50 protein-coding genes and 1 riboswitch (2 of these 51 running past the window's edge) are annotated in these 57,671 nt (G+C 51.8%); of the genes, 23 read left to right on the forward strand and 27 right to left on the reverse strand.

The window, feature by feature from the left end:
* Positions 1-1,070: the 3' portion of a protein transport protein HofC gene (gene hofC, locus SC127_RS05370; RefSeq protein ID WP_243078592.1), read on the forward strand. The gene continues 130 nt to the left of window position 1, outside the view; only the last 1,070 of its 1,200 coding nucleotides appear in the window; the start codon falls outside the window, past its left edge; its stop codon occupies positions 1,068-1,070.
* A gap of 28 nt (positions 1,071-1,098) precedes the next feature.
* Here hofC and SC127_RS05375 read toward each other — a convergent pair whose 3' ends face one another.
* Positions 1,099-2,139, reverse strand: a complete 1,041-nt coding sequence (locus tag SC127_RS05375; RefSeq protein ID WP_332625640.1) for a GMP reductase — start codon at positions 2,137-2,139, stop codon at positions 1,099-1,101.
* A 234-nt stretch (positions 2,140-2,373) separates the two neighbouring features.
* On the opposite strand from SC127_RS05375, the gene coaE reads away from it, so the two are divergent.
* From coaE to yacG, 3 genes are read left to right on the forward strand one after another with little or no spacing between them, the layout of a single operon-like run.
* Positions 2,374-2,982, forward strand: coding sequence for a dephospho-CoA kinase (gene coaE, locus SC127_RS05380; RefSeq protein WP_243078594.1), 609 nt, complete (start codon positions 2,374-2,376; stop codon positions 2,980-2,982).
* A 4-nt stretch (positions 2,983-2,986) separates the two neighbouring features.
* Complete coding sequence (gene zapD, locus SC127_RS05385) at positions 2,987-3,730, forward strand: cell division protein ZapD (RefSeq protein ID WP_332625642.1); 744 nt, start codon at positions 2,987-2,989, stop codon at positions 3,728-3,730.
* A gap of 8 nt (positions 3,731-3,738) precedes the next feature.
* A complete protein-coding gene (yacG, locus tag SC127_RS05390) occupies positions 3,739-3,936 on the forward strand; it encodes a DNA gyrase inhibitor YacG (RefSeq protein ID WP_215847627.1) in 198 nt (65 codons plus the stop codon).
* Between the two features lie 27 nt (positions 3,937-3,963).
* Here yacG and mutT read toward each other — a convergent pair whose 3' ends face one another.
* On the reverse strand, positions 3,964-4,359 hold the full coding sequence (gene mutT, locus SC127_RS05395) for an 8-oxo-dGTP diphosphatase MutT (RefSeq protein WP_215847628.1): 396 nt from the start codon (positions 4,357-4,359) through the stop codon (positions 3,964-3,966).
* Between the two features lie 181 nt (positions 4,360-4,540).
* Here mutT and SC127_RS05400 point away from each other — a divergent pair, with 181 nt between their 5' ends.
* Entirely contained in the window at positions 4,541-4,924 is a 384-nt protein-coding gene (locus tag SC127_RS05400; protein WP_332625645.1) for a winged helix-turn-helix domain-containing protein, read from the forward strand.
* Positions 4,925-4,981: 57 nt separating this feature from the next.
* Here SC127_RS05400 and secA read toward each other — a convergent pair whose 3' ends face one another.
* The 21 genes from secA to ilvI all read right to left on the reverse strand — a co-directional run bounded on the left by secA (position 4,982) and on the right by ilvI (position 30,297).
* Entirely contained in the window at positions 4,982-7,687 is a 2,706-nt protein-coding gene (gene secA, locus SC127_RS05405) for a preprotein translocase subunit SecA (protein ID WP_215847630.1), read from the reverse strand.
* A gap of 72 nt (positions 7,688-7,759) precedes the next feature.
* Positions 7,760-8,269 (reverse strand): secA translation cis-regulator SecM, encoded by a 510-nt coding sequence (gene secM, locus SC127_RS05410; protein ID WP_332625648.1) that lies wholly within the window; start codon positions 8,267-8,269, stop codon positions 7,760-7,762.
* 303 nt (positions 8,270-8,572) lie between these two features.
* On the reverse strand, positions 8,573-9,490 hold the full coding sequence (lpxC, locus tag SC127_RS05415; RefSeq protein WP_215847632.1) for a UDP-3-O-acyl-N-acetylglucosamine deacetylase: 918 nt from the start codon (positions 9,488-9,490) through the stop codon (positions 8,573-8,575).
* 101 nt (positions 9,491-9,591) lie between these two features.
* Positions 9,592-10,746 carry a cell division protein FtsZ gene (ftsZ, locus tag SC127_RS05420; RefSeq protein WP_215847633.1) on the reverse strand — a complete coding sequence of 385 codons (1,155 nt, stop codon included), beginning with the start codon at positions 10,744-10,746 and terminating at the stop codon, positions 9,592-9,594.
* 71 nt (positions 10,747-10,817) lie between these two features.
* A complete protein-coding gene (gene ftsA, locus SC127_RS05425; protein WP_215847634.1) occupies positions 10,818-12,074 on the reverse strand; it encodes a cell division protein FtsA in 1,257 nt (418 codons plus the stop codon).
* Positions 12,071-12,916 (reverse strand): cell division protein FtsQ, encoded by an 846-nt coding sequence (gene ftsQ, locus SC127_RS05430; protein ID WP_215847635.1) that lies wholly within the window; start codon positions 12,914-12,916, stop codon positions 12,071-12,073. Before ftsQ ends, ftsA begins: the two co-directional genes overlap by 4 nt.
* Before the next feature lies 1 nt (position 12,917).
* Positions 12,918-13,838 carry a D-alanine--D-alanine ligase gene (locus SC127_RS05435; RefSeq protein WP_243078598.1) on the reverse strand — a complete coding sequence of 307 codons (921 nt, stop codon included), beginning with the start codon at positions 13,836-13,838 and terminating at the stop codon, positions 12,918-12,920.
* Positions 13,831-15,306, reverse strand: a complete 1,476-nt coding sequence (murC, locus tag SC127_RS05440; protein ID WP_215847637.1) for a UDP-N-acetylmuramate--L-alanine ligase — start codon at positions 15,304-15,306, stop codon at positions 13,831-13,833. Before murC ends, SC127_RS05435 begins: the two co-directional genes overlap by 8 nt.
* 70 nt (positions 15,307-15,376) lie before the next feature.
* On the reverse strand, positions 15,377-16,435 hold the full coding sequence (gene murG / locus SC127_RS05445) for an undecaprenyldiphospho-muramoylpentapeptide beta-N-acetylglucosaminyltransferase (RefSeq protein WP_332625653.1): 1,059 nt from the start codon (positions 16,433-16,435) through the stop codon (positions 15,377-15,379).
* Entirely contained in the window at positions 16,432-17,646 is a 1,215-nt protein-coding gene (gene ftsW / locus SC127_RS05450) for a cell division protein FtsW (RefSeq protein WP_215847639.1), read from the reverse strand. Before ftsW ends, murG begins: the two co-directional genes overlap by 4 nt.
* Positions 17,646-18,962 (reverse strand): UDP-N-acetylmuramoyl-L-alanine--D-glutamate ligase, encoded by a 1,317-nt coding sequence (murD, locus tag SC127_RS05455; protein WP_332625655.1) that lies wholly within the window; start codon positions 18,960-18,962, stop codon positions 17,646-17,648. The genes ftsW and murD overlap by 1 nt, the downstream gene beginning before the upstream one ends.
* A 2-nt stretch (positions 18,963-18,964) precedes the next feature.
* The gene (gene mraY / locus SC127_RS05460) at positions 18,965-20,047 is read right to left on the reverse strand and encodes a phospho-N-acetylmuramoyl-pentapeptide-transferase (RefSeq protein WP_215847641.1); all 1,083 of its coding nucleotides are present in this window, start codon (positions 20,045-20,047) and stop codon (positions 18,965-18,967) included.
* Positions 20,041-21,399, reverse strand: coding sequence for a UDP-N-acetylmuramoyl-tripeptide--D-alanyl-D-alanine ligase (gene murF / locus SC127_RS05465; RefSeq protein WP_243078601.1), 1,359 nt, complete (start codon positions 21,397-21,399; stop codon positions 20,041-20,043). The genes mraY and murF overlap by 7 nt, the downstream gene beginning before the upstream one ends.
* Complete coding sequence (murE, locus tag SC127_RS05470) at positions 21,396-22,883, reverse strand: UDP-N-acetylmuramoyl-L-alanyl-D-glutamate--2,6-diaminopimelate ligase (protein WP_332625658.1); 1,488 nt, start codon at positions 22,881-22,883, stop codon at positions 21,396-21,398. Before murE ends, murF begins: the two co-directional genes overlap by 4 nt.
* On the reverse strand, positions 22,870-24,636 hold the full coding sequence (locus SC127_RS05475; protein WP_243078603.1) for a peptidoglycan glycosyltransferase FtsI: 1,767 nt from the start codon (positions 24,634-24,636) through the stop codon (positions 22,870-22,872). The genes murE and SC127_RS05475 overlap by 14 nt, the downstream gene beginning before the upstream one ends.
* Before the next feature lie 16 nt (positions 24,637-24,652).
* On the reverse strand, positions 24,653-24,973 hold the full coding sequence (gene ftsL, locus SC127_RS05480) for a cell division protein FtsL (RefSeq protein ID WP_215847643.1): 321 nt from the start codon (positions 24,971-24,973) through the stop codon (positions 24,653-24,655).
* A gap of 2 nt (positions 24,974-24,975) precedes the next feature.
* Positions 24,976-25,911 (reverse strand): 16S rRNA (cytosine(1402)-N(4))-methyltransferase RsmH, encoded by a 936-nt coding sequence (gene rsmH / locus SC127_RS05485; RefSeq protein ID WP_243078604.1) that lies wholly within the window; start codon positions 25,909-25,911, stop codon positions 24,976-24,978.
* A gap of 2 nt (positions 25,912-25,913) precedes the next feature.
* Entirely contained in the window at positions 25,914-26,372 is a 459-nt protein-coding gene (gene mraZ, locus SC127_RS05490; RefSeq protein ID WP_215847645.1) for a division/cell wall cluster transcriptional repressor MraZ, read from the reverse strand.
* Between the two features lie 498 nt (positions 26,373-26,870).
* Positions 26,871-27,881, reverse strand: coding sequence for a catabolite repressor/activator (gene cra / locus SC127_RS05495; protein WP_243078605.1), 1,011 nt, complete (start codon positions 27,879-27,881; stop codon positions 26,871-26,873).
* A 197-nt stretch (positions 27,882-28,078) separates the two neighbouring features.
* Positions 28,079-28,570, reverse strand: a complete 492-nt coding sequence (ilvN, locus tag SC127_RS05500) for an acetolactate synthase small subunit (protein WP_010253849.1) — start codon at positions 28,568-28,570, stop codon at positions 28,079-28,081.
* Between the two features lie 2 nt (positions 28,571-28,572).
* Positions 28,573-30,297: an acetolactate synthase 3 large subunit gene (ilvI, locus tag SC127_RS05505; RefSeq protein ID WP_243078606.1), complete on the reverse strand. Its 1,725-nt coding sequence runs from the start codon at positions 30,295-30,297 to the stop codon at positions 28,573-28,575.
* Positions 30,298-31,034: 737 nt separating this feature from the next.
* Here ilvI and leuL point away from each other — a divergent pair.
* The 5 genes from leuL (at position 31,035) to leuD (ending at position 35,886) form a co-directional block, all read left to right on the forward strand.
* Complete coding sequence (gene leuL, locus SC127_RS22555; protein ID WP_215848340.1) at positions 31,035-31,118, forward strand: leu operon leader peptide; 84 nt, start codon at positions 31,035-31,037, stop codon at positions 31,116-31,118.
* A 91-nt stretch (positions 31,119-31,209) separates the two neighbouring features.
* A complete protein-coding gene (gene leuA, locus SC127_RS05510; protein ID WP_243078607.1) occupies positions 31,210-32,772 on the forward strand; it encodes a 2-isopropylmalate synthase in 1,563 nt (520 codons plus the stop codon).
* A gap of 2 nt (positions 32,773-32,774) precedes the next feature.
* Positions 32,775-33,866, forward strand: a complete 1,092-nt coding sequence (gene leuB / locus SC127_RS05515; RefSeq protein WP_332625673.1) for a 3-isopropylmalate dehydrogenase — start codon at positions 32,775-32,777, stop codon at positions 33,864-33,866.
* A 4-nt stretch (positions 33,867-33,870) separates the two neighbouring features.
* A complete protein-coding gene (gene leuC / locus SC127_RS05520; protein WP_215847649.1) occupies positions 33,871-35,277 on the forward strand; it encodes a 3-isopropylmalate dehydratase large subunit in 1,407 nt (468 codons plus the stop codon).
* Positions 35,278-35,280: 3 nt separating this feature from the next.
* Positions 35,281-35,886 carry a 3-isopropylmalate dehydratase small subunit gene (leuD, locus tag SC127_RS05525; protein ID WP_215847650.1) on the forward strand — a complete coding sequence of 202 codons (606 nt, stop codon included), beginning with the start codon at positions 35,281-35,283 and terminating at the stop codon, positions 35,884-35,886.
* Positions 35,887-35,918: 32 nt separating this feature from the next.
* Here the strand turns inward: leuD and SC127_RS05530 are convergent, their stop codons facing one another.
* Complete coding sequence (locus tag SC127_RS05530) at positions 35,919-37,085, reverse strand: MFS transporter (RefSeq protein ID WP_215847651.1); 1,167 nt, start codon at positions 37,083-37,085, stop codon at positions 35,919-35,921.
* Positions 37,086-37,342: 257 nt separating this feature from the next.
* Here SC127_RS05530 and sgrR point away from each other — a divergent pair, with 257 nt between their 5' ends.
* From sgrR to thiQ, 4 genes are all read left to right on the forward strand, one after another.
* A complete protein-coding gene (gene sgrR / locus SC127_RS05535; protein ID WP_243078609.1) occupies positions 37,343-39,004 on the forward strand; it encodes an HTH-type transcriptional regulator SgrR in 1,662 nt (553 codons plus the stop codon).
* A 35-nt stretch (positions 39,005-39,039) separates the two neighbouring features.
* A riboswitch (TPP riboswitch) is annotated at positions 39,040-39,144 on the forward strand.
* A gap of 47 nt (positions 39,145-39,191) precedes the next feature.
* A complete protein-coding gene (gene thiB / locus SC127_RS05540; RefSeq protein ID WP_332625677.1) occupies positions 39,192-40,184 on the forward strand; it encodes a thiamine ABC transporter substrate binding subunit in 993 nt (330 codons plus the stop codon).
* Entirely contained in the window at positions 40,160-41,770 is a 1,611-nt protein-coding gene (thiP, locus tag SC127_RS05545; RefSeq protein ID WP_332625680.1) for a thiamine/thiamine pyrophosphate ABC transporter permease ThiP, read from the forward strand. The genes thiB and thiP overlap by 25 nt, the downstream gene beginning before the upstream one ends.
* Positions 41,754-42,455, forward strand: coding sequence for a thiamine ABC transporter ATP-binding protein ThiQ (gene thiQ, locus SC127_RS05550; protein ID WP_215847653.1), 702 nt, complete (start codon positions 41,754-41,756; stop codon positions 42,453-42,455). The genes thiP and thiQ overlap by 17 nt, the downstream gene beginning before the upstream one ends.
* Here the strand turns inward: thiQ and SC127_RS05555 are convergent.
* On the reverse strand, positions 42,452-43,216 hold the full coding sequence (locus SC127_RS05555) for a DedA family protein (protein ID WP_243078612.1): 765 nt from the start codon (positions 43,214-43,216) through the stop codon (positions 42,452-42,454). The genes thiQ and SC127_RS05555 overlap by 4 nt on opposite strands.
* Before the next feature lie 167 nt (positions 43,217-43,383).
* On the opposite strand from SC127_RS05555, the gene polB reads away from it, so the two are divergent.
* From polB to rluA, 3 genes are all read left to right on the forward strand, one after another.
* Positions 43,384-45,744, forward strand: a complete 2,361-nt coding sequence (gene polB, locus SC127_RS05560; RefSeq protein ID WP_332625684.1) for a DNA polymerase II — start codon at positions 43,384-43,386, stop codon at positions 45,742-45,744.
* Between the two features lie 155 nt (positions 45,745-45,899).
* Positions 45,900-48,806 carry an RNA polymerase-associated protein RapA gene (gene rapA, locus SC127_RS05565; protein WP_243078614.1) on the forward strand — a complete coding sequence of 969 codons (2,907 nt, stop codon included), beginning with the start codon at positions 45,900-45,902 and terminating at the stop codon, positions 48,804-48,806.
* Between the two features lie 40 nt (positions 48,807-48,846).
* A complete protein-coding gene (gene rluA / locus SC127_RS05570) occupies positions 48,847-49,500 on the forward strand; it encodes a bifunctional tRNA pseudouridine(32) synthase/23S rRNA pseudouridine(746) synthase RluA (protein ID WP_332625686.1) in 654 nt (217 codons plus the stop codon).
* A 213-nt stretch (positions 49,501-49,713) separates the two neighbouring features.
* Here the strand turns inward: rluA and djlA are convergent, their stop codons facing one another.
* On the reverse strand, positions 49,714-50,523 hold the full coding sequence (gene djlA / locus SC127_RS05575) for a co-chaperone DjlA (RefSeq protein ID WP_215847655.1): 810 nt from the start codon (positions 50,521-50,523) through the stop codon (positions 49,714-49,716).
* Between the two features lie 146 nt (positions 50,524-50,669).
* On the opposite strand from djlA, the gene lptD reads away from it, so the two are divergent.
* The 6 genes from lptD to apaH are packed head-to-tail and all read left to right on the forward strand — an operon-like array spanning position 50,670 to position 57,517.
* Positions 50,670-53,075 (forward strand): LPS assembly protein LptD, encoded by a 2,406-nt coding sequence (lptD, locus tag SC127_RS05580; RefSeq protein ID WP_215847656.1) that lies wholly within the window; start codon positions 50,670-50,672, stop codon positions 53,073-53,075.
* A 54-nt stretch (positions 53,076-53,129) separates the two neighbouring features.
* Complete coding sequence (surA, locus tag SC127_RS05585; RefSeq protein ID WP_243078616.1) at positions 53,130-54,425, forward strand: peptidylprolyl isomerase SurA; 1,296 nt, start codon at positions 53,130-53,132, stop codon at positions 54,423-54,425.
* Complete coding sequence (gene pdxA, locus SC127_RS05590; RefSeq protein ID WP_215847658.1) at positions 54,415-55,407, forward strand: 4-hydroxythreonine-4-phosphate dehydrogenase PdxA; 993 nt, start codon at positions 54,415-54,417, stop codon at positions 55,405-55,407. Before surA ends, pdxA begins: the two co-directional genes overlap by 11 nt.
* Positions 55,400-56,221 carry a 16S rRNA (adenine(1518)-N(6)/adenine(1519)-N(6))-dimethyltransferase RsmA gene (gene rsmA, locus SC127_RS05595; RefSeq protein ID WP_243078617.1) on the forward strand — a complete coding sequence of 274 codons (822 nt, stop codon included), beginning with the start codon at positions 55,400-55,402 and terminating at the stop codon, positions 56,219-56,221. Before pdxA ends, rsmA begins: the two co-directional genes overlap by 8 nt.
* A 2-nt stretch (positions 56,222-56,223) precedes the next feature.
* Positions 56,224-56,601 carry a Co2+/Mg2+ efflux protein ApaG gene (gene apaG, locus SC127_RS05600; protein ID WP_215847660.1) on the forward strand — a complete coding sequence of 126 codons (378 nt, stop codon included), beginning with the start codon at positions 56,224-56,226 and terminating at the stop codon, positions 56,599-56,601.
* Positions 56,602-56,659: 58 nt separating this feature from the next.
* Positions 56,660-57,517, forward strand: a complete 858-nt coding sequence (apaH, locus tag SC127_RS05605) for a bis(5'-nucleosyl)-tetraphosphatase (symmetrical) ApaH (protein WP_332625691.1) — start codon at positions 56,660-56,662, stop codon at positions 57,515-57,517.
* A gap of 70 nt (positions 57,518-57,587) precedes the next feature.
* On the opposite strand, the gene folA is transcribed toward apaH, so the two are convergent.
* Positions 57,588-57,671 carry the 3' end of a type 3 dihydrofolate reductase gene (gene folA / locus SC127_RS05610; protein ID WP_215847661.1) on the reverse strand. The gene runs 399 nt beyond the window's last position, so 84 of the gene's 483 nt are visible here — the last part of the coding sequence; its start codon lies off the right edge, out of view; the stop codon is at positions 57,588-57,590.

The following is a 57,671-nucleotide window of genomic DNA, read 5'->3' on the forward strand; positions in this document are numbered from 1 at the left end:
ACTGGAAGCGAGATAAAGTCTGGTGCCAGCGCGACTGGAAATGGCAGCAGAAAATAGATCTGATTCGTCAACTTGCGACGCTACTAAAAGCAGGATTGCCCCTTTCAGAAGGATTAATACTGCTTGCTGAAGGGCATCCGCATAAAGGCTGGCAAGCCTTGCTTGTAGCGCTTCAGCAACGTGTGTTATCGGGTGAACCTTTTTCGCAGGCATTACGTGACTGGCCGCAGATTTTCCCGCCACTTTTTCCTGCATTGATGGAGGTGGGAGAATTAACCGGCCAGCTGGATATATGTTGCGCGCAATTGGCACACCAGCAGGCTCGGCAGCAACATCTCTGGAGTAAAGTGATCAAGGCGCTACGTTATCCGCTGTTTATTTTAATGGTGGCTATCGCGGTTTCGTGTGGGATGCTGCTTTTCGTGCTGCCTGAATTTGTCTCCGTTTACGCATCCTTTGATGCTCCCCTTCCCGCATTTACCGCAGCAGTCATGCAACTTTCCACCGGCTTGCAGTCATGGGGCTTACCGCTGACATTCCTGTTCATGTTCATTTTGCTGGGTTGGCGAGAGTTACGGCGTCGTTCAAGCGTCTGGCAGCGTTACGAACAGCGTATGCTTTTACGCATTCCAATATTGGCAGGATTGTGGCGTGGCAGCCAACTGACTCAGGTGTACACGATTTTGCAGCTAACCCAACAAGCCGGGCTGACATTGCTGCAAGGGTTGGAGGCTGTGCAGGTTACGCTCTCCTCATTGCTCTGGCGCGAAGCCATTGAGAGGCTGCAACAGCATATTTCGCAAGGAAAGCCACTGCATCAGGCACTCGATAATCATCCGTTGTTTACCGCACTGTGTGGCCAATTGGTGCGTGTTGGCGAAGAGGCTGGTGCATTAGATGTCATGCTGGCGCGTCTGGCTGAATGGCATGAAGATCAAACATTGAGCCGCGCAGATAGCCTCGCAGCCTCACTGGAACCAATGATGATGGTCATTATTGGGGGAATTGTCGGCACGCTGGTCATTGCCATGTACTTACCGGTTTTTGGTCTGGGCGATGCTATGCATTAGGGCGCGCTGGAGAACGCGCCCCGTTACATCAACGATTAAATACGCGATTTTCTTGCTCAGCAACACGAATGAAGGTGGTGCGTTTAGTCAGCTCTTTCAACCGTTCGGCACCGACATAGGTGCAGGCTGAACGTAAACCACCCAGAATATCGCGTGCGGTTTCTTCAACTGGCCCGCGCAGCGGTAATTTCACGGTTTTACCTTCAGCGGCACGGTAACCCGCTACACCGCCAACATGACGTTTCATAGCAGATTCAGAACTCATGCCATAAAACAGCATGAATTTTTCACCGTTCTCTTCTATAACGCTGCCTTCACATTCATCATGCGCAGCAAGCATGCCGCCTAACATGACGAAGTCTGCTCCGCCGCCAAACGCTTTAGCAACGTCGCCCGGCACAGCGCAACCCCCGTCACTAACAATTTGTCCACTCAAGCCGTGCGCGGCGTCAGCACATTCAATCACTGCAGAAAGCTGCGGGTAGCCCACGCCAGTTTTCATACGAGTGGTACAAACAGAACCGGGGCCAATACCGACTTTAACGATATCAGCACCAGAAAGTATCAACTCTTCAACCATTTCACCTGTTACCACGTTCCCGGCACAAATCGTTTTGCCCGGAAAGGTTTCACGCGCACGTTTCAAGAATTCGACAAAGTGTTCCGAATAACCGTTCGCGACATCAATACAGATGAATCGCAGATCATCTGAAAGTGCCATGATCGCAACAAGCTTGTTGAGGTCGGCATCAGAGGTGCCGGTTGAGACCATGATGTGATTCAAAATTGAGACTGGCACACGTTGAACGAAGGCACGCCAATCATCAACGCTATAGTGTTTATGAACGGCGGTAAGAATATTGAAACTGGCCAGTGCCTCTGCCATCAGGAAAGTCCCTACGGTATCCATATTGGCTGCGATAATCGGTACACCGCTCCAGCTCAAGCCTGAATGCTTGAAGGTGAAGTTGCGTTCCAGTTCAACCTGAGAACGACTCTTCAACGTAGAACGTTTGGGACGAATCAATACATCTTTAAAGCCCAGTTTCAAATCTTCTTCGATACGCATAAATAATGTCCTGGTTAGTGGCAACGAACCGCAGTTCGCGAAGCAAGCACGGCTCCAGTGAAATGATGATACGCGCTAATCATCCTGCTGCAAGACTGCGAATTTCACTTTATTTAAGCTACAATCCGATAAATTTAGCTGAAAAACATGAAAGTGATCTGCCGCGCATTTTTGCGTTTTAGAGAAAGAACTTAACGATGATTCAGCGTCTACCAGCGTGATTGAGAGAACCTTATGCCTTATACCGTAGCGCTGACCGGTGGTATCGGTAGCGGAAAAAGCACCATTGCTAATGGCTTTGCGGCGCTGGGCGTAACAATTATTGATGCCGATGTGATCGCCCGTGAGGTGGTTGAGCCAGGCTCACCTGCTTTGCAGGCCATAGTTGAACGCCATGGCAAATCGCTGCTAACTGAGCAAGGCACTCTTTTTCGCGCACATTTACGCGAAATCATTTTTCAGTCACCAGAAGAGAAGCATTGGCTTAACAGTCTCTTACACCCATTGATCAATGCCCGAACGCAGCAGCTTAAGGCTCAAGCCCGCTCGCCTTACGTTTTATGGGTGGTGCCGCTACTGGTAGAAAATCAGTTGCAGCATCAAGCTAACCGCATTTTAGTCGTTGATGTTGATGAAGCGACGCAGCTCCAACGCACCCAACTGCGCGATAATATTTCCTTAGAGCAGGCAAAAAATATTCTTGCAGCACAGGCCACGCGCCAACAGCGCCTCGCCTGTGCTGACGACATCATTGATAATAGCGGCGCACCGGAAGATGCGCTGCCGCAAGTTGCCGAACTCCATCAACGCTATCTGGCGTTAGCGGCAACGCAACAGGATTAACATCATGAGTACAGTCGTTCTTTTTGAACACCCATTGAATGAAAAAATGCGCACCTGGCTACGCGTTGAATTCCTTATTAATCAACTACTAGAAAGCGTGCCGCTCAGCAATACCACCAGCGCGCTAAATTTCTTTCGCCTGATTGGCGAACTGCTGGATATATTTGAACGCGGTGATATGCGTACAGAACTGTTGAAAGAGCTGGAACGGCAGCAACTGAAATTACGGGCATGGGCTGATGTACCGGGCGTCGATATGACGCTGGTAGACTCGTTACGCGATACGCTGAAAATGCAATCAACTCAGCTTATGCATGCGCCACGCATGGGGCAACAGCTGCGTGAAAATCGTCTGATTGGACTGGTTCGCCAGCGCCTGAGTATTCCTGGCGGTTGTTGCAGCTTCGACCTGCCCAGCTTACATATCTGGTTGCATCAGCCGCAGGAAATACGCAATTCCCAGGTTGATGAGTGGCTTGAAACGCTGGTGCCATTGCGTAGCAGCCTGGCGATGATCCTTGATTTGATTCGCCAGTCAGGTGCATTTCGCCATCAAACCAGCCTAAATGGTTTTTATCAGGATAATGCCGAAGGCGCAGATTTACTGCGTCTACAGCTGCTGCTGGAAGATTCGCTTTATCCGCAAGTTTCCGGCCATAAAAGCCGTTATGCCATCCGTTTTATGCCATTTGATGCCGAACGAGGTGAAGTGCCTGCTCGACTCGATTTTCAACTGGCCTGTTGTTAGAGGTGAACATGCAAGAAGAAATTATGACCGTGGAATGCCCACAATGTGGCAAAGATGTTATTTGGGACGAGCTGAGCCCGTGGCGGCCCTTTTGCAGCAAACGCTGCCAGCTCATTGATCTAGGGGAATGGGCCGCAGAAGAGAAACGCATTCCCAGTAACGGCGATTTGAACGACAGTGATAACTGGAGCGAAGAAGAGCATTAACGTTAAGTGGGGCATAATGCCCCACTTTTAGAATTCACCCGCAATCAGGCGTGCGATCAACTGATGATTGGCCGCTGGAAACTCATCAGCCACCAGCGCATGCTGTTCCACCCAGCGTTGCGGTTGCCCTTCTCGTCCCCACGGCTCACCTTTCCAGCCTTCCACTAAGAAAAAGTGTAGCGTGACGCGAAGATCTTCATAGGTATGATCCGCTTCACCAATAGCTTGAGCTTCAGTCACTTCAATACCGGTTTCTTCTAGTAACTCACGGATCAATCCTTGTTCAGCACTCTCCCCAGCCTCAATTTTGCCACCGGGGAATTCCCACTTGTTGGCCATATATGAGGTCGCTGCACGCTGGGCCAGGAAAATTTGTTTGTCGGCGTTGCGAATAATACCTACCGCGACCTGCAGGTGTTTCATGAATGATATCCCAGAGTTTTAGCTGAATGAGCCGTGATTTTAAAACATGGCTTAAAGGAAGTTAAACGCTTTAGGCACTGTAATGAAATCAAACAAGACAGGTCGCAATGACGTTGCTCCAGATGTTTAGCAATACTCGCACTTACCTATTGTTTCACTAGACTGCGCAACGGTTAATCCCATGCTTACATACATTGCCCATAACACCGCCAGAGAGATACATTCCGCCCGGCAGGTGATTTTTCATGACATTCTGACCCTCGACAGTGTCCATAATCAGCTGACATGGCATCCCGGCAACATTGTCATCCCGTTAAACGATGCCCAAAAACGTTTCTTTAACTGCCTGCTTATGAAAGTCACTTCTAAACAACAAATCATCTCAATTGTCTGGAATGAGCGCGCTTACGGTATTAGCGATAATAATTATCACCAGTTATTGTTTCAAAGCCGCGCCCTGCTAAAACGCCACAAATTACCGGATGGCCTGCTGGTCACTATCCCTTATCATGGCGTCAGGCTTAATGAAGACCTGCTGTTATCCAGCGCCAAGGCATACAGTTAGTTGCAGAAATAGGGATAAAAAAAAGGAGCCATCGGCTCCTTTTTCTTTCAGTGCTTATTAGGCCAGACGCCCATGACACTGTTTGTATTTTTTGCCCGAGCCGCATGGACAGGGATCGTTACGTCCAACTTTGCGTTCACCGCTCTCTTGCGCCAGCTCTTCTTTCGCTAAGATTTCATCGTCAACATGGCTAAGCTGCTGCTGCTGTGCCAAACGTTCAGCTTCCTCACGACGCTGCTGCTCCATCGCTTCAACTTCTTCCGGCATGCGAACTTGCACCTTGCTCAGCGTGCTAATCACTTCATATTTCAGTGACTCCAGCATTGCTGCGAACATAGCAAAGGATTCGCGTTTATATTCTTGCTTAGGATCTTTCTGCGCGTAACCACGTAGATGAATACCTTGACGCAGATAATCCATGGCTGCCAGATGCTCTTTCCACAGTGAATCCAGCGTCTGTAACATTACTCCTTTTTCGAAGCTACGCATTGTCTCAGCGCCAACCACTTCTTCTTTCGCAGCGTAGTTTTCCATCGCATGCGTCATGATACGTTCGCGCAGCGTTTCTTCATGCAGATCGGGTTCTTTATCTAACCATTCAGCGATAGGAAGTTCCAGATCGAAATCAGTGCGTAAACGCTCTTCCAGACCAGGGACATCCCACATTTCCTCCAGCGACTGCGGTGGAATGTAGGTGTCGATGGTGGTTTTATACACATCCTGACGAATGCTGTTGATGGTTTCACTCACATCAGAAACATCAAGCAGTTCATTACGTTGGCTGTAAATTGCGCGGCGCTGATCGTTAGCAACATCATCATATTCCAACAGTTGCTTACGAATATCGAAGTTGCGGCTTTCTACTTTGCGCTGTGCATTAGCAATCGCTTTTGTTACCCATGGATGTTCAATCGCTTCGCCAGGCTTCATGCCTAATTTACGCATCATGTTTGACACGCGATCCGAGGCAAAAATACGCATCAGCGCATCTTCCATCGACAGATAGAAGCGTGATGAACCCGCATCACCCTGACGACCCGCACGCCCACGCAGCTGGTTGTCGATACGGCGAGATTCGTGACGCTCTGTACCTACGATGTGTAAACCGCCGGAGGTCAGCACTGCATCGTGGCGAATCTGCCATGCGGCTTTAATCTCTTCGATCTGCGCTTCTGTTGGATCCTGAAGCTCAGCGACTTCAGCATGCCAGCTACCACCCAGCATAATGTCTGTACCACGACCCGCCATGTTAGTGGCGATCGTTACCGCGCCTGGCTGGCCCGCTTGCGCCACGATTTCTGCTTCGCGGGCGTGGAATTTGGCGTTCAACACGTTGTGTTTAATGCCTGCGCGCGTCAGTTCATTAGAAACAACTTCTGATTTTTCAATGGAGATGGTACCCACCAATACAGGCTGTCCGTTTGCGGTACGCTCACGGATATCCTCAATGATTGCATCAATCTTCTCTTTCTCAGTCATGTAGACCAGATCAGCCAGATCTTTACGCACCATTGGGCGGTTGGTTGGTACGACAATGGTATCTAGTTTGTAAATTGAGCTAAATTCGAATGCTTCGGTATCTGCTGTACCGGTCATACCAGCCAGTTTTTCATAGATACGGAAGTAGTTCTGGAAAGTGATTGAGGCCAGCGTCTGGTTCTCGTTCTGAATATCAACACCTTCTTTCGCTTCGATAGCCTGATGCAGGCCGTCGGACCAGCGGCGTCCCTGCATGGTACGCCCGGTGTGCTCATCGACGATAACTACTTCGCCATCTTTCACAATGTAATCTACATCGCGGGTAAACAGCGCGTGGGCACGAAGCGCAGCGGTAACGTGGTGCATCAGCATGATATTGGTTGGCGAATACAGAGACTCGCCCTCATCCATGATGCCTTGGCTAACCAAAAGCTCTTCCACTTTGACTAAACCACGTTCAGACATGTGCGCCTGTCGCGCCTTTTCATCCACCCAGAAATCACCTTCGCCCTGGAAATTTTCAGTGTCTTCTTTATCCTGACGAACCAGGTGCGGAATGATTTTATTAACTTTGGTGTAGAGCTCAGAGCTGTCTTCTGCAGGGCCAGAAATAATTAACGGCGTACGCGCTTCATCGATCAAGATGGAGTCCACTTCATCTACCAGCGCATAATTCAGTTTACGCTGTACGCGCTCTTCCGGGCTGAACGCCATGTTATCGCGCAGATAATCGAAGCCATATTCGTTGTTGGTGCCGTAAGTAATGTCAGCCGCATACGCTTCGCGTTTAGCATGAGCCGGCAAGCCTGACATGTTAATACCGACGGACAAGCCGAGGAATTCGAACAGCGGACGGTTATTTTCGGCATCACGCTGCGCCAGATAGTCATTCACCGTGACCACGTGAACGCCTTTACCGGTTAACGCATTCAGATAAGCCGGCAAGGTTGCCGTCAACGTTTTACCTTCACCGGTACGCATTTCCGCGATACAGCGGTCATTCAACACCATGCCGCCAATCAGCTGGACATCAAAGTGACGCATACCAAATACGCGCTTACTCGCTTCACGTACTGTGGCAAAGGCTTCAGGAATTAAGCTTTCCAGCGTTTCGCCTTTTGCCAGACGCTCACGGAATAATACAGTTTTAGCTTTCAATTCATCATCAGAGAGCTTTTCAAAATCTGGCTCCATCTTGTTGATGACATCAACAGCCTTACGCATACGGCGTAAAGTACGATCATTGCTGCTACCAAAAACCTTGGTCAACATTTTGATTAACATAATAAATATTTTCTCAATTCAGCCGTGTAATCACGGGCTGCGAAATCTAAAAGTGTGAAACAACCAAAAAGATTAGCAGAACAATGAGGAAGGTCCGGCGCGAATGCCGTTTACTTTAGCGTGCCACTCAACATACGTATGAGGCTGGGCAGCAGAGTGCGGTTTAGAACGGTTTATCTGCGGCGCGGTATGCAGCGCAGTTTGTGAAGTCAGTAACGCGTGAAGCGAATCCAGTAACGCCAGCTTTTGCGCTGCCAGCGGTAGCGCACCCTGCTCTTCAGCCTGCGTCTGCGGCGTCAACGTAAAAGAGAGATGGCGTATCACGGTGCGGATAGCATGTTGATGCCAATAATCCACAGTGAAGTTTGGGCGTCTCGCCGCTTCTTGTAGGCGAATAAGATGATCGAATCGGGCAGCATTGCCGATAAACAAACTGCTGGCAGGTGATTCTGATGATGCGTTGAGTTCTGAACTTTGTGCACACGCCGGCAAGCCAAGACTGGCCGCCACCATCCCCAACAGGAGATGAGGCCAGAAATAGCGTCTGCCTAATTGTCGCCAGCGTAAAAGAAGTTCGATCACAACCTTTCCATTGCACAAGAGTCGATTTGCGCATCAATTTTCTGATCACCAACCGCGTAATGCAGTGGCGTTAAGCCGATAAAAGCGCCTGAGATAGTATCACTAATGTGGGATGTCCACACCTGGGATTAAAGTCGCTCTGGGAGAAAACACGCTTGATTGTTCAGCAATTCAGCAACTAAGAGATTTACTTGCGAGCGGCATCGCACTTCAGGAGAGAACAGCGAGACAATAAAAAACGGCTGACGCCGCTGACCGGAGAGGGTGTCAGCATTGCCAGCCGTTTTAGATGTTCTGAGGTAATTAAGCCAGAACCAAATTGGGTGCTTTGAATGCCAGCGGCAGTTCAGCTTCGTCTTCGAAAGTTGCCCATTCCCAGGCTTCTTGCTTAGCTAAAACGGCTTGCAGCAACTTGTTATTCAATGCGTGGCCTGATTTGAACGCGGTAAACGCGCCAATGATGTTGTGGCCGCACATAAACAAATCACCAATTGCATCAAGCATTTTGTGACGAACGAATTCATCTTCAAAGCGCAGACCGTCTTCATTCAAGACGCGGAAATCATCCAGACCTATCGCACAATCTAAACTACCGCCCAGGCACAGGCCTTTAGACTGCAGATATTCGATCTCACGCATAAAGCCAAATGTACGCGCGCGACTGATTTGGCGAACAAACGCTTCAGCAGAAAAGTTCATCTGATAACGCTGAGAGCTGGAGTCGATTGCCGGATGTTTAAAGTCGATGGTGAAGTCCAGCGAAAAGCCATTAAACGGCTTAATCTCGGCCCATTTGTCACCATCTTCAACACGCACGGTTTGCTTAACGCGCACGAATTTTTTCGCGCTGTTCAGCTGTTCGATACCTGCATCCATCAGCAAATAGATGAACGGTGCTGCGCTGCCGTCCATGATCGGGATTTCTGGCGCATCGACTTCAACAATAATGTTATCGATACCCAATCCCGCCAAGGCGGCGTTTAAATGTTCAACCGTCGAAATACGTACGCCTTCATCATTCACCAGGCAAGTACTCAGCATGGTGTCGCGCACGTATTTTGCATCAGCCGGGAAATCAACCGGTGGATTCAAGTCAGTGCGACGATAGATGACCCCGGTATTAGCCGACGCAGGGCGCAATGTCAGTGTGACTTTCTTGCCGGTATGCAAACCGACACCAGTCGCCTGAACAATACGTTTTAATGTCCTTTGTTTGATCATCGTATTATCTCGCAATATTACCTTTCCAACCGCCAGTATACTTTACCAGCGGGCGGACACTTTAGCACAAAGAGCGGAGATTCCCAATTATAGGGATATTCTTAATCAGCCTGCTTACGTAAAAACGCAGGAATATCAAGGTAGTCAGGCTCTTTATTAGATTGCGCAGTCTGGTCATTAACCACTTTCGCAGCCGGTTTTTGCTCCTGCGGCAGCGGCGACATGCCGTGCTGCTGATAGCGATGATCCATAACCGGTTGGCTGGCAGGCTTATTCGTTACCAGCGTGATTTCAGGACGTTTGTCCATGCCGATACCGGTTGCTACCACGGTGACGCGCAGTTCGTCATTCATTTCTGGATCTAATGACGTACCAATCACGACGGTCGCGTTGTCAGAGGCGAAGGCGCGGATGGTGTTACCCACGGTTTCGAACTCATCCAGACGCAGGTCAAAGCCAGCGGTAATGTTAACCAGGACGCCACGAGCGCCAGAAAGGTCGATATCTTCCAGCAGAGGACTGGAAATCGCCATTTCAGCGGCTTCTTCAGCACGATCTTCGCCACACGCTACACCTGAGCCCATCATGGCATAACCCATTTCAGACATGACGGTGCGTACGTCAGCAAAGTCGACGTTCATCAGACCCGGACGTGTAATCAGTTCTGCAATACCCTGAACCGCGCCTTTCAACACATCGTTTGCTGCGCCAAAAGCATCCAGCAATGAAATGCCGCGACCTAATACTTTCAACAACTTGTCGTTAGGAATAGTAATCAGTGAATCGACATGTTTTGAAAGCTCAGCAATACCCTGCTCGGCAAATGCCATGCGCTTTTTGCCTTCAAAATTGAAGGGTTTAGTCACCACAGCAACCGTCAGGATACCTAAATCTTTGGCCACTTCAGCCACAACTGGCGCAGCACCGGTACCGGTGCCGCCGCCCATACCGGCAGCGATAAACACCATGTCTGCCCCTTCCAGCGCAGCACGCAATGCTTCGCGATCTTCCTCTGCGGAGTTGCGGCCCACTTCCGGGTTCGCGCCCGCGCCCAGACCTTTGGTAATGTTATTACCGATCTGGATGGTCTGGCCGACTGCTGTTTTACGCAACGCTTGCGCGTCGGTGTTAACAGCGAAGAATTCTACACCTTCGATACGCTCGCGTACCATGTGTTCTACGGCGTTGCCGCCGCCACCGCCGACGCCGATGACTTTAATCACCGCGTCGTTGGTTAATTCCATAGGTTCAAACATGATTTCTCTCCGTTATGTGCCTGTCGCCTGGAGATCACTAAAAAAACCAGCATGATCTCCTTTATCAAAAATTAAAACTCTTTTTTCAACCAACTATTGATGCGCTTGAACCAATTTCCCACCGATGCACGTTTTTCTGTCTCTGCATCGCCATTCATGTGCGACTCTTTGCCGTAATGCAGCAGTCCCACTGCGGTTGAGTAATATGATTCCTGCGCATAGTCAGTCAAACCAGTGATATTCAGTGGCTGACCAATACGTACCTGCGTATGGAATACGCGTTGCGCACAGGCCGCCAGTCCTTCAATTTGCGCGGCACCACCTGTTAACACAATACCGGCTGCCAGATGATGTTTCACGCCCTGCTGACGTAATTGTTCCTGTAATTGCAGAATCTCGTCATTGACCAGATTCAAAAGCTCGGTGTAGCGCGGTTCAATCACCTCGGCCAGCGTTTGGCGCTGCAGGCTGCGAGGAGGACGACCACCCACACTGGGTACTTCAACATTCTCATCTTTACCTACGATAGAACCCAGCGCACAACCATGCCGGACTTTAATCGCCTCAGCGTCAGTTGGCGGAGTGCCAAAGGCATAGGCGATATCGCTGGTCACTACATTCCCTGCATAAGGGATGACTTTGGTATGACGCAACGCGCCACCGGTGTACACCGCGATATCCATTGTACCGCCACCGATATCGACAACACAGACCCCTAGCTCACGTTCGTCTTCAGTTAATACTGCAAAACTGGATGCCAATCCGGCAAAAATCAATTGGTCAACTTTCAGGCCACAACGTTCAACGGCTTTGACAATATTTTTTGCCATGTCGTTATGGCAGGTAATCAGGTGTACTTTTGCCTGCATACGTACACCAGAAAGTCCAACCGGATTTTTAATGCCTTCCTGATAATCGATAGCATATTCCTGAGGAATAACGTGCAGGATGCGATGCTCGTCGCGTACGCGAACCGATTTAGCGGTATGCACCACATTTTCTACATCATCCTGAGTCACTTCTTCTTCGGAAATCGGAACCATCCCGATTTCGTTCTGGCAGCTGATATGTTTGCCCGATAATGCAAGATAGACGGAGGAGATCTGGCAATCTGCCATCAACTCAGCCTGATCAATGGCGCGCTGAACGCATTTCACCACTGATTCAAGGTCGTTTACGCCACCTTTATCCATGCCGCGGGACGGGCAACTGCCGACCCCAATAATATTGACCATACCATCGGGCAGAATTTCTCCAACCAGGGCGGCAACCTTTGCGGTGCCAATTTCGAGTCCAACTACCAGTTTTCTGTCCGTTGCCTTGATCATTGTTGTTTAGCCTGTGCCTGGTTCTGTTGCTGATTACTGTCCTGTGGCTCCATCACTACCGGCGTCCATCCCACAGAAGCGCCAGAGTCGTATCGCAGATCGACATAGCTGATACGTTTGCTTTCATTCTGACCTTGCTGCAGTAGCACCGGGTAGAGCTCAATAAAGCGGTTCAGACGTTTCATGGTGTCGCTGCGTCCCAGTTCAATGCGCACATCATCACTGGTAACCAATTGCCACGAACGCCGCGCCGTCATCGACGCTACCTTCAGGGTAAACTTCCGGGCTTTCAGCACATCGTCCATGCTGTGGTAGCCCGCCAGCACCTCTTTTTCGCTGCCTTCTGGCCCGTACAACATCGGCATCGTTTCTTTTCCGATGTGATTCGCCGGTACGCTGAAGGAGACGCCATCCGCGTCTACCATATGTAAATCATTCCAGCGTGCTACCGGCGTGTACTCAGTCAAATGAATCTTCAGTTCATCTGGCCACTGTTTACGCACGCTTACCTGCTTAATCCACGGTAGTCGCTCGATTTGCTGCTGCAAGATGTCCACATCCTGCGACATAAACGTGCCGGGCGCGCCAAGTGATAAAATTGCCTGGCGAATATCATCGTGGGTGGTGTAATGCGTTTGACCGGTCACCACCAGCTTCGACAGCGGCAAGCGTGATGAATCATTCATCCACTTCAGTACCACTAGCCCGCCAGAAACCATAATGCCCACAACGATTAGCAAAAATATGATGCCAAAAAGTCGGGCTCCGTTACTGCGTCCCGAGCGTACACGCTCTTGCGGTTCACGTTCACGGTTACGTGCATTCATCGCCGCCTGTGACATATCAGTCGGCCAACTCCACAATACGAGCAACCAGCTGCGAGAAGGTCATTCCTGCCTGCTTCGCTGCCATTGGCACGAGACTGTGGCTTGTCATACCTGGTGAGGTGTTAATTTCCAATAGATGGAAACGACCTTCACCATCAGCCATTACATCCACGCGTCCCCAGCCGCTACAGCCCAAAGCACGCCAGGCCGCTAACACTAATTGCTGCAGTTCTGCTTCACGATCAGCACTTAAACCACTCGGGCAGAAGTATTCAGTATCGTCAGAAATGTATTTAGCTTCATAGTCATAGAACTCGCTGGCAGCTTTTATTTGTATCGAAGGCAAAACGTGCTCGCCCACAATACCTACGGTGTATTCACCGCCGCTTAAAAAAGCCTCAACTAATACATCATTGTCATGTCGAAACGCTTCTTCTAATGCTGCTGGCAGCGCGCTTAATTCGTTTACGCGACTGATGCCGACGCTCGATCCTTCGCAGCTTGGTTTAACAAATACCGGCAAGCCCAACGCCGCGATCGCCGCATGGGTATCTGCGTCAAGACCTGCATCCATTTGCTGACGGGTCAGCCAGACGAAGCGGCCAGAAGGTAAACCTCGGCCCTGCCACAGCAGCTTGGTGCGCAATTTGTCCATGGTGATAGCAGATGCCATCACGCCGCTGCCGGTGTAAGGCAGGCCAATAAATTCCAGCACGGCTTGCAGCGTGCCGTCTTCACCACCACGACCATGTAGCGCAATAAACGCTTTGGCGAAGCCCTGATCTTTCAGGTTTAATACCGACACATCACGCGTATCAACAGCGTGCGCATCAATGCCCGCTTCACGTAGCCCGGCTAAAACGGCATTGCCTGACATCAGCGAGACTTCACGCTCTGCTGAAGTCCCCCCCATTAATACAGCAACTTTCTCAGCCATGACGGTCCTCCGCTTTGCGTTCCGGTTGCAGTTTGCAGTCCGCTAATTTACGTGCGACTTTGCCCACATTACCTGCGCCTTGTACCAAGATCAGATCGTTACCTGAAAGCAACGGTGCCAGCATTTCCGGCAGTACATCGTGATCCGGCACTAAAATCGGATCCACTTTGCCACGACCGCGAATGGTCCGACACAGCGCGCGGCTGTCAGCGCCGGGAATCGGCGTTTCGCCTGCTGCATAAACGTCCAGCATGAGCAAAACATCCACTTGTGACAATACGTTAGCGAAATCGTCGAACAAGTCGCGAGTACGCGTATAACGATGTGGCTGAAAAATCATGACCAATTTTTTATCTGGCCAGCCTGCACGCGCAGCCTTGATCGTGGCATCAACTTCAGTGGGATGATGACCATAATCGTCCACCAGCATGGCGCTGCCCGCGTGTCCGTTGACCGGCTCAGTGGAGTACTCGCCTAATAAATCAAAGCGACGACCGGTACCCTGAAAACTTTCCAGCGCAGCCAGAATAGCGTTGTCTTCAACGCCCTCTTCACTTGCAACCGCCACAGCTGCGGCTGCGTTGAGCGCATTATGACGACCCGGTGCATTCAACGTGATTTGCAAGCGCGGCTTGTCCTGGCGTACTAAGGTGAAATGCCCTTGTGCTCCACGTTGTTCATAATTCTCAATGCGAAAATCAGCATCATCACTGAACCCGTAGGTCGTAATTTGACGTCCTACACGGGGTAACAGGTCACGAATAACGACGTCATCAATACACATCACCGCACGACCGTAAAACGGCAGGTTATGCAGAAAATTAATAAAAGTTTGTTTCAAATTCTCGAAGTCGCCCTGATAGGTATCCATATGATCGGCTTCGATATTGGTCACAATGGCAACCATGGGTTGCAGATGTAGAAACGACGCATCGCTTTCGTCTGCTTCTGCAATCAAGTAACGGCTGCTACCCAAACGCGCATGCGTTCCTGCTGCTTTAACTAATCCGCCATTGACGAAAGTAGGATCCAATCCGCCTTCGGCATAAATGCTTGATACCATTGCTGTGGTTGTGGTTTTGCCGTGCGTACCCGCTACAGCAATGCCATGACGAAAACGCATCAGTTCAGCCAGCATTTCAGCACGGCGAATCACGGGGATGCGCTGTTCACGGGCAGCAATCAGCTCTGGATTATCCTGAGATACCGCGCTGGAGACCACGACGACGCTGGCATCAGTCACGTTTTCCGGGCGATGATTAAAATAGATGGTTGCACCCAGCGCAGCCAGATTCTGCGTAACCGGGTTCGGCGCCAGATCAGAACCGCTGATATGGTAGCCTTCATTTGCTAACACTTCGGCAATACCGCCCATGCCAGCACCGCCGATGCCGACAAAATGGATGTGCCGGACGCGACGCATCTCGGGCACTATAGAACGCAGTTTTGCCAATTGTTGTGTATTCATCGCTCTCAATTACCTGCTATTTCAGTTTGTGCTCAGCATGAGCACAGGTCAGCCGAGCTGACCGGATTCATTACTTTGCGGCGCGAGCCACTTCACGCGCGACCCGATCGGTCGCATCGGGAATCGCCACCTGACGCGCTTTTTCAGCCATCGTCAGCAATGTTTGGCGATCCCAGTGGCGCAGCGTGTCCGCTACAGCATCCGCAGTAAATTGCGGCTGCTCAAAAATTTTCGCCGCGCCCGCTTTTTCTAGCGGTAACGCGTTCCAGTATTGCTGGCGATCTTTATGCTGAAACGGCACAAAGATGGCGGGCAATCCTGCCGCTGCTATTTCGCTAACGGTTAAAGCACCAGAACGACAGACCACCACATCAGCCCACGCATAGGCGGCAGCCATATCATCAATAAACTCGGTGACCTTGTGCTGCGTTTGCCCCACTTTTACGTAGGCTTGTTGTACGTCAGGCAAACCACCTTTACCGGTTTGATGCCAAATTGTAATCTGCTCGCCCAGTTCGGCAGCCACTTCTGGCATTGTCTGGTTCAAAATACGTGCGCCCTGACTGCCACCAATCACTAAAACGCGAATCGGGCCGTTACGATTGGCTAAACGTGCAATCGGTAAAGGCAAAGCCAATACATCGGTGCGCACCGGATTCCCCACCACGTCCGCTTTAGGGAATGCACCCGGAAAAGCCTGCATCACTTTGGTGGCGATTTTTGCCAACCATTTATTGGTCAATCCAGCGATGCCATTTTGCTCATGCAATACCACCGGGATTCCGCAACTCCACGCCGCTAAACCGCCAGGCCCAGAGACGTAACCGCCCATCCCGAGTACCACATCCGGCTGCCAGGCTTTAATAATGGCCCGCGCCTGGCGCCATGCATTGAAAATACGCATGGGTGCCAGCAACTGAGCTTTAATGCCCTTACCACGCAATCCGCTAATCTGGATAAAATCAATTTCGATGCCATGCTTCGGCACTAAATCGGCTTCCATGCGATCCGCAGTACCTAACCAACGCACCTGCCAACCCTGCTCCATCAGATGATGGGCGACAGCCAGACCGGGGAATACATGCCCGCCAGTCCCGCCTGCCATAACCATCAATCGTTTACCACTCATCGACCACCTCGGGTAAACGCCTGCGCTTTCGCCAGACGCGTTTCATAATCTATGCGCAACAAGAAGACGATGGCCGTTGACATGATGATCAAACTGGAGCCGCCGTAACTGATCAGCGGTAAGGTCAAGCCTTTGGTAGGCAACATGCCCGCTGCAGCACCGACATTTACCAAAGCCTGAAAGCTAAACCACACGCCAATTGAACAGGCTAAAAAGCCGGAAAAGCGTTGATCAAGCTCCAGAGCGCGGCGTCCAATCGACATTGCGCGAAAAGCGACGAAGAATACCATTAACAATGCTAAAACCACACCGATGTAGCCGAGTTCTTCACCGATAATCGAGAAAATAAAGTCGGTATGGGCTTCGGGCAAATACTCCAGTTTTTGCACTGAATTTCCCAAGCCTTGCCCCCAGAACTCACCGCGACCAAATGCCATCAGCGACTGGGTTAACTGGTATCCGCTACCGAACGGATCTTCCCACGGATCCCAGAAAGAGGTCACACGCCGCATACGGTAAGGTTCGGCAATGACCAACAGCACCACGGCGAAAATGCCGGAACCGATAATCGCCAAGAACTGCCACAGCTTGGCTCCCGCCAGAAACAGCATTGCCAGCGTCGTTACAAACAATACAACCACCGTTCCGAGGTCAGGCTGCGCCAAAAGCAAGACGGCCAAAATCACCATCACGCCCATCGGCTTACAGAAACCCCAAAAGTTGTTACGTACTTCTTCAACTTTTCGCACCAGATAGCTGGCGAGGTAGCAGAACAGCGTCAACTTAGATAACTCAGCTGGCTGAATACGCAGCGGGCCTAACGCAATCCAGCGCGATGCACCGTTTACCGAGCTACCGACGACTAATACGATCAACAGCATCGCTACTGATGTCATTAACATGATGTTGCTGTAGCGCTGCCAAAAATCCATCGGCACGCGCAACGTCACCAAGGCGATACCCAAAGCCAATAAGATGTAAAAGGCGTCGCGCTTTGCGAAGTAAAACGGGTCTTCATTGAGGCGCTGGCCCACCGGCATTGATGCCGATGTCACCATGACAAAGCCGATAACCGCCAAACCAAAAGTCAGCCACAGCAAGGTACGGTCATACAACACCAGCGAAGTGTCGTCGCTTTCACGCGATCCCATCACCCAATCTTTCAAGCGGCTTGAGAAGTAACTGGCCAAACCTGCGCCTGGAATATTCATCAGCTCAGCTCCTTCGCCAGTTGTGCAAACGCATCACCGCGTTGCTCAAAGTTGCGAAACTGATCGAGGCTGGCGCATGCTGGCGATAGCAGTACCATGTCGCCAGGCTGAACCTGCGCAGCAATTTGCGTCATCGCCTGCTGCATGGTTTCAGTGCGTACCGACACGTCAGGGCGCAACGCGGCTAACGCATCGCCATCGCGACCAAAGCAGAACAGCCGTAAATTGTCGCCTTGTAGATAACGTGCCAGCGGCGTGAAATCTGCCGACTTGCCATCACCGCCCAGCAACAGCCACAAGCGCCCGGTCACTATCAACCCTTTCAACGCCGCTTCGGTGCTACCAACGTTGGTGGCTTTAGAATCGTTAATCCAACGTACGCCGTTATGTTCATGCACCAGCTGGAAGCGATGTGCTAACCCGCTATAAGCGGTCAGAGCCGCCAGGCTGGTGGCGCGTGGTAGACCTACGGCATCCGCCAGCGCCAGTGCAGCCAGCGCGTTGGTGTAGTTATGCTGACCCACCAGTTTCATTTCATCGGTATTCAGTACTTTTTCGCCTTTCACCCGCAACCAGATGCTGCCCTGCTGCTTGTTCAGGTGATAATCCCCAATATCGATACCAAAACTGACGCAGCGTGTATCTGCACCGCGCACCGGCATGGTTAATCCATCATCTGCATTCACCACACATACCTGCGCATTCTCATAGATACGCAGCTTGGCGGCGCGGTATTGCTGCATGCCCAACGGATAACGATCCATATGATCTTCCGTCACGTTGAGAATGGTTGCGGCTGCCGCTTTCAGGCTGTGCGTGGTTTCCAGCTGGAAGCTGGAGAGTTCCAGCACATAAAGTTGTGCAGGTGATTTCAACAAACTCAGCGCAGGCAAACCGATATTGCCGCCAACGCCAACCTGCCAACCAGCGGCTTTCGCCATTTCACCGACCAGCGTAGTGACGGTACTTTTGCCGTTAGAACCGGTGATCGCCACAATAGGTGCCTGCGCTTCTCGGCAGAACAGTTCAATGTCACCCACGATTTCGATACCCGCATCAGCAGCTTCGCTTAAAGCAGGATGCGCCAATGCAATACCGGGGCTGGCAACAATCAGATCGGCCGCGAGCAGCCAATCAATATTGATGCCGCCGACATAGCGCTCGACCTGTGCTGGAAGCTGGTTGAGGCCGGGCGGCGATATACGGGTATCCATCACGCGCGGTGTAACGCCCTGCGTTAAAAAGAAATCAACACAAGAAAGCCCGGTCAGGCCTAACCCGATAATGACGACTTTCCTGCCCCGATAGTCAGCCATAATTAACGTACCTTCAGCGTGGCCAGGCCAATCAGCACCAGCATCAGCGAAATAATCCAGAAGCGCACGATAACGCGCGGCTCCGGCCACCCTTTCAATTCATAGTGATGATGGATCGGCGCCATGCGAAAAATACGCTGGCCGCGCAGCTTGAACGATCCCACCTGCAGAATTACCGACAGCGTTTCAACCACAAACACGCCGCCCATGATCACCAGCAAGAACTCCTGACGCAGCAGCACCGCAATCGTGCCCAGCGCACCGCCCAAAGCCAGTGAACCGACATCGCCCATAAAGACCTGTGCCGGATAAGTGTTGAACCATAAAAAGCCCAACCCAGCGCCGACAATCGCAGTGCAGACAATCACCAGTTCGCCTGCGTGGCGAAGATAAGGAATATGCAAATACTCAGCAAACTTCACGTTACCGGTCGCCCAGGCTACCAACGCGAAACCGGCAGCAACAAAGACGGTGGGCATAATCGCCAGGCCATCCAGACCATCGGTTAAATTCACTGCATTGCCGGTTCCGACAATCACGAAATACGCCAGCAGGATATAAAACAAGCCCAACTGCGGCATGATGTCTTTGAAGAACGGCACCACTAGTTGCGTCGCTGGCGTATCTTTACCCGCCAAAAACAGGGCGAAGGCGACGCCCAGTGAGATCACCGACATCCAAAAATACTTCCAGCGAGCAATCAGACCTTTAGTATCTTTGCGTACCACTTTGCGGTAATCATCTACAAAGCCGATGACGCCGAACCCTACCAGCACCACCAATACGCACCAGACATAAGGATTGGATGGATACGCCCACATCAACACTGAAATAGTGATGGACGTAAGAATCATGATCCCGCCCATGGTGGGCGTGCCGCGCTTGCTGAAATGCGACTCAGGACCATCGTTGCGAACGACCTGACCAATCTGCAATTTTTGTAGCCAGGCAATCAGACGCGGCCCCATATAAAGAGAGATAAACAAGGCGGTCAGCAGGCTGACAATGGCGCGAAACGTCAAGTACGAAAAGACGTTAAAGCCGGAATAAAATGCGACCAAATGCTCGGCCAGCCAAACTAACATGTTCCTTTCTCCTGTAAGCTCTGTACTACCTGCTCCATGGCGGCACTACGCGAACCTTTAATCAAGACCGTAATTTCTGTGTGTTCGGACAACAGCGAGCGTAAACGTTCAGTCAACGCGGCTTTATCGCTGAAATGTTCGCCAACTTCGCTGCTTTCACTAATGAGGTGACTGATTTTTCCGGTGCTTAATACGCGGTCAATTCCGGCAGCTTTAGCCGCATGTCCGACTTCACGGTGGCACTGTTCTGCTTCATGACCCAGTTCCGCCATATCACCCACCACCATCACGCGATAACCCGGCATTTCACCCAGTACCTGCGCAGCAGCAGTCATTGAGCCGACGTTCGCGTTGTAGCTGTCATCCAGCAATAACTTGCTTGGTGATAAGCGGATCGGGAACAGGCGTCCAGGAACAGACTGAAGTGTTTTAAGGCCGAGCTGAATTGCGCTTAGCGGCGCATCGACTGAAAGAGTCAGCGCAGCGGCTGCCAGCGCGTTAGCAATATTGTGGCGGCCAGGCAGCGGCAGCGTGATGGCGATATTGCCACGCGGCGTATGCATAGTGAAGTGCGTGCCATCTTGCCCTACAGTGATATCGCTGGCAGAGAAATCACACTCTTTGGCTTGAGGCGAAAAACGCCAAACCGTTTTACCGTGCAGGTGTTGTTGCCAGTGCGGCCAGTCGTTGCTGTCGGCATTGAGAATGGCGGTACCGTGGGCAGGTAAGCCTAAGAAAATTTCACCTTTGGCTTTAGCGACCCCATCCAAAGATCCAAAGCCTTCGAGATGCGCAGCGGCAAGGTTATTGACCAAAGCCGTTTCAGGGCGAACCAGCTCGGTAGTGTAAGCAATCTCACCCTGATGGTTAGCACCTAATTCAATCACCGCATATTGATGTTCAGCGGTCAGGCGCAGCAGCGTCATCGGCACGCCGAAATCATTATTCAGATTGCCTGCGGTATAAAGTGTTTCACCGCACTGACGCAAAATAGCCGCGGTCATCTCTTTGACTGAGGTTTTACCGGAAGAGCCGGTTAACGCGACAACGCGCGCTTTCGCCTGTTGACGCACCCACGCGGCTAACTTGCCAAACGCCAAACGTGTGTCATCAACCACCACTTGCGGTACAGCGACGGGTAAATGTTTGCTCACCAATAAAGCCAGCGCGCCGCTAGCAATTGCCTCACCGACAAAATCATGCGCATCAAAGCGTTCACCGACGATGGCAATAAACAGACAGCCTGCCGTGACTTTGCGGGTATCGGTGGTCACCTCATTCAGCGTTAAATCGCTGCCATAGAGCGTACCACCCGTGATCTCTGCCAAAGTGCTTAAGGAAACCGGGATCATGCCGCGCCTCCTAATAAAGCCGCAACAGTCGCGCGATCAGAGTAATCAAGGCGGCGATTGCCAACGATTTGATAATCTTCATGCCCTTTACCCGCCACCAACACGATGTCGTCTGGCTGAGCCTGCATGATGGTATTGGTCACGGCTTGTGCACGACCTGCAACCACGCGTGCACGCGTTGGATCCAGCAGGCCGGCTAAAATATCCTTCACAATGGCTTGTGGATCTTCGCTACGAGGATTGTCATCAGTGATCACCACGACATCCGCATATTGCTCAGCAATCGCGCCCATCAGTGGGCGTTTGCCTTTGTCGCGATCACCACCACAGCCAAACAGGCACCAAAGCTGACCTTTGCAGTGCAGACGCGCCGCTTCCAGCGCTTTTTCCAGCGCGTCTGGCGTGTGGGCATAATCGACGACGACAGTCGGCTTGCCTGCGGCGCTAAAGACTTCCATACGACCATTTACCGGCTGCAGTTGCGGCGCAACGCGCACTAACTCATCCAGTGAATAATCGAGCGCCAACAATGTCGCCAGCGCCAGCAATAGGTTGCTGACGTTGAAGGCACCCATCAGGCGGCTATTGATTTCACCTTCGCCCCAACTCGAGCTGAAGCGGATATGCGCACCATCATCGTGATAGGTCACATTGTCAGCCTTCAACCAACGGCCATGGCAGCCTGGCAGCAGGTTATTTTCCATGGTGACCGCTACGGCATCAGGAAGGTTGGCCAACCAACGGCGGCCTACCTCATCATCAGCGTTCAGAATCGCTTCGCCTACCTGATGCTCAGAGAACAAAAGCCATTTCGCAGATTCGTAGCTCTGCATATCGCCATGATAATCGAGGTGGTCACGGCTGAGATTGGTGAATACTGCAGCGGCAAAAGGCAAAGCCGCCACGCGGTGCTGCACCAAGCCGTGTGAGGAAATTTCCATCGCCGTCAGGGTGACACCCTTCGCGGTAAGATCATGCAGGATATGTTGTACATCGACTGCAGATCCGGTGGTATTTTCAGTGGGCACGAGTTGACCGAAAAGGCCGTTGCCGACCGTGCCCATTACCGCACTGGTTTCACCTAAGAGTTTCGCCCACTGCGCTAAAAGCTGCGTGGTAGTGGTTTTACCGTTGGTGCCAGTAACACCAACCAACTGCTGTTTTTCACCGGGCTGTTGATAGAAGCGCCCGGCTAAAGCAGATAAACGTTGATGCAGTTGCGCCAGATAAATCACCGGTACGCCGTGCATTTCACGAATTTCGCCGTCAATGGCCTCGCCTTCTGCTTCAGCAATCACAGCCGAAACGCCTTGAGCAATAGCCTGCGGAATAAAACGCCGTCCATCGGCGTGGTGGCCTGCAACAGCCACAAACAGATCGCCCGATGCCGCAATGCGGCTATCCAGCGTCATGTCACGAAGCTGACGTGCCGGCGCGTCTGGCACCCATGGGCCAAGTAAGTCGCGCAGGTTACGATCTGTCACTTGATTCCTCACTTCTGTTAGTCACTAACTCGTTCTTGTCATTGACCGGCAACGCATCCGGCTCGATGTTCATGGTGCGTAAAACGCCGCCCATGATGGCACCAAACACCGGCGCGGAAACCGCACCGCCATAATATTTGCCGGCCTGGGGATCGTTGATCACCACCACCAGCGCAAAACGAGGGTGACTGGCAGGCGCAACGCCTGCAGTGTAAGCAATGTATTTATTGACGTAGCGCCCATCCGGTCCGACTTTTTTTGCCGTACCCGTTTTGATTGCGATGCGGTATCCCTTGATGGCGGCTTTAACACCACCTCCACCCGGCAGCGCGACGCTTTCCATCATATGCACCACGGTTTTCACCAGCGACTCATCGAAAACGCGTTCACCGGCAACCGGTGGATCAACCTTGGTGATCGACAGCGGGCGATTAATGCCGTAGCTGCCAATCGTTGCATAGACTCGCGCTAACTGTAACGGCGTTACCATTAGCCCGTAGCCGAAAGAGAAGGTGGCCCTCTCTATGTCAGACCACCGTTGTTTTTGAGGGTATAAGCCACTACTTTCCCCGACCAGCCCCAAATTGGTCGGTTTACCCAGTCCAAAGCGTGCGTAAGTATCTACGAGCGCTGAGGAGGGCATCGCTAACGCCAAACGTGAAACACCGACGTTACTCGACTTCTGCAAAACCCCTGTCAGGGTCAATTCGTTATAACGCGCCACATCTTTGATCTCATGACCATTTACACGATAAGGCACGGTATTCAATACGCTGTTTTCTTTGACCACGTTGCGTTGCAGCGCCGTCATCACCACCATCGGTTTCACCGTGGAGCCTGGCTCAAAAATGTCTGTGATAGCGCGGTTACGCATCATCTCTTTGGGCGTATTGCTGAGATTATTCGGGTTGTAAGCTGGGCTGTTTGCCATCGCTAACACTTCACCGGTGCTGACATCAACCAGCACGGCGGTTCCAGACTCCGCTTTGTTGAAGGCAACCGCGTTATTCAATTCACGGTAAACCAGCGCCTGTAAGCGCTCATCAATGCTTAGTGTCAGGTTATGTGCGGCACGGCTGTCCACTGAAGAGATATCTTCAATTACGCGGCCAAAGCGATCTTTACGTACCGTACGTTCGCCTGGCGCACCGGTAAGCCATTTATCAAAGCTCTTCTCGACCCCTTCAATGCCTTGACCATCAATGTTGGTGAAGCCGATTAGATGGGATGTCACCTGCCCTGCCGGGTAATAACGACGAGACTCTTCGCGGAGATGAATACCGGGAAGCTTAAGTTTTTTAACGTATTCACCAATAGCCGGATTGACCTGGCGCGCCAGATAGACAAAACGTCCTTTTGGATTGGCGTTGACGCGAGCGGCGAGCTGATCAAGAGGAATGGAGAGCGCATCAGACAGCGCTTTCCAGCGGCTGTCTAATGTCACGCCACCGCCATCGTGCAGCTCTTTAGGATCGGCCCAAATAGCATTGACCGGTACACTAACCGCCAATGGGCGTCCTGCGCGATCGCTGATCATGCCACGTGCCGTCGGCACCGCCTGCACGCGCAGCGAGCGCAAATCGCCCTCTTTAACCAGTTTGTCTGGGTTAATAACCTGTAACCAGGCGACACGGGAGAGTAGGCCGCCTAATGCCAGCAAAATACAGCCGCACAGCAACGCAAAACGCCAGCTTACAAAGCTGGCTTTATCTTCCGGTTTCTTCAACTTCAGCGTTCTGCCTGCGCCGCTCATTCGCTGTTTGAGGTCCTTATTTCTGCACCACAATATTTTCTTGTGAAGGATCAACATGCTGCAGCTGCAGCTTCTCGGTCGCGATCCGCTCTACCCTGCTGTGATCGCCCAAGGCGTTTTCTTCCAAAATCAGGTTGCGCCATTCAATATCAAGCGCATCACGTTCCAGTACTAATTGTTCACGCTGTGCCGTTAACAAACGCGTTTTATGCGTTGTGGTGACAACGAATACCGCTGAAACCATCACGGCGATTAACAGCAATACCGGAACTTTGCCCTTACGCAGCAGATCGCCGCCAATGACGCCGGGCAGGCTGTGGCGCTCATTGCCGATCATGCTTACGTTCTCTCCGCAATACGCAACACCGAACTGCGCGCGCGTGGGTTTTCTGATACTTCACGATCGCCCGGCACCAACTTGCCGTGCAGTTTCAGTTCTCGTCCACCTAACTCTCTTAACTGGTACTCAGTCATCGGGATTCCAGGTGGAACTTGCGGACCACGACTTTGATCGCGCATAAAACGTTTAACCAAGCGATCTTCTAACGAGTGAAAACTGATAACGGATAAGCGACCTTCAGTTGCCAGCACCTCAACGGCCCCTTTCAGCGCGATGTCGATCTCTTCCAGTTCACTGTTAATCCAGATACGAATCGCCTGGAAACTGCGTGTCGCAGGATGTTTAAACTTGTCTTTTATCGGCGTTGCCGCTGCGATAACGTCAGCCAATTCTTTAGTACGCGTCATTGGCTGTTCACGATTGCGCTCGACAATGGCACGTGCAATGCGCTTAGCAAAACGTTCTTCACCGTAAGTTTTCAGCACAAAAGCGATATCAGCTTCATCAGCATGGAGCAGCCAATCCGCGGCAGAATGTCCTCGCGTGGGATCCATACGCATATCGAGCGGCCCATCACGCATGAAAGAGAAGCCACGCTCGGCGTCATCTAACTGCGGAGAAGAGACGCCAAGATCCAGCAAAATGCCGTCGATCTTGCCAACCAGATCACGCTCGTTGACATATTCTGCCAGCGCAGAAAAAGGGCCATGAATAATTGTAAAACGTGGATCATCAATCTCAGCGGCCGCGGCAATAGCTTGCGGGTCACGATCGATGGCGATGAGCTTCCCGTTCGCACCAAGTTGCGAAAGAATTAAGCGTGAATGACCGCCACGACCAAAAGTGCCGTCGATGTAGATCCCGTCTTCCTTGATGTTGAGGCCGTTAACAGCCTCATCCAACAGCACGGTGGTATGTTTAAAATTTTCCTGCATAGCTATAGCGACAAGTCCTGCAATCGATCAGATAAAGGTTCCTGAGCCGACTGTTCTGCGTCAATATCGTCCTTAACTTGTTGATACCAGGTCTGTTCATCCCACAGCTCAAACTTATTGAACTGTCCAACCAGCATCACTTCTTTTGATAATTTGGCATGCTGACGAAGCGTGTTCGCCAGCAGCAAGCGGCCTGCATTGTCCATCTGACACTCACTGGCATGCCCCAACAGCAAGCGCTGCACGCGGCGCTCAAGCGGGTTCATACTGGATAAGCGAGCAAGCTTCTTTTCAATGATTTCCCATTCAGGCAAGGTATAAAGCAACAGGCAGGGCTGATGAAGATCGATGGTGCAAACCATTTGACCTTGAGACTCACTGTTCAACAAATCGCGATAGCGCATTGGTACGGCCAGTCGTCCTTTGCTGTCAAGATTGACTAACGTTGCTCCACGGAACATGCCAGCCTTTCCCCTCAGTTACCCATTTCCGCCACTTTATCCCACTTTTTACCACGAAACGAGTTTAAGGACCCGATGAAATCCTTGTCAAGCCGGAGCGGTAAGTGAATATCACTATTTCATGCTGACTAAAATTGAATTACAGAGCATCAACTCTGCTAAAAAAATCAAAATGGAAATTAACTTGATGAATAACTGAATAAAATTGAAGCACGTAAAAAAAGCGGTGGAAAATAGAACAATTATTGAGACGGCATATTTATCGTGGATTCTGAGACAGCGGCGGCATTTTAGGGGATTTCCTAAAGGATGAGTTAGCGCATCAGGCGGGGCGTGGCTTGGCTGAATGATGAAGATCTAAACAAATAAAGAAATACCTCTCCAATAATGTGTTAGTTAACGTGTGCAGAATTTACTCTTTTTTACGCCTTGGCGATTTTTTAAGCTGAATTAATTACCACGGTAATTATTGGGGGCAGCATAATTGCCGCCCCGCGTTTATTTTGATTTGCGGCTTAATTGTCCGCGTCGGAATAAATTACGGCGAATACGCGTAAGTCCTGGTTTGGGCTTTCTTGGCTCATCCAGTGAGGCAAGAACCAGTTCAAGTACTCGCTCCGCAACATCACGATGTCGCTGACCTACCGCTAAAACCGGACACTCTAAAAAGTCCAGTAATTCGTGGTCGCCAAAAGTCGCAATAGCCAGCTCAGTTGGTAAACGTCCGTCACGTTTCAGCACCACATCCATCACACCTTGCAGTAAACCAAATGAGGTGGTGAAAAGTGCTTCTGGCATCGCATGGTCTTCGAGATATTTTTCAAACATTGCCGCGGCAGCGGTACGTTCAAAGCTGTTGCAATAAAGGTAATCGATGGGTCGATCATCCTCTTTCCATGCATCACGGAAACCCGTTTCTCGCAGAAAACTCACTGAAAGCTCTGGCAAAGCGCCCAGGAACAACACGTTTTTTACTTCAAGCTGACGCAATTCAGCCGCCAGCATAAAGGCATCGTCCTGATCTGCACCCACTACGCTGGTAAAATGCTCACGATCAAGCGCACGGTCCAATGCAATAATCGGCAGCGAATCGTGGATCCAGCGTTGATAAAAAGGATGCTCGGGTGGCAAAGAGGTTGAAACGATGATGGCATCAACCTGGCGTTGCAGCAGATGCTCAATGCAGCGCATTTCATTATCGGGCTGATCTTCCGAACAGGCGATCAACAGCTGATATCCACGCTGACGTGCTTGCCGTTCAAGATAATTAGCGATACGCGTATAACTGGTGTTTTCCAAATCAGGAATAACTAAACCAATCGAACGCGTGCGCCCCGCACGTAGCCCTGCGGCCACCGCATTGGGGTGATAATTATGTTCACGCACCACCGCCATGACTTTCTCGACGGTTTTGTCGCTGACACGATACTGCCGCGCTTTGCCATTAATGACGTAACTGGCCGTGGTGCGCGACACGCCTGCCAGGCGCGCAATTTCATCCAGTTTCACGATAACCCCACAATCAAGCACGTTTCTGCAGCGTAAATAGCCGCAGTTACGCTAAGGACAACTCATTTATCACATCTAACAGCAGAAAAGTGTGTGGGGCAACCGCTTTTATGACGGTAGGCGGCATAGCGCATAAAAAATAAAAAAACCCGGCATTTCGCCGGGTTAGCACACAGTTGTTTGATTCCGCTACGTTATTACCGCATGATGCGATCGCCACGTGAGACACCAACGATGCCCGAACGTGCAACTTCAACAATTTCCGCTACATCACGCACGGTATTCAAAAAAGCATCCAGCTTGTCGCTGGTGCCTGCAAGCTGAACCGTGTAAAGCGTTGGCGTCACATCGATAATCTGACCACGGAAGATTTCGGCATTACGTTTAACTTCTTCACGTCCATATCCGCTGGCTTGGATCTTCACCAACATGATTTCACGTTCAACGTAGGCACCCTGCCCCAATTCGGTTACGCGCAATACATCAACCAGTTTGTGCAGTTGCTTCTCGATCTGCTCCAATACTTTTTGATCGCCAACCGTTTGGATCGTCATACGCGAGAGTGTCGGATCATCGGTTGGCGCAACGGTAAGGCTTTCAATGTTGTAGCCGCGTTGTGAAAACAAGCCGACAACGCGAGACAATGCGCCGGATTCGTTTTCCAGCAAAACTGATAAAATGCGACGCATAATTAAGTCCTCTCCGTTTTGCTCAACCACATCTCGTCCATACTGCCACCGCGAATATGCATCGGGTAAACGTGCTCGCTGCCATCAACCGTAACATCAACAAATACCAGACGACCTTTCGCTAGCGTATCCAGCGCCAAGGCTAACTTCTCTTCCAGCTCGGCAGGGTGTTGAATCGCAATTCCAACGTGTCCATATGCTTCTGCCAGACGAACAAAATCAGGCAGCGATTCCATATAGGATTGTGAATGGCGCCCTGAATAGATCATGTCCTGCCACTGCTTCACCATGCCGAGAACGCGGTTGTTTAGGTTTAGCACCAGCACCGGCAAGTCATATTGCAGTGCAGTTGAAAGCTCCTGAATGTTCATCTGGATGCTGCCATCACCGGTTACGCAAATCACCGTCTCATCTGGCAGCGCCATTTTCACACCCAGCGCTGCTGGCAGTCCAAAGCCCATCGTTCCCAGTCCGCCGGAGTTAATCCAGCGACGCGGCTTATCAAACTGATAATAAAGCGCGGCAAACATCTGGTGCTGGCCGACATCAGAGGTGACGTAAGCATCACCCTGAGTCAGGCGATAAATAGTTTCAATGACCGCCTGCGGTTTGATCTTGTCGCTGGTGCGATCAAATTCAAGACACTTGCGGCTACGCCAGCCATCAATCGTTTGCCACCAATCGCGCAGACTATCGAGCTGCTGCTTGCTTTCGTTTTGCGCCAGCAGTTCCAGCATCTGCTGCAGAACCTGTTTAGCATCGCCGACAATAGGAATGTCTGCGGCAACGGTTTTAGAAATCGAGGTAGGATCGATATCAATGTGCATCACCGTGGCATTAGGACAATATTTTGCCAGGTTATTGGTGGTGCGATCGTCAAAACGTACGCCAATACCAAAAATCAAATCGGCATTGTGCATCGTCATATTCGCTTCGTAAGTCCCGTGCATGCCTAACATGCCAAGGCATTGGCGATGCGTACCAGGGAAAGCGCCTAATCCCATTAATGAGTTTGTGACCGGGATATTCAGGCTTTCAGCCAACTGAAGCACTTCAGCTTCACATGCAGAGGTAATCGCGCCGCCACCGACATACATTACAGGCTTATGCGCTGCTAACAGCGTTTGCAAAGCGCGCTTGATCTGGCCTTTATGTCCTTGAACGGTTGGATTGTATGAGCGCATGCTCACCGAATCCGGCCACATATAAGGCAACTTGTGGGCAGGATTTAGAATATCTTTCGGCAAATCGATGACGACCGGACCGGGACGGCCACTTGCTGCCAGCCAAAAGGCTTTTTTCAAAACGCCAGGAATTTCTTCGGTGCTTTTCACTAAGAAGCTGTGTTTCACCACCGGGCGGGAAATCCCCACCATGTCGCACTCCTGGAAAGCATCGTAACCAATCAGTGAAGACGGTACTTGCCCCGATAGAATAACGAGCGGAATGGAATCCATGTATGCCGTAGCAATACCGGTAATTGCGTTGGTTGCACCGGGACCCGAAGTCACCAGCACCACACCCACTTCGCCAGTGGCGCGCGCAAGACCATCAGCCATATGCACTGCGCCCTGTTCATGGCGAACTAATATGTGATCAATACCACCCACCGTTTGCAGAGCGTCATAGATATCAAGCACCGCTCCGCCCGGATAACCGAATACCTGCTTTACGCCCTGATCGATTAACGAACGGACGACCATTTCGGCTCCTGACAACATCTCCATTTTCTGCCTCCAGGCTAAAGGAACTGAATTCACTGACGAATGCTTTCCAGCATGTCACTTGCATCCTGCTCCCTGTTCGCCAATTAAGATCAAAACCTTATGTTTATGCGTAGACAGCGGAAATCATTTCCGCTGTCCAGATACAGAGAAATCTGCTGATTTAATTCTTTTCATAGTAGGTCGATTACCATAACCGTAGAAAACCTGGCAGGCAAACTTCAAACTTGAGTTAGGCAATCGATTAGGCTTTAAAGGCTCTGCTCGATAAGATTTGGCTACGATGATTAAACTAATTACGTGAGCTAACAGCAGACGAAAATGCTAGTCATGATATTAATTGCAGCGTGATCTAAGAAATAGCAAAAAGTTATTGGAGGAAGCGTTAGCCCACAATTTCCTGAGACAATTCATTTCTGGCGTTATTATCCTTAAAATAGTGCATTCACATGAGATTCTGCTGCATCAAACGCTCACCAACCGTAATCATTACGGCAAAATAATAAAAATTAAACATTATAATTCAATTGGATATAATAATTTATTTTATTGAATCCTTATGTTTTCATCCTCAGGTGATATCTCTGCTTTTATGCTGCTGCGCATAACTCTGCAACGACGTAAAACCACAGAATATTTTTCTTAGCGACCTAATAAAATAACCCTTCACCTATGGTTGACATCCCTTAGGGATTCCAGTACCAATATGTGCAGCAAAAAAATTTACGAGGTTTGAATCCATGTTTCGTTCTACTCGCCTACTAGGTCTACTACTAAACGCAGCCAATTTGCGCGGTAGACTTGTGGGCGGAATCAAACACTGATTCAAACCTGCTGAAAGTTAAAAACCCGCGCCGATGCGCGGGTTTTTTTATGCTCGTTGCAAAGCGAAGTTAATGCATAAGGATGAATACGATGAGCCAACAAGTCATTATTTTCGATACCACTCTGCGCGACGGTGAGCAGGCATTACAGGCCAGCCTGAGTGTGAAAGAAAAACTGCAGATTGCTTTAGCGCTGGAGCGCATGGGCGTCGATGTAATGGAAGTCGGTTTCCCGGTTTCCTCACCCGGTGATTTTGAATCGGTACAAACCATTGCGCGCACTATTAAAAACAGCCGCGTCTGTGGTCTGGCGCGTTGTGTAGAGAAAGATATCGACGCCGCATACGAAGCACTACGCGTTGCCGAAGCGTTTCGCATTCACACTTTTATCGCCACCTCGCCGATGCACATCGCTACTAAGCTGCGCAGCACCTTGCCAGAAGTGATTGAGCGTGCCGTTCACATGGTGAAACGCGCCCGTAATTACACCAATGATGTTGAATTTTCTTGTGAAGATGGCGGTCGTACGCCGATTGATGATCTGTGCCGCATGGTTGAAGCCGCGATTAACGCAGGCGCGACAACCATTAACATTCCCGACACCGTGGGTTATACCTTGCCGGGTGAATACGCAGACATCATCAGTCAGTTAGTCAACCGCGTACCTAACATCGATAAAGCCATTCTGTCCGTTCATACCCACGACGACTTAGGTATGGCTACCGGCAACGCGATTGCTGCGGTTCAGGCGGGTGCGCGCCAGGTCGAAGGCACAATGAATGGTCTGGGTGAACGTGCAGGTAACTGTGCGCTGGAAGAAGTGATCATGGCGATTAAAACCCGTCAGCAAATCATGAACGTCCATACCAATATTCAGCATCAGGAAATTTACCGCACCAGCCAAATGGTCAGCCAGATCTGCAACATGCCGATTCCCGCTAACAAAGCGGTGGTCGGTTCTAACGCCTTTGCTCACTCTTCCGGCATCCATCAGGATGGCGTGCTGAAAAATCGTGAAAACTACGAAATATTAACGCCAGAATCGATCGGCCTGCACAAAATCCAGCTGAATCTGACGTCACGCTCAGGCCGTGCCGCGGTAAAACATCGCATGGAAGAGATGGGCTACAAAGAGAGCGATTACAACCTGGACAAACTGTATGACGCTTTCCTGAAACTGGCCGACAAAAAAGGTCAGGTATTCGATTATGACCTGGAAGCGCTGGCGTTCATTAACAAGCAAAACGAAGAGCCGGAATATTTCCAGCTGAACGATTTTAATGTGCAGTCGGGTTCAAGCATCAACGCAACCGCATCGGTGAATCTGGGTTGTGGTGAAGAAACAAAATCTGAAGCGGCAACCGGTAACGGCCCGGTCGATGCGGTCTATCAAGCGATCAATCGCATCACCCAGTTTGATGCCGAGCTGGTGAACTACAAGCTGACGGCAAAAGGCCACGGCGAAAACGCCTTGGGTCAGGTTGATATTGTGGTGAGCTACAACGGCCGTAAATTTCATGGTGTCGGCCTGGCGACGGATATCGTCGAGTCTTCCGCCAAAGCGATGGTCAACGCCCTGAACAATATCTGGCGTGCCAAACAGGTTGAAAAAGAATTGCAGCGCAAATTTAAAGATCAGAAGGAAACGGTGTAACTATGTCTACGTCTTCACATATCGCAGTTTTACCGGGCGACGGTATTGGTCCAGAAGTCATGGCGCAGGCCATCAAAGTGTTAGATGCGATTCGTCAACGCTTCGATATGCGTATCACCACCAGCGAATATGATGTTGGCGGCATCGCGATTGATCGTCACGGTGAACCTCTTCCACCGGCAACAGTAGCCGGTTGTGAACAAGCCGATGCAATTCTGTTTGGTTCGGTAGGCGGCCCAAAATGGGAGCATTTGCCTCCCGCTTCCCAACCTGAGCGTGGCGCGCTGTTGCCGCTGCGTAAGCACTTCAAACTGTTTAGCAACTTGCGCCCTGCTGCGCTCTACAGCGGCCTGGAAGCATTTTGTCCGCTGCGTAGCGACATCGCTGCAAAAGGCTTCGATATTCTTTGCGTGCGTGAGTTAACTGGTGGCATCTACTTCGGTCAGCCAAAAGGCCGCGAAGGCAGCGGCCCACATGAGCGTGCGTTTGATACCGAGGTCTATCACCGTTTCGAGATTGAACGTATTGCGCGCATTGCTTTTGAATCTGCTCGTAAACGCCGTAATAAAGTTACGTCAGTGGATAAAGCCAACGTGCTGCAAACCTCCGTAATGTGGCGCGAAATCGTTAACGAGATCGCTAAAGAATATCCTGACGTGCAGTTGAGCCACATCTATATCGATAACGCCACCATGCAGTTGATCAAAGATCCTTCACAGTTTGATGTGCTGCTGTGTTCTAACCTGTTTGGTGACATTCTTTCTGACGAATGCGCCATGATCACCGGTTCAATGGGCATGCTGCCTTCCGCCAGCCTGAATGAAGAAGGGTTTGGTCTTTACGAACCGGCAGGCGGTTCTGCGCCTGACATCGCGGGGCAAAATATCGCTAACCCCGTTGCGCAGATCCTCTCCTTATCTCTGCTGCTGCGCTACAGCCTGAATGCTGATGACGCTGCAGACAGCATTGAGCGCGCGATCAGTCGTGCGCTGGAAGAAGGTTATCGTACCAAAGATTTAGCCGGTGATGGCCCAGCAGTCAGCACAGATGAGATGGGCAGTATCATTGCCCGCTTTATCGCCGAGGAAAAATAAAATAATGAAAACCTTATACCAGAAGTTATTTGATGCACATGTCGTTAATGAAACGCCAAATGAAACCCCATTGCTCTATATCGATCGTCATCTGATCCATGAAGTGACATCACCGCAGGCCTTTGATGGCCTGCGTGCTCACGGTCGTAAAGTCCGTCAGCCGTCTAAAACCTTCGCGACCATGGATCATAACGTCTCCACGCAGACCAAAGACATCAATGCGTCGGGCGAGATGGCACGTATCCAGATGCAAGAATTGATGAAGAACTGTGCCGAGTTTGGCGTGCAGTTGTATGACCTGAATCACCCGTTTCAAGGCATCGTGCACGTAATTGGTCCAGAGCAAGGTATGACTTTGCCCGGCATGACCATTGTTTGCGGTGATTCACATACTGCAACGCACGGCGCTTTTGGTTCGCTGGCATTTGGTATCGGTACTTCAGAAGTTGAGCATGTGTTTGCCACGCAAACCCTGAAACAGGGCCGTGCCAAAACCATGAAAATCGAAGTGCTGGGTGAAGCGGCTACCGGCATCACTGCCAAAGATATTGTGCTGGCGATCATCGGTAAAACCGGTAGCGCAGGCGGCACCGGCCATGTAGTCGAATTCTGTGGCCCAGCCATTGAAGCGCTGAGCATGGAAGGTCGTATGACGCTGTGCAACATGGCCATTGAGATGGGTGCCAAAGCGGGTTTAGTGGCACCGGATGACACCACCTTTACTTACCTGAAAGGTCGCCAGTTTTCACCCGACGGTGAGAAATGGGAACAAGCCGTCGAGTATTGGCGCACCCTGAAGTCAGATGAAGGCGCAAAATTTGATGCGGTTGTTACCCTGCATGCCGAAGAGATCGCGCCTCAGGTAACCTGGGGAACAAATCCAGGCCAGGTCATTGCCGTTGATCAAGCGATCCCGAATCCAGCCTCTTTTGCCGATCCCGTTGAACGCGCCTCCGCAGAGAAAGCGCTGGCGTATATGGATCTGCAGCCAGGCATCAAGCTGACTGACGTTAGCATCGACAAAGTCTTTATCGGTTCTTGTACTAACTCACGTATTGAAGATTTACGCGCTGCTGCTGCGATTGCCAAAGGCCGCAAAGTCGCGCCAGGCGTAATGGCGATGGTGGTGCCAGGCTCGGGTCCGGTAAAAGCGCAGGCGGAAGCGGAAGGTCTGGATAAGATTTTCCTCGAAGCGGGTTTTGAATGGCGCTTGCCGGGTTGCTCAATGTGCCTGGCCATGAACAACGATCGCCTGAATCCGGGTGAGCGTTGCGCCTCTACCAGCAACCGTAACTTTGAAGGACGTCAAGGACGTGGCGGCCGTACGCATCTGGTTAGCCCGGCCATGGCAGCTGCGGCTGCGGTAACTGGTCATTTTGCTGACATCCGTGAACTGACGACAGGAGCATAAGTCATGGCGAATAAATTTACCCAACACACCGGGATTGTTGCGCCGCTGGATGCGGCAAACGTCGATACCGACGCGATCATCCCTAAGCAGTTTTTGCAGAAAGTTACGCGTACCGGTTTTGGTCAGCACCTGTTTCACGATTGGCGCTTTGAAGATGATGCCGGCACCGTACCGACTGCCAGCTTTGTGTTGAACAAGCCCGAATTCAAAGGCACCAGTATTTTACTGGCGCGTGAAAACTTTGGCTGTGGATCGTCACGTGAGCACGCACCTTGGGCGCTAACAGATTTCGGTTTTCACGTGGTGATTGCACCCAGTTTTGCCGATATCTTTTACGGCAATAGCTTCAACAATCAGCTGCTGCCGGTAAAGCTCAGCGATGAAGAAGTCGATGAGATGTTTAAACTGGTCGCTGCACAGCCAGGCATCCGTTTCACCGTTGATCTTGAAGCGCAAACCGTGACCGCTGGCGATAAAACGTATCCGTTTGAGCTCGACAGTTTCCGTCGTCACTGCATGATCAATGGTCTCGACAGCATTGGCCTGACGCTTCAGCATGAAGCCTCGATCTCTGATTATGAGCAGAAGCAGCCCGCTTTCCTGCGTTAATCATTAAGGGCGACGATTTAGTCGCCCTTTTCTTATACGTTGCGTACCCGCGCCGACATGGCAAAAGAGGCAATAGCCAGCCCTAACGCCAGCCAATATATTGAGATATGTCCAAAGCGTTCGCTCAAGGTTCCCTGAATCAATCCCGCCAAAATCATGCCGGTGGAAATAGAGTTAGTGAACATAGTGGTGGCTGCGCCCGGTCGTCCTGGCATTAAATCCTGAAACCACAGCATGCCTATTCCGGCAATGATGCCGATAAATACTGCATTAAACAGCTGCAAAATCAGCAACGCATGGCGCGAACTGAACAATACCAGTCCGAGATAGAACAGAATACCTGCCGCTACCGCGATCAGCATCAGGTTGCGTTTACCGACGCGTTTAGCGCAATAGCCAGCCAGTAACATCACTGGAATCTCCAGTGCTGCCGCCATTCCCATCAATAACCCCGCCAGCTTTTCCGGTAAGCCCAGCGTGCTGCTGATATAGAGCGGCATATCGATAATGTACATGGTATTGCAGGTCCACATTGTCACGGAGGCGATAAACAGCAGCCTGACATCGCGGTTGCGCCAACCGCTGATCGGCATGCCGCCGCTGTGCATCAGCGAATCAGCGCGTGGCACCGAAGGCAAGGTAAACCAAATAAGGAGGATGCAGATAAAGAACAGCGCTGCCGCCACCATGAATAGCGTGACAAAGCCATAGTTGAGCGCCAGTGCAAACGACAGCGGCGGCCCAATCACCCAAGCCAGCGATATCTGCGCACGCATTACCGAACTGAACATCGCTGCTTCGCGCGCGGAATGGTCAATATATTCTCGCGCCAGCGCAAAAATCTGTGGCATGGAGACGCTGGCCAGCGCTGACAGCAGCACGCCAAGCGTAATCAGTGTGAAATAATGACGCGTGAAGGCAAATAAAATGGCATTACACAGCGCCATCAGACAACAAAACAGAATGATGTGACGGCGATCACCGACGCTGTCTGAGCGCTTGGCCACCAGCATGCTCACCACAATCCCGGCCACGGCATTAATGGTAAAAAACAGCCCAACCCAAAACGGCCGCGCCTGCACTTCACGCGTCAAAAACAAGCTGAGCGTGGGTGCTTGTAATGCACCGGCTACGCCAATCATGAACGATGCCACCATAAACGCGAGATAAACCGGATTGATGCGACGCTGCGACTTCATGCCGAAATCCCTAACAGAATGAAAAAACCGAGGAAAAAAACAAGGGTAGACGATACAGCGCAACACGAAAAAAGCCAGCAGATAAAATCCTGCTGGCGGTGTAATTGCACCCTACTCAGAAAGGATCCCGCATCGCTGCGCGATCATGGTTGAGCGCCATTCATTGCTGAATGCCTCCCGCTCTTCCAATGAGGTTCAGTTTGCCTCTAATATGAGGCAGGAAAAACAGAGCGCTTTTTACAGGGAGTTCCTCTTTTATGTCCTCATCACGCCTTAAGCAGCAATTCATTCGCCTGTGGCAAAGTTGCCAGGGCCAGACGCAAGAAACCACGCTGAGTGAACTGGCGGATTTACTGCATTGCTCTCGCCGTCATATGCGTAATTTACTTAACGCTATGCAAGATGCTGGATGGCTGACCTGGCAAGCTGAAGCCGGGCGCGGCAAGCGTTCACAGCTGACTTTTTGTTATACCGGACTCGCGCTACAGCAGCAGCGGGCAGAAGATTTGCTGGAGCAGGATCGTATCGATCAACTGGTGCAACTGGTCGGCGATAAAAATCAGGTGCGCCAGATGATCAGCGCGCATCTGGGCCGCAGTTTCCGCCAGGGCAAACATATTCTTCGCGTGCTTTATTACCGCCCGTTACTCAACCTGCTGCCTGGATCGCCGCTGCGCCGCTCAGAGACGCATTTGGCACGACAAATCTTTAGTGGGCTGACGCGAATAAATGAGGAAAACGGGGAAATCGAGGCGGATATTGCGCACCACTGGCAGCAAACATCGCCGCTGCACTGGCGCTTTTTTTTACGCCCGGCTATCCGCTTTCACCACGGTCGCGAATTAGAAATGGCTGATGTCATCGGCAGTCTTGAACGCCTGCGTGATCAGCCGCTGTTTTCACATTTCCAACTCATCACCTCGCCCGCCCCCTGGACGCTGGATATCACGCTAAGCCAGCCCGACGACTGGTTACCTTGGTTACTTGGCAGCGTGAGCGCCATGATTCTACCGCGTGAATGGCCCGAGCAGCGTGATTTCGCTCGCCAGCCTAAGGGGACTGGCCCTTACAGCGTGGTGCGCAATCAGCAAAGCCAGCTGAAAATCGAAGCGTTTGATGACTACTTTGGCTTTCGCGCCCTGATCGATGACGTCTCAATTTGGGTATTGCCTGAGATCAGCGACGAACTGGTTTATTCAGGCGTACGTTTGCAGGGCGACACCGTTGATGAAAAGCAGGAAGAAAGTCGGCTCGAAGAGGGATGTTATTATTTGCTATTTGATCAGCGCTCAGAAAAAGGTCGCAACGAGGCGATTCGCCGCTGGGTCAGCTATTTATTTAATCCTATTGCCCTGCTCAATCATGCGAGCGCTGGCTATCAGCGCTACTGGTTTCCCGCTTACGGTTTGCTGCCGCGCTGGCACCATCGCCGTGACTTAACGCCCGTTGAGAAACCAGCTGGGCTGAAAAGCCTGACGCTCACCTGGTATAGCCAACACGTTGAGCACGAAGGCATCGCTAATGCGCTACGCCCTTTATTAGCGCAACATGGCGTAACGCTTGAAACGCGTGAAGTCAGCTATGAAAGCTGGCATCAGGGCGAGGCTGAAAGCGATATCTGGCTGGGCAGCGTCAATTTCACCCTGCCGCTGGAATATTCACTGTTTGCTCAGCTCTATGAGGTGCCGTTGCTGCATCATTGCCTGCCCATTGACTGGCACAGCGATGCCGCACGCTGGCGTGAAAAAGCGCTGCCGCTTGCCGAATGGAGCAAGCGTTTGGTCGAGGAAGGTGGGTTGCATCCGCTGTTTCATCACTGGCTGCTGCTGGAAGGAGAACGCAGTATGCGTGGCGTGCGCATGAATACGCTGGGCTGGTTTGATTTTAAATCCGCCTGGTTCGCACCGCCGGAGCTGTGATCCTTTCGCCCCGGCGACGAAATGACTAGAATGACTCGTTCTCAACGGGGTGCCGCTTGCGATTGTCGCAATGAGCTGAGATATACCCGTCGAACCTGATTCGGTTAATACCGACGTAGGGATTTGAGAGGCCAACGTGCTCAGATCCTTTGCGACTCATATAACAATTCTCCTTAAGGAGCGCAAAGTGTTAAAAAAATGTCTGTCTCTGCTGCTGCTGCTGCTGCTGTCAGCGCCCGTCTTTGCTGCCAAACCGACCTTAACCGTTTATACCTACGATTCATTCTCAGCCGATTGGGGCCCTGGCCCAGCGGTGAAAAAAGCCTTTGAAGCGCAGTGCAATTGCGAACTGAAATTCGTCGCGCTGGAAGATGGCGTGTCGCTGCTGAATCGCGTGCGCATGGAAGGCAAAAACAGCAAAGCCGACGTGGTATTAGGGCTGGATAACAATTTGGTGCAGGCGGCACAAAAAACGGGTCTGTTTGCGCCCAGCGACGTTGACACCAGCGAGCTACAGTTACCCGATGGCTGGCAAGATAAAACCTTTGTGCCCTTCGATTACGGCTACTTCGCCTTTGTCTATGACAAAAATAAACTCAAAAATCCGCCTAAAAGCCTGAAAGAACTTGTTGATAGTCCAGAGAAGTGGCGCGTCATTTATGAAGACCCGCGTACCAGCACGCCGGGTTTAGGCTTGCTGCTGTGGATGCAAAAAGTGTATGGCGATCAGGCACCGCAGGCCTGGCAGAAGCTGGCGCAGAAAACCGTTACTGTCACTAAAGGTTGGAGCGAAGCTTACGGTCTGTTCCTGAAAGGTGAAGGTGATCTGGTGTTGAGTTACACCACCTCGCCTGCTTACCACATCATCGAAGAGAAAAAAGAGAATTACGCCGCTGCGTCGTTTGCCGAAGGCCATTATTTGCAGGTTGAAGTTGCGGCTCAGCTTGCCAGCAGCAAACAACCCAAACTGGCGCAACAGTTCATGCAGTTCATGGTGTCGCCTGCCTTCCAGAACGCGATTCCAACCGGTAACTGGATGTATCCCGTAATCAAAACTGATTTGCCGGCAGGATTTTCATCGTTGAGCGTGCCAAATACTGCGCTGCAATTCTCATCGCAAGATGTCGCCGATCACCGCTCAGAATGGATTAATGCATGGCAACGCGCCGTCAGCCGTTAATTCCGCTCTGGTTGATTCCCGGTTCGCTCGCCACGCTGCTGCTGTGCAGTGTGGCGCTGCTGGCGTTTTCCTCGCTGTGGATCGCTGCGCCTGATACGGATTGGCGCAGCGTATTGCAGGACGACTATCTCCATCACGTTATCGGCTTCTCCTTTGGTCAGGCGCTGCTTTCTGCGCTGTTGTCGCTCCTGCCTGCGATTGCGCTCGCGCGCGCACTTTACCGGCGGCGCTTTCTTGGTCGCCAATTATTGCTGCGGCTGTGCGCCATGACGCTGGTTCTGCCGGTTTTGGTCGCGGTATTTGGCTTGCTTACGGTCTATGGTCGCGTCGGCTGGTTGGCGCAGTTGTGCCAGTTTTTCAATATCGATTACGCTTTTTCACCGTACGGCCTGCAAGGTATTCTGCTGGCACATGTGTTTTTCAATTTGCCGCTGGCAACGCGTTTGATGTTGCAGGCGTTAGAAAGCATTCCAGCCGAGCAGCGACAACTGGCCGCGCAGCTTAATTTGCGCGGCTGGCACCATTTCCGCCTGCTGGAATGGCCGTGGTTGCGCCGTCAGTTGCTGCCGACCGGCGCGCTGATATTTATGCTCTGCTTTGCCAGCTTTGCTACCGTGTTGTCGCTGGGCGGCGGGCCGCAAGCCACCACCATTGAACTCGCCATTTTTCAGGCGCTGAGTTATGACTACGATCCGGGGCGCGCAGCATTGCTGGCACTGATACAGCTCACCTGCTGCCTGACTTTAGTTTTGCTCAGCCAGCGTTTTAGCAAGGCCATTCCCGCTGGCATCAGTCAACTGCGCGGCTGGCGCGATCCGCAAGATTCCCTGCTTGCTCGCGTGAGTGATTTTGCCTTGATTGTGTTGGCGCTGCTGCTGCTGTTACCGCCGCTGCTGGCAGTCATCGTGGATGGATTGCATGGCGGCCTGCGCGGGGCGTTGGCACAACCGGCGCTGTGGCAGGCCACATTCACTTCGCTGCGTATCGCGCTGGGTGCTGGCCTGCTTTGCGTGCTGCTGACTATGATGCTGCTGTGGAGCAGCCGCGAATTGCGTATGCGCCAACGCAACGTGGCTGCACAGATCATAGATACCAGCGGTATGTTGATTCTGGCGATGCCCGGTATCGTGCTGGCGACCGGCTTTTTCCTGCTGTTCAACGCCACCATTGGCTTGCCCACTTCCGCTGACGGTTTAGTGATATTCACTAACGCACTGATTTCCATTCCCTACGCCCTGAAAGTATTGGAAAACCCCATGCGCGATATCGCTGAGCGCTACGCAAACCTGTGCAATTCGTTGGGTATCCAGGGCTGGAATCGACTACGTCTGATTGAACTGCGCGCCCTGAAGCGACCTTTAGCTCAGGCACTGGCCTTTGCCTGCGTATTATCGATCGGAGATTTTGGCGTGGTTGCGCTGTTTGGTAGCGCAGATTTCCGCACCTTACCGTTCTACCTGTATCAACAAATTGGTTCTTATCGTGGCGCAGACGGAGCAGTTACCGCCCTGCTGCTGCTGTTACTTTGCCTGTTGCTGTTCACTCTGATGGAAAAATTACCGGGCCACCATGCTGACTCTGAATAACCTCACTTACCTGTATCACCACTTGCCGATGCGTTTCAGCCTGACTGCGCAACGTGGCGAACGTCTGGCGATTCTTGGCCCCAGCGGCGCAGGTAAAAGTACGTTGCTGAGCCTGATTGCCGGATTTTTACCGGTCAGTCAGGGAATGCTGGAGATTGATGGCAAAGATCACACGCGCAGCGTGCCCGCAAAGCGTCCGGTTTCGATGCTGTTTCAGGAGAACAACCTGTTTCCACACCTCAACGTACAGCAGAACATGGCGCTGGGGCTGAATCCAGGCTTGAAGCTGAATGCCACCCAACAACAACAACTGGCGGCTATTGCAACACAGGTTGGGTTAAGCGATCTGCTTACGCGCTTGCCGGGCCAGCTTTCCGGTGGGCAACGTCAGCGCGTTGCGCTGGCACGTTGCTTACTGCGCGATCGCCCGGTTCTGCTGCTGGATGAGCCCTTTTCAGCCCTCGATCCCGCCTTGCGCGGAGAGATGCTGCAACTGGTGAGTTCAGTGTGTGAGACACGCAACATTACCTTACTTATGGTGTCGCACAGCCTGGAAGATGCACAGCAAATTGCGCCGCGCAGCGTGGTCATTGTGGATGGTCGGGTTTACTGGGATGGCGCAACGCAGCAGTTGCTGTCGGGAGAAACACGGGAAGCCGATGTGCTCGGCATCCCGCGCCGTTAATTAAAGAAAACTTGCCCTAACAAGTGCAGGAAAATGGGCATCATGGGGTGGAACTGAATCGCCACCAATGCGCCTACCGCGATAACAAATCCAAGCGGTGCTAACCAACGCAAGCGTTGTGGCGGCAGATACGCTGTTGCCCAATCCTGACTTTTACCGCTGCGCCACCAGCGCCAGCAGAGCCAAAATCCCAGCCACGCGACAATCGCCACTAACAGCAGCAGCCACTTAAAGTTACCGCCCTGCGCCGCTTTCGGCACGTCAATGGCCACGCCTGCTAAAATACCTGGCAGCAAGTACAGCGGCGGCCACAAAATACAGCCAATGAGATTGGGCGGCAGGAACTTGCGCACCGGCAACTCCAACATGCCTGCGGCAAGCGGAATCAGCGGACGCGTTGGCCCAACAAAGCGCCCCACCAGAATGGTGAACATACTGTGCTGATGCAGCGCATGCTCGGTTTTATCCAGCAATCCTTTGTATTTTTGAATATATTTCCAGCGATGCAGCGGCCCCTGAAATTTCCAGCCAATGCCATAGGAAACCCAGTCACCAATCAAGCATCCAGCAAAACCCGCCGCCCAGGCAGGATAGAGACCAATTTGTCCGCTACCCACCAACGCGCCGAGGCTGGCCATCAAAACCGTACCCGGCAGTAATAATCCCACAAACGCCAGTGATTCAAGAAACGTCACCATTGCAACGGCAAACAGCGCCCATTCCAGCGACTGTGTAAAAAGGTGTTGAACCCAGGCTTCCATAACCTTCCTTAAAAAAAGCACAAGGCTGGATTGTCCTGAGCCTGCATCAAAGCGTCAAGGCAAGAATTGTACGCTGATATTGACAAAAGCCAGCCGCGAGAACTGTATAAATATCCATGTTATACTTTGCTCACTGCCCATCCCGAATCCGGCTTTCTGGAGAGAGTGTGAATATGCCACGCGCAGGTTTCCTGCTCACCCGACACTGGCGCGACAGCGCACAAGGCACCGAAATCATTTTCTGGCTGGCAACCGATGACGGTCCACAGCGCGTTGTACTGCCGGTGCAAGAGTCGGTCGCCTTTATCCCTTGCGATTATCAGGCGCAGGTTGAAGCGCTGTTAAAGGATGAACGACACGTACGCATTCAGCCGCTGGAATTGAAAGATTTCCGCCGTCGCCCGGTGTTTGGCCTCTATTGTCGGCAGAATCGCCAGTTACAGTGGATTGAGAAAAAGCTGCGGGAAAACGGCATTCCAATTTACGAAGCGGATATTCGCCCGCCAGAGCGCTTTCTGATGGAGCGCTTTATCACTGCGCCCGTCTGGTTCAGCGGTGATCAGCAAGGTGAAAGCGTCGTGAACACGCGCTTGAAGCCGCATCCCGATTATCGTCCTCCGCTGAAATGGGTCTCGCTGGATATTGAAACCACTCAGCATGGCGAACTTTACTGCATTGGACTCGAAGGTTGCGGACAGCGTCAGGTTTACATGCTTGGGCCGCCCAACGGCGATGCCAGCCAACTCGACTTTGAGCTGATCTATCTGGAAAGCCGCCCACAACTGCTGGAAGCGCTTAATCATTGGTTTGCACAACATGACCCCGATGTAATTATTGGTTGGAACGTGGTGCAATTTGACCTGCGTATGCTGCAAAAACATGCCGATCGTTACGGCATTCCGCTGCGCCTTGGCCGTCAACAAGCCCCGCTGGAATGGCGCGAACATGGCTTTAAGCCTGGCGTTTTTTTCGCTCAGGCAACTGGCCGCCTGATTATTGATGGCATCGACGCGCTGAAATCCGCCTTCTGGGATTTTCCTTCATTTAGCCTGGAATCTGTCTCGCAACAGCTATTGGGCGAAGGGAAAGCGATCAACAATCCCTGGCAGCGCATGGAAGAGATTAACTGGCGTTTTGCCAACGATAAACCGGCGCTGGCGCGTTACAACCTGAAAGATTGCGAACTGGTGACACGCATCTTCCACAAAACAGAGATCATGCCGTTTCTGCTGGAACGAGCGGCGGTAAACGGTTTGGCGGTGGATCGTCACGGTGGATCGGTGGCAGCATTTGGTCATCTTTATATTCCGCGCATGCACCGAGCGGGCTTTGTCGCGCCAAACTTAGGCGACGTAGCCCCCGAAGCCAGCCCTGGCGGCTACGTGATGGATTCGCGTCCCGGCTTGTATGACTCAGTATTGGTGCTCGACTATAAAAGCCTTTATCCCTCAATTATTCGCACCTTCCTGATCGATCCGGTCGGGTTGGTGGAAGGATTAGCGCATCCAAACGATACCGATTCGGTTGCGGGTTTCCGCGAAGCACGTTTTTCACGCCAGACGCACTGTTTACCGGCAATCGTTGAGCAGATCTGGCAAGGACGCGAAGCGGCTAAAAAACAGGGCAACAAGCCGCTGTCGCAGGCGCTGAAAATCATCATGAATGCGTTCTATGGCGTACTCGGCACCAGCGCCTGCCGCTTCTTTGATCCTCGTCTGGCCTCATCGATTACGCTACGCGGGCACGCCATCATGCAGCAAACGCGTGAATTGATTGAGGCTGAAGGTTACGACGTTATTTACGGCGATACCGATTCCACCTTCGTCTGGTTGAAGACAGCGCACAGCGAAGAGCAGGCGGCCGCGATTGGCCGACAGCTGACAGAAAAGGTTAATATCTGGTGGCGCGAGCATCTGCAAAGCGAATATGGGCTTAACAGCGCATTAGAGCTGGAGTACGAGAGTCATTTTTGCCGCTTTTTGATGCCCACCATTCGCGGTGCCGAGCAAGGCAGTAAAAAACGCTACGCGGGATTGATCCGCGAAGGCGCTAGCGAGCGCATGGTATTTAAAGGTCTGGAATCGGTGCGCACCGACTGGACGCCGCTGGCGCAGCAGTTTCAGCAAGCGTTATACAGCCGCATCTTTCGTCGCGAACCCTGGCAGGATTATATTCGTGAAACAGTGGCGCAACTGCTGGCGGGTGAGCTGGACGATCAGCTGATTTACAAAAAACGCCTGCGTCGTCCGTTAAAAGAGTATGAACGTAACGTGCCGCCGCATGTACGCGCTGCGCGCATCGCTGATGAAGAGAATCGCAAGCTGGGACGACCTTTACAGTACCAAAATGGCGGGCGCATTCGCTACGTGATTGCCACTGCAGGCCCGGAGCCGCTGGAGGCGCGGATTACGCCACTCGACTACGATCATTACGTTAGCAAGCAGTTACAACCGGTGGCTGATGGCATTTTACCTTTCGTCGACGGCGACTTTGCTACACTTATAAACGGTCAGTTGGGACTTTTTTGACAGGTGACGAATGCCCTGCCATCCAGTACCATAGCGCCCTTCCCAAAACTCACCGCTCTGACACGTTCACCAGACCTTATCGTTTGGATGACATGCTATTGCCCTGGAGTTGGGAACACCTTCAAAAACGTTAAAAAATTCGAGCTAAAAAATATATGGTTTTTACATTAGGTCAGCGCTGGATCAGTGATACGGAAAGTGAACTGGGTTTGGGAACGATCGTCGCGATCGATACGCGCATGATTACGCTGCTTTTCCCGGCCACAGGCGAAAACCGCCTCTACGCCCGCAACGATTCGCCGGTTACTCGCGTCATCTTTAATCCGGGCGATACCATCACCAGCCATGAAGGCTGGCAGATGCGAGTGGATGAAGTCCGCAACGAAAATGACCTGATGACCTATATCGGCATGCGCCTCGATACTGAAGAGGCCGACGTGATGCTGCGTGAAGTGTTTCTCGACAGCAAGCTGGTGTTCAGTAAACCCCAGGATCGCCTGTTCGCCGGACAGCTCGATCGCATGGATCGCTTTGCCCTGCGCTTCCGCGCCCGCAAATACCACAGCGAGCAATATCGTCTGCCGACCAGCGGACTGCGCGGTATGCGTACTAACCTGATTCCGCATCAGCTTCACATTGCTCACGATGTCGGTCGTCGTCATGCACCGCGCGTGCTGCTGGCTGATGAAGTTGGCTTGGGTAAAACCATTGAAGCCGGGATGATCATTCAGCAGCAACTGCTGGCTGGTCGCGCTGAACGCGTGTTGATTGTGGTACCGGAAACCCTGCAACACCAATGGCTGGTTGAGATGCTGCGCCGCTTTAACCTGCGTTTTGCGCTGTTTGATGATGATCGCTACACCGAAGCGCAGCATGACAGCGATAATGCTTTTGAAACTGAGCAGCTTATTATCTGCTCACTCGACTTTGTTCGCCGCAATAAACAGCGTCTTGAGCTGCTGTCTGAGGCTGAGTGGGATCTGCTGGTAGTGGACGAAGCGCACCATCTGGCGTGGTCCGAAGGTGAGCCAAGCCGTGAATATCAGGTGATTGAGCAGTTAGCCGAAAAAACGCCGGGCGTGTTGCTGTTAACCGCGACGCCAGAGCAGTTGGGAATGGAAAGCCACTTTGCGCGCCTTCGCCTGCTCGATCCGGATCGCTTCCATGACTTCGCTCTGTTTGTTGAAGAGCAACAGCATTTCCGCCCGGTGGCCGATGCGGTTTCCTCATTGCTGGCAGATCAGTCCATTTCTCAAGAGCAGATGAACAGCATCAGCGATCTGGTCGGCGAGCAGGATATCGAACCGCTGCTGCAGGTAGCTAACAGCGACCGCGACGGCAAACAAGATGCACGCAAAGAACTGATTTCAATGTTGATGGATCGCCACGGCACCAGCCGCGTGCTGTTCCGTAACACGCGTAATGGCGTAAAAGGCTTCCCGAAACGCGAACTGCATCAAATTCGCCTGCCGCTGCCTGCGCAGTATCAAACGGCGATCAAAGTTTCCAGCATCATGGGAACCCGTAAAAGTGCCGAAGAGCGCGCCCGTGACCTGCTTTATCCTGAACAGATTTATCAGGAGTTTGAAGGCGACAGCGGTACCTGGTGGAACTTCGACCCCCGCGTAGAATGGCTGATGGGTTATCTCACCAGCAACCGCAAAGAAAAAGTGCTGGTGATTTGTGCTAAAGCCGCCACCGCGCTGCAACTGGAGCAGGTTCTGCGTGAACGCGAAGGCATCCGCGCTGCGGTATTCCACGAAGGTTTGTCAATCATTGAACGTGACCGCGCAGCGGCCTGGTTCGCCTCTGAAGAGAATGGTGCGCAGGTGCTGCTGTGTTCGGAAATCGGTTCTGAAGGCCGTAACTTCCAGTTCGCCAACCGTTTAGTGATGTTCGATCTGCCCTCAAATCCCGATTTGCTGGAGCAGCGTATTGGTCGTCTGGATCGTATTGGTCAGATGCATGATATCCAGATTCTGGTGCCGTGGCTGGAAAAAACCGCGCAGGCGGTGTTATTGCGCTGGTATCACGAAGGGCTGGATGCGTTTGAGCACACTTGCCCCACCGGTCGTACCATTTACGATAGCGTGCATTCGCAGCTGGTTAACTACCTTGCGGCACCAGAGAACAACGAAGGATTCGACGAATTTATCGTTGAATGCCGCAAGCAGCATGACGCCTTGAAATCACAGCTGGAACAGGGTCGCGACCGCTTGCTGGAGCTGAATTCCAACGGTGGTGAATCTGCGCAGGCGCTGGCGAATGCGATTGCTGAACAGGACAACGACACCGATCTGGTGAGCTTTGCGCTTAACCTGTTTGATATCGTCGGTATTAATCAGGAAGATCGCAGCGACAACCTGATCGTGCTGACACCATCCGATCACATGCTGGTGCCCGATTTCCCAGGCTTGCCAGAAGATGGTTGCACCATCACCTTTAACCGCGACCAGGCGTTGTCCCGCGAAGATACGCAGTTCATTACCTGGGAACATCCACTGATCCGCAACGGCCTTGATTTGATTCTTTCCGGTGATACCGGCAGCAGCGCAATCTCTTTACTGAAGAACAAAGCGCTGCCGGTCGGCACTTTGCTGGTTGAGATGATTTATGTGGTCGAAGCGCAGGCGCCCAAAAACCTCCAGCTGACTCGCTTCCTGCCGCCAACGCCACTCCGTTTGCTGCTGGATCGCAACGGCACCAACCTGGCGGGCAAAGTTGAGTTTGAAAGCTTTAACCGTCAGCTAAATGCCGTTAATCGTCATACCGGCAGCAAGCTGGTGAACGCGGTACAGCAGGATGTACACGAAATTCTGACGCAGGCCGAAGAGAAAGTAGTGAGTGAAGCGCGCGCGGTGATTGATGCTGCCCGTCGTGAAGCTGACGAAAAACTGGGCTCAGAGTTGTCACGTCTTGAAGCACTAAAAGCGGTTAACCCCAATATTCGTGAAGATGAGATTGAGGCGCTGGAAAGCAATCGTCAGCAAGTGCTGGAGCATCTTGATCAGGCCAACTGGCGCCTGGATGCGCTGCGCTTAATTGTCGTTACCCACCAATAAAAATTCAGGGGCCGCGCGGCCCCTTTTTTTGGAAAATAGCATGGAACCTTACAATCCACCGCTTGAGCCGTGGCTGCACATCCTTTATCAGGATGATTACATTATGGTGGTGAATAAACCCAGCGGCCTGCTTTCCGTGCCCGGTCGGCTGGAAGAGCACAAAGACAGCGTAATGACGCGCATTCAGCGTGACTTCCCGCAGGCAGAATCGGTACATCGTCTCGACATGGCCACCAGCGGCGTGATTGTGGTGGCCTTGACCAAAGCGGCTGAACGCGAATTGAAGCGTCAGTTTCGCGAACGCGAGCCGTCGAAAACCTATGTAGCTTGCGTGTGGGGGCATCCAACGGAAGAGAAAGGATTAGTGGATTTGCCGCTGATTTGCGACTGGCCTAATCGTCCGAAGCAGAAGGTCTGTTTTGAAACCGGCAAATCTGCGCAAACCGAATATCAGGTGGTGGAGTATTTCGCTAACAACAGCGCGCGCGTTTCGCTGAAGCCGATTACCGGACGTTCGCACCAGCTGCGTGTACATATGCTGGCGCTGGGACATCCGATTCTGGGGGATAACTTCTATGCGCACCCGGAAGCCAAAGCGATGGCACCAAGACTGCTGCTGCATGCGGAATCACTGACCATTACGCATCCAAAATTTGGTAACGCAATGACGTTTCGCCAGCCGGCGGATTTTTAACCTTTTGCGCACTGCGTTGGCCTCTGCGCGCTGTGTTGGCCTCTGCGCTGTCCCCCATCCCAACCTTCCCCCGCAAGCGGGGGAAGGAGATGCTGCCACATGCAGCTGTAATACTCACATAAAGCAGCATCTTCCTCCCCCACGTGTGGGGGAGGATTGAGGTGGGGGACAAATTACCTCGCACTCAAGAGAATTAAGGCGAGAACACAACGACTACTTAAAACCCTTTTCCTTACGAATCAAATCATAAGCCGCCTGGATTTCCTGCGCTTTCTGCTTCGCCATCTCCATCATTTCTGGCGGTAAACCTTTCGCCACCAGTTTGTCAGGATGGTGTTCACTCATTAACTTGCGATAGGCACGCTTGATGATGGTGATATCATCACTGCTCTTAACGCCTAACACACTGCACGCATCTTCCAGAGTCGGACCGCGTTGCTGCTGAAAACCGCCGTATGAAGAGCCTTGCCCACCACCAAATTGCTGACCGCCTTCCATCATACGAAGGAACTGATCAAACTGAGTGCGGGAAATACCCAGTTCTTCTGCAATGACATACAGTACCTGGCGCTCGTTGGGATGCAGCGATCCATCAGCAAACGCCGCCTGAATTTGTATTTCCAGAAACATCCGAATCAGATCGAAGCGGCCAAAACAGGCGCTGCGGAACTCACGCAGCTTACTGCGCAGCGGATAGTCGCCCTGCTTGCCTTCGCGAAAGGCGCGTTGCGCAGCGGTACGCGATTCGCCATGAAGCTGCATGCGCTCCATTAATAAAGAAGCAATCTGAATATCGGCTTCGGTCACGCGCCCTTTTGACTTGGTTAAATGGCCCATTACCTGAAAAGTGGTACTGAAGAACAGCGTTTGACGCGTTTGATTATTTGAGAAGTAAGCCTTGCCCTGAGCACCGCGAACTTTATCTATCATGTGGCCAATGATCAAACCGATCACAATGCCCCAAAAGCCTGCACCGGAAATCAATCCTAATAGCAGACCCACAACTTTTCCCCAGTAGCGCATAAACTCCTCAATTCGCCATGCTTGCGGCTGAAAATTGCATTATCATACCTGTCATTTATCTCAGCGCCTAACGGCAACGCGGGCAGACACGGATTAACACTGGCGCAACGCCGGGCAGTAAGTTAGTCTCTGACCGGATTGTCGGCATGATGCCAGTTTTCATGGAATTCTCGATACCGCGTATGAAAAAACGTATACCTACCCTGCTGGCCACCTTGATTGGTGCAGCCCTTACCAGTCAGCATGCCCTCGCCGACGATTTGATGTCGCAGTGTATGTTAGGCGTGCCGAGCTATAACCGTCCTTTGGTGACAGGCACCACCAATGAGCTGCCTGTGACCATCAAGTCGGATTCTGCCAAGGGTAATTATCCTGACGACGCGGTATTCACTGGCAATGTGAACATTGAACAAGGCAATGGCCGACTGCAATCGGATGAAGTGCAACTTCATCAACGCCAGCAAGATGGACAAACCACGCCGGTGCGTACCGTCGATGCCTTGGGTAATGTGCACTACGACGATAATCAGGTCATCCTGAAAGGTCCGAAAGCTTGGTCGAATCTGAACAGCAAAGACACCAATGTCTGGAATGGCGACTACCAAATGGTGGGACGTCAGGGCCGCGGCACCGCCGATCAAATGAAACTGCGCGGTAATAACCGTTACACCATTTTAGAAAATGGCAGCTTTACCTCTTGCTTGCCTGGCTCAAACAGCTGGAGCGTGGTCGGTTCTGAAGTGATTCAGGATCGTGAAGAAGAAGTGGCTGAGATTTGGAATGCCCGCTTTAAGCTGGGTTCCGTGCCGGTTTTCTACAGCCCTTATTTGCAATTGCCGATTGGCGATCGTCGCCGCTCCGGCTTCCTGATCCCTAACGCAAAATATGGCAGCAGCAACGGCTTTGAATTTATTCTGCCTTATTACTGGAACATCGCGCCGCAAGCGGATGCCACCATCACGCCGCACTATATGAGCAAGCGCGGCCTGCAATTGCAGAACGAATTCCGTTATTTGACACAGGCGGGTGCAGGCTTGGTTGAGTTTGATTATCTGGCTTCAGACGATCAATACAATAACGACAAAGCGGTACGCGGCATCGCGCAAAATGACAGTTCAGACCGCTGGCTGTTCTACTGGCGTCATTCTGGTGTTTACGATCAGCATTGGCGCTTCAATGCCAACTACACCAAAGTCAGCGATCAGTACTACTTCAACGATCTCGACTCGACGTACTACAGCTCAACCGACGGTTACGCCACGCAAAAATTCAGTGCGGGTTATGCGGATACCAACTGGGATGCGACGCTGTCAACCAAAGACTTCCAGGTCTTCGGTAACACCAACAGCAACAACGTCTACCGCGCAATGCCGCAGTTGGATCTCAATTTCTATCAAAATGATATGGGTCCGTTTGATGGGCGTATTTATGCGCAAGCGGTGAAGTTTACCAACGTCAGCGATCGCTATCCCGAAGCTACGCGTCTGCATATTGAGCCGACGCTGGATCTGCCGCTGTCTAATGGTTGGGCAAGTCTTGATACTGAAGCGAAATTCCTTGCGACGCACTATCAGCAGAAAGATGTCGATTACTACAACAACTCGATTGATACCACTCGCGTCAATCAGTTGAAAGAATCCGTCAACCGCACCATGCCACAATTGAAAGTCGATGGTCGTCTGGTGTTTGACCGCGATATGAATTGGGCGGAAGGCTATACCCAAACGCTGGAACCGCGCGTTCAGTACCTTTATATCCCTTACCGCGACCAAAGCGATATCTATCCGTACGACTCCACGCTGCTACAAACCGACTATACCGGTTTGTTCCGCGACCGCACTTACAGCGGCCTGGATCGCATCGCTTCAGCCAATGAAGTAGCAACCGGTGTGACGACGCGTATTTATGATAACGATCTGGTTGAACGTTTTAACGCTTCCGTAGGTCAAATCTACTCGTTTACCCCTTCACGCACTGGCGTTAATCAAACCAGTGAAGAAGATGACACCGGCAGCCTGATTTGGGCAGGTGATACATACTGGAAGGTTAGCGATCGTTGGGGCGTTCGCGGCGGGGTGCAATATGATACTCGCCTGGATAACGTCTCTCAGGGGAATGCGGTGCTGGAATATCGCCGTGATGCCGATCGTATGGTGCAGCTGAGCTACCGCTACAGCAGCCCGGAATACGTCGCAAGCGCGTTGAACAATGCCAACCTGATTACCAACCCGATCTACAAAAACGGGATTTCTCAGGTCGGTGCAACCGGCAGTTGGCCGATTGCTGATGCATGGTCTGTGGTAGGTGCTTATTACTACGACACGCGCAACAGCAAACCGGCATCACAGCTGGTTGGCCTGCAATACAGCTCATGCTGTTATGCTATTCGCCTGGGTTACGAGCGCAAAATCAACGGTTGGGAAAACAACGACAGCAAGTACGACAACCAAATCTCATTCAACATAGAGCTGCGTGGTTTGAGTTCCAACTATGGCTTAGGAACCAACCAAATGTTGCGTCAGGGCATCATCCCTTACCAGCGCGCTTTTTGATGTTGTGATGTTTGACAGGCAATCCCGCAGTGCGGAAACAACAATGGATAAAGTATGAAGAACTGGAGAATGCTGATTCTTGGTGTGGCGATAACTGCCAACACCGCGTTCGCAGCACCACAAGTGGTTGATAAAGTTGCAGCCGTGGTCAATAACGGCGTAGTTCTTGAGAGTGACGTGGATAGCATGATGAGCACGGTCAAATCTCAGGCGCAGCAGGCGAGTCAGCAATTGCCAGACGATAAAACGTTGCGCCATCAGATTCTTGAGCGTCAGATCATGGACAACATTCTGCTGCAAATGGGTGAAAAAGCTGGCCTGCAGATCACCGATCAGCAGTTGGATCAGGCGATTCAAAATATTGCTAGTCAGAACAAGATGAGTGTCGATCAGCTGCGTAGCCGCCTGGCTTATGATGGTATGAACTACAACACTTACCGTGCGCAAATCCGCAAAGAGATGCTGATCACCGAAGTGCGTAACAATGAAGTGCGCCGTCGCGTAACGATTTTGCCTCAGGAAGTGGACACGCTGTCGACGCAAATCGCCTCGCAAAACACCCAAGGCACCGAGCTGAACGTCAGCCATATTTTGCTGCCATTATCAGAAAACCCGACGCAGCAGCAGGTTGATGATCAAGAAACGCTGGCGAAACAGCTGGTGGGCGAGCTGAAAAGCGGTGCTGACTTCGGCAAAATGGCAGTAACCTACTCCGCAGATTCACAAGCGCTGAAAGGCGGCAACATGGGTTGGGGTAAAATTGAAGAGTTGCCGACCCTGTTTGCTCAGGCGCTGGCTACCGCCAAGAAAGGCGATATCGTGGGTCCGATTCGTTCTGGTGTGGGCTTCCATATCCTGAAAGTGAATGACCTGCGTGGCGAGAGCAAAAATATCTCTGTGACGGAAGTGCATGCACGCCACATCCTGCTGAAACCGTCTCCGATCCTCACAGAGGATCAAGCACGCGCCAAGCTGCAACAGATTGCTTCCGATATCAGCAGTGGTAAAACCACTTTTGCTGCTGCAGCGAAACAGTTCTCTGACGATCCGGGTTCTGCGAACCAGGGCGGCGACTTGGGCTGGAGTTCGCCAGAAGCGTTCGATCCTGCGTTCCGCGATGCGTTGCTGCGCCTGCAAAAAGGCCAGACCAGCCAACCGGTTCACTCCTCGTTCGGCTGGCACTTGATTCAGTTGCTGGACACGCGACAGGTTGATAAAACCGATGCGGCCCAGAAAGAGCGTGCTTACCGTCTGCTGTTCAACCGTAAATTTGCTGAAGAAGCACAAACCTGGATGCAGGAACAACGCGCCGGTGCTTACGTGAAGATTTTGGACAACAATGCTCAGTAATTTCCGTGTAGCGATTACTCCCGGCGAACCCGCCGGGATTGGTCCTGACCTCACCATTCAACTGGCCCAGCAAAACTGGCCGGTTGAATTGGTGGTGTGCGCCTCGCCCGATTTACTGCGTCAGCGTGCCGCCCAGCTTGGGCTGCCGCTGACCTTGCGTGATTATCAGCCTGGCGTTGCGGCACAACCGCAGCAGGCCGGCACGCTAACCGTGCTACCGATTGAAACGCCACAGCCGGTTAAACCCGGCGAGTTATGTGTTGCCAATAGCGAATATGTACTGGCTACGCTGGCGCGCGCTTGCGATGGGTGTCTGAAGGGTGAGTTTGCCGCGTTGATCACTGGCCCGGTGCACAAAGGCGTGATTAACGACGCTGGTATTGCTTTTACCGGTCACACCGAATTCTTCGCCGATCGCGCGGGGAGTCATCGCGTTGTAATGATGTTAGCGACGGAAGAGTTACGCGTTGCCTTAGCCACCACGCATTTGCCGCTAAAAGATGTCTCAGCTGCCATTACCCGTGACAGCCTGCACGAAGTCATCACCATTTTGCATCACGATTTGCAGCAAAAATTTGCGATTGCCCAGCCGCATATTTTCGTCTGTGGCCTTAACCCGCATGCGGGCGAAGGAGGCCATATGGGACGGGAAGAGATCGATACGATCATTCCTGCTCTCAACGAATTACGCCAGCGGGGCATGCAGCTTACCGGTCCTCTGCCCGCAGATACCTTGTTCCAGCCAAAATATCTGCAAAATGCGGATGCGGTGCTGGCGATGTATCACGATCAAGGTCTACCGGTGCTAAAATTTCAGGGGTTTGGTCGTGCGGTGAATATCACTCTCGGTTTGCCCTTTATCCGGACTTCAGTCGATCACGGCACCGCGCTAGAGTTAGCCGGGCTGGGACAGGCAGAACCGGGCAGCTTCATCACGGCGCTTAACCTCGCCATCACTATGATCAAGAGCAGTAATGAATAATCGCGTCCATCAGGGGCACTTCGCCCGTAAACGTTTCGGGCAGAACTTCCTGAACGATCAGTACATTATCGAGAGCATTGTCTCCGCTATTCATCCGCAGCGCGATCAGGCGCTGGTGGAAATCGGGCCCGGCTTGGGTGCATTAACCGAGCCAGTAGGCGAACGTCTCGATAGCTTGACGGTTGTGGAGTTGGATCGCGATCTGGCTGCACGTCTGCAGACTCATCCCTTTCTTGGGCCGAAGCTGACCATTTTTCAGCAAGATGCCATGAAATTCGACTTTGCCGCGCTGGCAGAAGAAAGAGGTCAGCCGCTGCGCGTGTTTGGCAACTTGCCGTACAATATTTCGACTCCGCTGATGTTTCACCTTTTCAGCTATACTGGTTCGATTAAAGACATGCACTTCATGTTGCAAAAAGAAGTGGTGAACCGTTTAGTCGCGGGTCCGGGCAGTAAAGCGTATGGTCGCCTGAGCGTTATGGCGCAATATTATTGCCAGATCATTCCAGTACTTGAAGTGCCGCCAGAATCGTTTACGCCGGCGCCTAAAGTGGATTCTGCCGTCGTGCGTTTAGTTCCGTATACTGAGCCGCAGCATCCGGTTAGTGACGTGCGTTTACTGAGCCGCATTACTACCGAAGCGTTTGGTAAGCGCCGTAAGACGCTGCGTAATAGCCTCAATCATATGGTGGCGGCGGGTGCACTAGAAGAACTCTCTATCGACCCGACATTGCGTGCTGAAAACGTTTCGGTCGCGCAGTATTGCCAGTTAGCAAACTGGCTGGCGAAACATCAGGATGAAGCGCAGGAGTAGTCATGAGTGAAACGGCCCGCGTGCATGTCCATGTGCAAAGCCTGTATGTGGAATCACAATCTTCCCCGGATGATGAGCGTTACGTCTTTGCTTACACGGTTACCATCCGCAATATGGGCCGTTCTTCCGTACAATTGCTGGGTCGTTATTGGTTAATCACCAATGGTAATGGTCGTGAAACCGAAGTTCAGGGTGAAGGCGTGATTGGTGAACAGCCACACATTGCACCGGGTGGTGAATATCAATACACCAGCGGCGCGGTGCTGGAAACGTCGATGGGCACCATGCAGGGCCATTACGTGATGGTCGACGAACAGGGCGATGCGTTTCACGTTGACATCCCGGTATTCCGCCTCGCGATTCAAACTCACATTCATTGATATGCTTTCACTTCGCCCGGTTCTGCCGGGCGAATGATTTTATTTCGGATAAAACTCTATGAGCACTTACCTGATTGGCGACGTCCACGGTTGTTACGACGAGTTACGTGCACTGCTGAAGCAGGTCGATTTCAATCCTGAGCAAGATACCTTGTGGTTGACCGGTGATTTAGTTGCGCGCGGCCCTGGCTCACTCGATGTCCTCCGTTACGTCAAGTCGCTGGGTGATTGCGTACGGTTAGTGTTGGGTAATCACGATCTCCATCTGTTGGCGGTCTATGCGGGAATCAGCCGCAATAAGCCTAAAGATCGCCTCACTCCCCTGCTTGAAGCTGACGACGCTGATACCTTGATCAACTGGTTGCGCCGCCAGCCAATGCTGCAAGTTGATGAAGAAAAAAAGTTGGTCATGGGCCATGCAGGCATCACGCCGCAATGGGACATCGAAACCGCAAAGAAATGCGCGCGTGAAGTGGAAGCGGTGCTCGCCAGCGACAGTTATCCGCTGTTTCTGGACGCAATGTATGGCGACATGCCTAACAACTGGAGCGAAGAGCTTACTGGACTGGCGAGACTACGTTTTAGCACCAATGCACTAACCCGTATGCGCTACTGTTTTCCGAATGGTCAGCTGGATATGATCTGCAAAGATTCGCCAGAATCTGCCCTACCGCCGCTGAAGCCGTGGTTTAACATTCAAGGCCCGGTTGCCCGTGATTACACCATTGTGTTCGGCCATTGGGCATCGCTGGAAGGTAAAGGCACACCCGAAGGGGTTATTGGATTAGATACAGGCTGCTGCTGGGGTGGCAATCTCACTCTGCTGCACTGGGAAGAACAGCGTTATTACGTTCAAGCCTCGAATCGAAAGGATGCGCTACCTGAAACGGCTTCTTCACAACAGTCAGCAAGCTAACTTTCTGCCGTTAAAACGGACATAAAAAAACGCCTTGTCTTCACCGCCAAGGCGTTTTTTTCAAGAGAAATTAACGACGACGGTCAAGAATCTCAAAGCAGTAGCTGTGTGAGTTCTGCTCGTCAGCATCATGGAATTCGCTGAACGTAGATTG

Source organism: Pantoea sp. T14 (assembly GCF_036663535.1).
GTDB classification, from domain to species: Bacteria; Pseudomonadota; Gammaproteobacteria; order Enterobacterales; family Enterobacteriaceae; genus Pantoea; species Pantoea phytostimulans.

What these genes read in the sequence shown, in the direction of transcription:
- djlA (WP_215847655.1), bottom strand. Translation starts at nt 50,523, where the DNA reads ATGCGCTACTGGGGAAAAGTTGTGGGTCTGCTATTAGGATTGATTTCC.
- sgrR (WP_243078609.1), top strand. Translation starts at nt 37,343, where the DNA reads ATGTCCTCATCACGCCTTAAGCAGCAATTCATTCGCCTGTGGCAAAGT.
- rapA (WP_243078614.1), top strand. Translation starts at nt 45,900, where the DNA reads ATGGTTTTTACATTAGGTCAGCGCTGGATCAGTGATACGGAAAGTGAA.
- SC127_RS05435 (WP_243078598.1), bottom strand. Translation starts at nt 13,838, where the DNA reads ATGGCTGAGAAAGTTGCTGTATTAATGGGGGGGACTTCAGCAGAGCGT.
- thiP (WP_332625680.1), top strand. Translation starts at nt 40,160, where the DNA reads ATGGCAACGCGCCGTCAGCCGTTAATTCCGCTCTGGTTGATTCCCGGT.
- mraY (WP_215847641.1), bottom strand. Translation starts at nt 20,047, where the DNA reads ATGTTAGTTTGGCTGGCCGAGCATTTGGTCGCATTTTATTCCGGCTTT.
- ftsW (WP_215847639.1), bottom strand. Translation starts at nt 17,646, where the DNA reads ATGAATATTCCAGGCGCAGGTTTGGCCAGTTACTTCTCAAGCCGCTTG.
- surA (WP_243078616.1), top strand. Translation starts at nt 53,130, where the DNA reads ATGAAGAACTGGAGAATGCTGATTCTTGGTGTGGCGATAACTGCCAAC.
- SC127_RS05400 (WP_332625645.1), top strand. Translation starts at nt 4,541, where the DNA reads ATGCTTACATACATTGCCCATAACACCGCCAGAGAGATACATTCCGCC.
- leuC (WP_215847649.1), top strand. Translation starts at nt 33,871, where the DNA reads ATGAAAACCTTATACCAGAAGTTATTTGATGCACATGTCGTTAATGAA.
- apaG (WP_215847660.1), top strand. Translation starts at nt 56,224, where the DNA reads ATGAGTGAAACGGCCCGCGTGCATGTCCATGTGCAAAGCCTGTATGTG.
- pdxA (WP_215847658.1), top strand. Translation starts at nt 54,415, where the DNA reads ATGCTCAGTAATTTCCGTGTAGCGATTACTCCCGGCGAACCCGCCGGG.
- murC (WP_215847637.1), bottom strand. Translation starts at nt 15,306, where the DNA reads ATGAATACACAACAATTGGCAAAACTGCGTTCTATAGTGCCCGAGATG.
- secA (WP_215847630.1), bottom strand. Translation starts at nt 7,687, where the DNA reads ATGTTAATCAAAATGTTGACCAAGGTTTTTGGTAGCAGCAATGATCGT.
- leuL (WP_215848340.1), top strand. Translation starts at nt 31,035, where the DNA reads ATGTTTCGTTCTACTCGCCTACTAGGTCTACTACTAAACGCAGCCAAT.
- SC127_RS05375 (WP_332625640.1), bottom strand. Translation starts at nt 2,139, where the DNA reads ATGCGTATCGAAGAAGATTTGAAACTGGGCTTTAAAGATGTATTGATT.
- leuB (WP_332625673.1), top strand. Translation starts at nt 32,775, where the DNA reads ATGTCTACGTCTTCACATATCGCAGTTTTACCGGGCGACGGTATTGGT.
- ftsQ (WP_215847635.1), bottom strand. Translation starts at nt 12,916, where the DNA reads ATGTCACAGGCGGCGATGAATGCACGTAACCGTGAACGTGAACCGCAA.
- SC127_RS05475 (WP_243078603.1), bottom strand. Translation starts at nt 24,636, where the DNA reads ATGAGCGGCGCAGGCAGAACGCTGAAGTTGAAGAAACCGGAAGATAAA.
- apaH (WP_332625691.1), top strand. Translation starts at nt 56,660, where the DNA reads ATGAGCACTTACCTGATTGGCGACGTCCACGGTTGTTACGACGAGTTA.
- rsmH (WP_243078604.1), bottom strand. Translation starts at nt 25,911, where the DNA reads ATGCAGGAAAATTTTAAACATACCACCGTGCTGTTGGATGAGGCTGTT.
- rsmA (WP_243078617.1), top strand. Translation starts at nt 55,400, where the DNA reads ATGAATAATCGCGTCCATCAGGGGCACTTCGCCCGTAAACGTTTCGGG.
- murG (WP_332625653.1), bottom strand. Translation starts at nt 16,435, where the DNA reads ATGAGTGGTAAACGATTGATGGTTATGGCAGGCGGGACTGGCGGGCAT.
- leuD (WP_215847650.1), top strand. Translation starts at nt 35,281, where the DNA reads ATGGCGAATAAATTTACCCAACACACCGGGATTGTTGCGCCGCTGGAT.
- ftsA (WP_215847634.1), bottom strand. Translation starts at nt 12,074, where the DNA reads ATGATCAAGGCAACGGACAGAAAACTGGTAGTTGGACTCGAAATTGGC.
- mraZ (WP_215847645.1), bottom strand. Translation starts at nt 26,372, where the DNA reads ATGTTCCGTGGAGCAACGTTAGTCAATCTTGACAGCAAAGGACGACTG.
- SC127_RS05530 (WP_215847651.1), bottom strand. Translation starts at nt 37,085, where the DNA reads ATGAAGTCGCAGCGTCGCATCAATCCGGTTTATCTCGCGTTTATGGTG.
- murF (WP_243078601.1), bottom strand. Translation starts at nt 21,399, where the DNA reads ATGATCCCGGTTTCCTTAAGCACTTTGGCAGAGATCACGGGTGGTACG.
- ilvN (WP_010253849.1), bottom strand. Translation starts at nt 28,570, where the DNA reads ATGCGTCGCATTTTATCAGTTTTGCTGGAAAACGAATCCGGCGCATTG.
- ftsZ (WP_215847633.1), bottom strand. Translation starts at nt 10,746, where the DNA reads ATGTTTGAACCTATGGAATTAACCAACGACGCGGTGATTAAAGTCATC.
- ilvI (WP_243078606.1), bottom strand. Translation starts at nt 30,297, where the DNA reads ATGGAGATGTTGTCAGGAGCCGAAATGGTCGTCCGTTCGTTAATCGAT.
- lptD (WP_215847656.1), top strand. Translation starts at nt 50,670, where the DNA reads ATGATGCCAGTTTTCATGGAATTCTCGATACCGCGTATGAAAAAACGT.
- murD (WP_332625655.1), bottom strand. Translation starts at nt 18,962, where the DNA reads ATGGCTGACTATCGGGGCAGGAAAGTCGTCATTATCGGGTTAGGCCTG.
- zapD (WP_332625642.1), top strand. Translation starts at nt 2,987, where the DNA reads ATGAGTACAGTCGTTCTTTTTGAACACCCATTGAATGAAAAAATGCGC.
- SC127_RS05555 (WP_243078612.1), bottom strand. Translation starts at nt 43,216, where the DNA reads ATGGAAGCCTGGGTTCAACACCTTTTTACACAGTCGCTGGAATGGGCG.
- thiQ (WP_215847653.1), top strand. Translation starts at nt 41,754, where the DNA reads ATGCTGACTCTGAATAACCTCACTTACCTGTATCACCACTTGCCGATG.
- coaE (WP_243078594.1), top strand. Translation starts at nt 2,374, where the DNA reads ATGCCTTATACCGTAGCGCTGACCGGTGGTATCGGTAGCGGAAAAAGC.
- leuA (WP_243078607.1), top strand. Translation starts at nt 31,210, where the DNA reads ATGAGCCAACAAGTCATTATTTTCGATACCACTCTGCGCGACGGTGAG.
- yacG (WP_215847627.1), top strand. Translation starts at nt 3,739, where the DNA reads ATGCAAGAAGAAATTATGACCGTGGAATGCCCACAATGTGGCAAAGAT.
- lpxC (WP_215847632.1), bottom strand. Translation starts at nt 9,490, where the DNA reads ATGATCAAACAAAGGACATTAAAACGTATTGTTCAGGCGACTGGTGTC.
- rluA (WP_332625686.1), top strand. Translation starts at nt 48,847, where the DNA reads ATGGAACCTTACAATCCACCGCTTGAGCCGTGGCTGCACATCCTTTAT.
- mutT (WP_215847628.1), bottom strand. Translation starts at nt 4,359, where the DNA reads ATGAAACACCTGCAGGTCGCGGTAGGTATTATTCGCAACGCCGACAAA.
- ftsL (WP_215847643.1), bottom strand. Translation starts at nt 24,973, where the DNA reads ATGATCGGCAATGAGCGCCACAGCCTGCCCGGCGTCATTGGCGGCGAT.